The sequence below is a fragment of the Streptomyces sp. NBC_00876 genome (assembly GCF_045207435.1).
GTDB lineage: Bacteria > Actinomycetota > Actinomycetes > Streptomycetales > Streptomycetaceae > Streptomyces.
The window spans coordinates 6,022,406-6,079,523 of sequence record NZ_CP108800.1 but is presented as its reverse complement, the minus strand read 5'-3'; the positions used below and the strand labels follow the sequence as shown (position 1 = coordinate 6,079,523).

At 70.7% G+C, this 57,118-nt stretch carries 48 protein-coding genes and 1 pseudogene (1 of these 49 only partly in view); 12 read left to right on the top strand and 37 right to left on the bottom strand.

The genetic code is table 11. The annotated features are described in order from the left end of the window. Positions 1 to 25: 25 nt before the first annotated feature. Entirely contained in the window at positions 26 to 847 is an 822-nt protein-coding gene (locus OG782_RS26895; RefSeq protein ID WP_406455170.1) for a Scr1 family TA system antitoxin-like transcriptional regulator, read from the top strand. Further along, positions 844 to 1,095: a DUF397 domain-containing protein gene (locus OG782_RS26890; protein WP_406455168.1), complete on the top strand. Its 252-nt coding sequence runs from the start codon at positions 844 to 846 to the stop codon at positions 1,093 to 1,095. Before OG782_RS26895 ends, OG782_RS26890 begins: the two co-directional genes overlap by 4 nt. A 234-nt stretch (positions 1,096 to 1,329) precedes the next feature. On the opposite strand, the gene OG782_RS26885 is transcribed toward OG782_RS26890, so the two are convergent. The 4 genes and pseudogenes from OG782_RS26885 to OG782_RS26870 form a co-directional block, all read right to left on the bottom strand. Next, positions 1,330 to 2,466 carry a glycoside hydrolase family 3 N-terminal domain-containing protein gene (locus OG782_RS26885; protein ID WP_406455166.1) on the bottom strand — a complete coding sequence of 379 codons (1,137 nt, stop codon included), beginning with the start codon at positions 2,464 to 2,466 and terminating at the stop codon, positions 1,330 to 1,332. Positions 2,467 to 2,621: 155 nt separating this feature from the next. After that, positions 2,622 to 3,500: a GH25 family lysozyme gene (locus tag OG782_RS26880; RefSeq protein WP_406455164.1), complete on the bottom strand. Its 879-nt coding sequence runs from the start codon at positions 3,498 to 3,500 to the stop codon at positions 2,622 to 2,624. A 210-nt stretch (positions 3,501 to 3,710) separates the two neighbouring features. Then, a pseudogene (locus OG782_RS26875) lies at positions 3,711 to 3,899 on the bottom strand (TetR/AcrR family transcriptional regulator); the annotation flags it as partial. Continuing rightward, positions 3,900 to 4,565, bottom strand: a complete 666-nt coding sequence (locus OG782_RS26870) for a class I SAM-dependent methyltransferase (RefSeq protein ID WP_406455162.1) — start codon at positions 4,563 to 4,565, stop codon at positions 3,900 to 3,902. 48 nt (positions 4,566 to 4,613) lie between these two features. Between OG782_RS26870 and OG782_RS26865 the strand changes: the two genes are divergently transcribed. After that, entirely contained in the window at positions 4,614 to 5,471 is an 858-nt protein-coding gene (locus OG782_RS26865) for a class I SAM-dependent methyltransferase (protein ID WP_406455160.1), read from the top strand. Between the two features lie 28 nt (positions 5,472 to 5,499). Here the strand turns inward: OG782_RS26865 and OG782_RS26860 are convergent, their stop codons facing one another. Genes OG782_RS26860 through OG782_RS26850 form a run of 3 tightly spaced genes read right to left on the bottom strand, consistent with a single transcriptional unit; the run spans position 5,500 to position 7,798 of the window. Beyond that, the gene (locus OG782_RS26860) at positions 5,500 to 6,525 is read right to left on the bottom strand and encodes an ABC transporter permease (protein WP_406455158.1); all 1,026 of its coding nucleotides are present in this window, start codon (positions 6,523 to 6,525) and stop codon (positions 5,500 to 5,502) included. Continuing rightward, a complete protein-coding gene (locus OG782_RS26855) occupies positions 6,522 to 7,412 on the bottom strand; it encodes an ABC transporter ATP-binding protein (protein WP_327708685.1) in 891 nt (296 codons plus the stop codon). Before OG782_RS26855 ends, OG782_RS26860 begins: the two co-directional genes overlap by 4 nt. Next, the gene (locus OG782_RS26850; RefSeq protein WP_326657688.1) at positions 7,409 to 7,798 is read right to left on the bottom strand and encodes a GntR family transcriptional regulator; all 390 of its coding nucleotides are present in this window, start codon (positions 7,796 to 7,798) and stop codon (positions 7,409 to 7,411) included. Before OG782_RS26850 ends, OG782_RS26855 begins: the two co-directional genes overlap by 4 nt. Positions 7,799 to 7,973: 175 nt before the next feature. On the opposite strand from OG782_RS26850, the gene OG782_RS26845 reads away from it, so the two are divergent. Further along, positions 7,974 to 9,590, top strand: a complete 1,617-nt coding sequence (locus OG782_RS26845) for an adenosine deaminase (protein WP_406455155.1) — start codon at positions 7,974 to 7,976, stop codon at positions 9,588 to 9,590. A 48-nt stretch (positions 9,591 to 9,638) separates the two neighbouring features. On the opposite strand, the gene OG782_RS26840 is transcribed toward OG782_RS26845, so the two are convergent. The 18 genes from OG782_RS26840 to OG782_RS26755 all read right to left on the bottom strand — a co-directional run bounded on the left by OG782_RS26840 (position 9,639) and on the right by OG782_RS26755 (position 32,921). After that, complete coding sequence (locus tag OG782_RS26840) at positions 9,639 to 10,235, bottom strand: dihydrofolate reductase family protein (RefSeq protein WP_326738948.1); 597 nt, start codon at positions 10,233 to 10,235, stop codon at positions 9,639 to 9,641. A gap of 317 nt (positions 10,236 to 10,552) precedes the next feature. After that, positions 10,553 to 11,986 (bottom strand): hypothetical protein, encoded by a 1,434-nt coding sequence (locus OG782_RS26835; RefSeq protein WP_406455153.1) that lies wholly within the window; start codon positions 11,984 to 11,986, stop codon positions 10,553 to 10,555. Positions 11,987 to 12,126: 140 nt separating this feature from the next. Beyond that, positions 12,127 to 13,998 carry a discoidin domain-containing protein gene (locus OG782_RS26830; RefSeq protein ID WP_406455151.1) on the bottom strand — a complete coding sequence of 624 codons (1,872 nt, stop codon included), beginning with the start codon at positions 13,996 to 13,998 and terminating at the stop codon, positions 12,127 to 12,129. Positions 13,999 to 14,068: 70 nt separating this feature from the next. Continuing rightward, positions 14,069 to 15,487 (bottom strand): GH1 family beta-glucosidase, encoded by a 1,419-nt coding sequence (locus OG782_RS26825; RefSeq protein ID WP_406455149.1) that lies wholly within the window; start codon positions 15,485 to 15,487, stop codon positions 14,069 to 14,071. 31 nt (positions 15,488 to 15,518) lie between these two features. Further along, positions 15,519 to 16,538 (bottom strand): ABC transporter ATP-binding protein, encoded by a 1,020-nt coding sequence (locus OG782_RS26820; protein WP_406455147.1) that lies wholly within the window; start codon positions 16,536 to 16,538, stop codon positions 15,519 to 15,521. Then, positions 16,535 to 17,551, bottom strand: a complete 1,017-nt coding sequence (locus OG782_RS26815; RefSeq protein ID WP_406455145.1) for an ABC transporter permease — start codon at positions 17,549 to 17,551, stop codon at positions 16,535 to 16,537. The genes OG782_RS26820 and OG782_RS26815 overlap by 4 nt, the downstream gene beginning before the upstream one ends. 4 nt (positions 17,552 to 17,555) lie before the next feature. Beyond that, entirely contained in the window at positions 17,556 to 18,536 is a 981-nt protein-coding gene (locus OG782_RS26810; RefSeq protein ID WP_406455143.1) for an ABC transporter permease, read from the bottom strand. Then, positions 18,533 to 19,597, bottom strand: coding sequence for an ABC transporter ATP-binding protein (locus OG782_RS26805; RefSeq protein ID WP_406455141.1), 1,065 nt, complete (start codon positions 19,595 to 19,597; stop codon positions 18,533 to 18,535). Before OG782_RS26805 ends, OG782_RS26810 begins: the two co-directional genes overlap by 4 nt. 38 nt (positions 19,598 to 19,635) lie before the next feature. Next, positions 19,636 to 21,309 (bottom strand): ABC transporter substrate-binding protein, encoded by a 1,674-nt coding sequence (locus OG782_RS26800; protein WP_406455139.1) that lies wholly within the window; start codon positions 21,307 to 21,309, stop codon positions 19,636 to 19,638. A 125-nt stretch (positions 21,310 to 21,434) separates the two neighbouring features. After that, positions 21,435 to 22,409 carry a LacI family DNA-binding transcriptional regulator gene (locus OG782_RS26795; RefSeq protein WP_406455137.1) on the bottom strand — a complete coding sequence of 325 codons (975 nt, stop codon included), beginning with the start codon at positions 22,407 to 22,409 and terminating at the stop codon, positions 21,435 to 21,437. 600 nt (positions 22,410 to 23,009) lie between these two features. After that, a complete protein-coding gene (gene cimA, locus OG782_RS26790) occupies positions 23,010 to 24,617 on the bottom strand; it encodes a citramalate synthase (protein WP_406455135.1) in 1,608 nt (535 codons plus the stop codon). Between the two features lie 276 nt (positions 24,618 to 24,893). Continuing rightward, positions 24,894 to 26,225: an MFS transporter gene (locus OG782_RS26785; RefSeq protein ID WP_406455133.1), complete on the bottom strand. Its 1,332-nt coding sequence runs from the start codon at positions 26,223 to 26,225 to the stop codon at positions 24,894 to 24,896. A gap of 81 nt (positions 26,226 to 26,306) precedes the next feature. Next, entirely contained in the window at positions 26,307 to 26,930 is a 624-nt protein-coding gene (locus OG782_RS26780; RefSeq protein ID WP_406455131.1) for a TetR/AcrR family transcriptional regulator, read from the bottom strand. A gap of 3 nt (positions 26,931 to 26,933) precedes the next feature. After that, positions 26,934 to 27,935 (bottom strand): agmatine/peptidylarginine deiminase, encoded by a 1,002-nt coding sequence (locus tag OG782_RS26775; RefSeq protein ID WP_406459298.1) that lies wholly within the window; start codon positions 27,933 to 27,935, stop codon positions 26,934 to 26,936. A gap of 31 nt (positions 27,936 to 27,966) precedes the next feature. Beyond that, positions 27,967 to 29,655, bottom strand: coding sequence for an urease subunit alpha (locus OG782_RS26770; RefSeq protein WP_406455129.1), 1,689 nt, complete (start codon positions 29,653 to 29,655; stop codon positions 27,967 to 27,969). Beyond that, the gene (gene ureA / locus OG782_RS26765; protein WP_406455127.1) at positions 29,652 to 30,332 is read right to left on the bottom strand and encodes an urease subunit gamma; all 681 of its coding nucleotides are present in this window, start codon (positions 30,330 to 30,332) and stop codon (positions 29,652 to 29,654) included. The genes OG782_RS26770 and ureA overlap by 4 nt, the downstream gene beginning before the upstream one ends. A gap of 185 nt (positions 30,333 to 30,517) precedes the next feature. Further along, the gene (locus OG782_RS26760; RefSeq protein WP_406455125.1) at positions 30,518 to 31,606 is read right to left on the bottom strand and encodes a branched-chain amino acid aminotransferase; all 1,089 of its coding nucleotides are present in this window, start codon (positions 31,604 to 31,606) and stop codon (positions 30,518 to 30,520) included. Positions 31,607 to 31,847: 241 nt separating this feature from the next. Continuing rightward, on the bottom strand, positions 31,848 to 32,921 hold the full coding sequence (locus OG782_RS26755; RefSeq protein ID WP_406455123.1) for a 3-isopropylmalate dehydrogenase: 1,074 nt from the start codon (positions 32,919 to 32,921) through the stop codon (positions 31,848 to 31,850). Between the two features lie 130 nt (positions 32,922 to 33,051). Here OG782_RS26755 and OG782_RS26750 point away from each other — a divergent pair, with 130 nt between their 5' ends. Further along, entirely contained in the window at positions 33,052 to 34,617 is a 1,566-nt protein-coding gene (locus OG782_RS26750) for a purple acid phosphatase family protein (RefSeq protein WP_406455121.1), read from the top strand. Between the two features lie 19 nt (positions 34,618 to 34,636). On the opposite strand, the gene OG782_RS26745 is transcribed toward OG782_RS26750, so the two are convergent. Beyond that, positions 34,637 to 34,768: a hypothetical protein gene (locus tag OG782_RS26745; RefSeq protein WP_327708703.1), complete on the bottom strand. Its 132-nt coding sequence runs from the start codon at positions 34,766 to 34,768 to the stop codon at positions 34,637 to 34,639. Positions 34,769 to 35,157: 389 nt separating this feature from the next. On the opposite strand from OG782_RS26745, the gene OG782_RS26740 reads away from it, so the two are divergent. Genes OG782_RS26740 through OG782_RS26730 form a run of 3 tightly spaced genes read left to right on the top strand, consistent with a single transcriptional unit; the run spans position 35,158 to position 37,792 of the window. After that, a complete protein-coding gene (locus tag OG782_RS26740; RefSeq protein ID WP_406455118.1) occupies positions 35,158 to 35,730 on the top strand; it encodes a CDP-alcohol phosphatidyltransferase family protein in 573 nt (190 codons plus the stop codon). Next, positions 35,727 to 36,587: a phosphatidate cytidylyltransferase gene (locus OG782_RS26735; RefSeq protein WP_406455116.1), complete on the top strand. Its 861-nt coding sequence runs from the start codon at positions 35,727 to 35,729 to the stop codon at positions 36,585 to 36,587. Before OG782_RS26740 ends, OG782_RS26735 begins: the two co-directional genes overlap by 4 nt. Beyond that, positions 36,587 to 37,792 (top strand): lysophospholipid acyltransferase family protein, encoded by a 1,206-nt coding sequence (locus tag OG782_RS26730; RefSeq protein ID WP_406455115.1) that lies wholly within the window; start codon positions 36,587 to 36,589, stop codon positions 37,790 to 37,792. Before OG782_RS26735 ends, OG782_RS26730 begins: the two co-directional genes overlap by 1 nt. Before the next feature lie 104 nt (positions 37,793 to 37,896). On the opposite strand, the gene pruA is transcribed toward OG782_RS26730, so the two are convergent. Next, positions 37,897 to 39,528, bottom strand: coding sequence for an L-glutamate gamma-semialdehyde dehydrogenase (pruA, locus tag OG782_RS26725; protein ID WP_406455113.1), 1,632 nt, complete (start codon positions 39,526 to 39,528; stop codon positions 37,897 to 37,899). 59 nt (positions 39,529 to 39,587) lie between these two features. Beyond that, positions 39,588 to 40,514, bottom strand: coding sequence for a proline dehydrogenase family protein (locus tag OG782_RS26720; protein ID WP_406455111.1), 927 nt, complete (start codon positions 40,512 to 40,514; stop codon positions 39,588 to 39,590). 189 nt (positions 40,515 to 40,703) lie between these two features. Between OG782_RS26720 and OG782_RS26715 the strand changes: the two genes are divergently transcribed. After that, on the top strand, positions 40,704 to 41,846 hold the full coding sequence (locus tag OG782_RS26715) for a PucR family transcriptional regulator (protein WP_406455109.1): 1,143 nt from the start codon (positions 40,704 to 40,706) through the stop codon (positions 41,844 to 41,846). A gap of 10 nt (positions 41,847 to 41,856) precedes the next feature. On the opposite strand, the gene OG782_RS26710 is transcribed toward OG782_RS26715, so the two are convergent. Next, positions 41,857 to 42,345, bottom strand: coding sequence for a carboxymuconolactone decarboxylase family protein (locus OG782_RS26710; RefSeq protein ID WP_406455107.1), 489 nt, complete (start codon positions 42,343 to 42,345; stop codon positions 41,857 to 41,859). 47 nt (positions 42,346 to 42,392) lie between these two features. Here OG782_RS26710 and OG782_RS26705 point away from each other — a divergent pair, with 47 nt between their 5' ends. Further along, a complete protein-coding gene (locus OG782_RS26705) occupies positions 42,393 to 43,811 on the top strand; it encodes a PLP-dependent aminotransferase family protein (RefSeq protein WP_406455105.1) in 1,419 nt (472 codons plus the stop codon). Between the two features lie 97 nt (positions 43,812 to 43,908). Here the strand turns inward: OG782_RS26705 and OG782_RS26700 are convergent, their stop codons facing one another. From OG782_RS26700 to OG782_RS26665, 8 genes are all read right to left on the bottom strand, one after another. Next, entirely contained in the window at positions 43,909 to 44,436 is a 528-nt protein-coding gene (locus tag OG782_RS26700) for a hypothetical protein (RefSeq protein ID WP_406455103.1), read from the bottom strand. Between the two features lie 101 nt (positions 44,437 to 44,537). Beyond that, entirely contained in the window at positions 44,538 to 45,152 is a 615-nt protein-coding gene (locus tag OG782_RS26695) for a TetR/AcrR family transcriptional regulator (protein ID WP_406455101.1), read from the bottom strand. A 110-nt stretch (positions 45,153 to 45,262) separates the two neighbouring features. Next, positions 45,263 to 46,855: a phosphoglycerate dehydrogenase gene (gene serA / locus OG782_RS26690; RefSeq protein ID WP_406455099.1), complete on the bottom strand. Its 1,593-nt coding sequence runs from the start codon at positions 46,853 to 46,855 to the stop codon at positions 45,263 to 45,265. Between the two features lie 276 nt (positions 46,856 to 47,131). Next, positions 47,132 to 48,133 carry a ketol-acid reductoisomerase gene (gene ilvC, locus OG782_RS26685; protein ID WP_406455097.1) on the bottom strand — a complete coding sequence of 334 codons (1,002 nt, stop codon included), beginning with the start codon at positions 48,131 to 48,133 and terminating at the stop codon, positions 47,132 to 47,134. Positions 48,134 to 48,239: 106 nt separating this feature from the next. Next, on the bottom strand, positions 48,240 to 48,767 hold the full coding sequence (ilvN, locus tag OG782_RS26680; RefSeq protein ID WP_104789338.1) for an acetolactate synthase small subunit: 528 nt from the start codon (positions 48,765 to 48,767) through the stop codon (positions 48,240 to 48,242). Positions 48,768 to 48,790: 23 nt separating this feature from the next. Continuing rightward, positions 48,791 to 50,647, bottom strand: a complete 1,857-nt coding sequence (locus OG782_RS26675; RefSeq protein WP_406455094.1) for an acetolactate synthase large subunit — start codon at positions 50,645 to 50,647, stop codon at positions 48,791 to 48,793. Between the two features lie 217 nt (positions 50,648 to 50,864). After that, the gene (locus tag OG782_RS26670; protein ID WP_406455092.1) at positions 50,865 to 53,801 is read right to left on the bottom strand and encodes a putative bifunctional diguanylate cyclase/phosphodiesterase; all 2,937 of its coding nucleotides are present in this window, start codon (positions 53,799 to 53,801) and stop codon (positions 50,865 to 50,867) included. 186 nt (positions 53,802 to 53,987) lie between these two features. Beyond that, positions 53,988 to 54,950 carry a 2-hydroxyacid dehydrogenase gene (locus tag OG782_RS26665; RefSeq protein ID WP_406455090.1) on the bottom strand — a complete coding sequence of 321 codons (963 nt, stop codon included), beginning with the start codon at positions 54,948 to 54,950 and terminating at the stop codon, positions 53,988 to 53,990. Between the two features lie 150 nt (positions 54,951 to 55,100). On the opposite strand from OG782_RS26665, the gene OG782_RS26660 reads away from it, so the two are divergent. Together OG782_RS26660 and OG782_RS26655 are read left to right on the top strand one after the other, a co-directional pair. Then, the gene (locus tag OG782_RS26660) at positions 55,101 to 56,057 is read left to right on the top strand and encodes an aldo/keto reductase (RefSeq protein ID WP_406459296.1); all 957 of its coding nucleotides are present in this window, start codon (positions 55,101 to 55,103) and stop codon (positions 56,055 to 56,057) included. 215 nt (positions 56,058 to 56,272) lie between these two features. Then, on the top strand, positions 56,273 to 57,118 hold the 5' portion of the coding sequence (locus OG782_RS26655) for a PQQ-dependent sugar dehydrogenase (RefSeq protein WP_406455088.1). The gene runs 351 nt beyond the window's last position; 846 of the gene's 1,197 nt are visible here — the first part of the coding sequence; the start codon lies at positions 56,273 to 56,275; the stop codon falls past the right edge of the window.

The window sequence follows — 57,118 nt, the reverse complement described above, 5'->3', positions numbered from 1 at the left end:
TGTCCGTTACGGGGAGAGGCAAGCCATGCAGTCGGCCAAGAGGAACAAGCGCGTCACGTCCTGGCACGTGATCGGCGCCCAGCTCGCCACGTTTCGCAAGGCGGCCGGGATGACACAGGCGGAGCTCGCGGAGCGGTGTTGCGTGGGCGAGGACACCATCGCGTCGATCGAGCAGGGGCGGCGGCCGCTTCAGGCAGACTTCGCGCGCCAGTTGGACGTGCTGCTGGACACGAAGGGGGTGCTGGAGGTCGCCGTGGCGAAGGTGCCACAGAAGGAGCGGTTCCCGGCGTTCGTACAGGACTTCGTGGAGTACGAGCAGGAGGCGGTGACCCTGCTTTCGTACCAGAACCAGGTGGTTCCGGGGCTGCTTCAGACCGAGGCGTACGCTCGGTTCGTCTTCTCCTGCCTCTACCCACCGATCGAGGAGGACGAGCAGGAGGAATGGGTTGCCGCACGTCTGGACCGGCAACGACTATTTGCGCGCAGGCCACGCCCCATGCTCCATTTCGTGCTGGAGGAGAGCATTCTGCGCAGCGAGCTCGGAGACCCTGCCGTCATTCGCGAGCAGATCAAGCACCTTCGCGTGTGTGCAGACCTACCCTTCGTCGGCTTCCAGATCATGCCGATGAAACTGCCCAAACACGCAGGCCTGGCAGGCCCGATGGTGCTGCTGGAGACCCCGGATCACGACCATCTCGCGTACATCGAAGGACAGCGAGTCAGCTTCCTCCACGAGGATCCGGATGACGTCAGCGTGCTCCAACAGATGTATGGGATGCTGCGTTCGCAGGCGCTTTCCGTCGAGAGAAGCATGCGCCTACTGGACGACCTGCTTGGAGAAACATGACCCGCGCAGCACACGGCACCGGCCTCAGTTGGTTCAAGTCCAGCTACAGCAGCAGCCAGGGCGGCGACTGCCTCGAAGTGGCCTACGACTGGCGCAAGTCCAGCCACAGCAGCGACCAGGGCGGCGACTGCGTAGAGGTCTCCGCCCACCCCGCCGCCGTGCACATCCGCGACTCCAAGGTCACCGACGGCCCCGTCCTCACCGTCCCCCCGCACGCCTGGTCCGCGTTCCTCGACGCGACGGTCTAGCAGCGCGGCAGCGGGCTCATCGGCGGCGACTCCGTCCGCAGCGTCTGCGTCCACCACTCGCTCAGGAATCCGGACACTGCCCCAGCCTGCTCGCAGGGCCACCCCGACCAGCCTGCCGCGGCCGGCCCACGGGCCGCCCTCGGAATCGACCCTGTGACCTGCAACCCCGGGTTCGTCCCCGGCACCGGCCTCGCCCGGAACGCGGGACCGGCCTGCCGGTTGTCGGGTCGCCCGTCACAGCCCTGCTCGAAGAGCGGCAACGCGCGCGGCGGCGGCGTCGAAAGCCGCACCGTCCAGTTGGCCCGACGCCAGCGCGTCGCTCAGGGCGGTCACCGCCTCGTCGCCCTGGGAGACGCTGCGCGACGAGCAGAGCAGCAGGTCCATGCCCGCGGACGCGGCCGTGACGGCGCGCTGCGACGTACTGCCGAAGGACTGGAGCGCACCGGCCTCCAGGGCGTCGGTGATCGTGACGCCGGTGTAGCCGAGCCGGTTGCGCAGCTCACCGACGACGGTCGGGGAAAGACCGGCGGGGCGCGTGGAGTCCAGGGCCGTGTAGATGGCCCAGGACAGCATGACGAGCTTGGTACCGGCGGCGATCGCGTCCCGGTACGGCACCTCGTCCACGCTGCGAAGGGTGGCCGCGGACGTGGTGATGGTGACGGGGCGGATGTCGGTGTTCTGGCTCGCGGTCGCGGGGCCCAGGCCGGGGAAGTGCTTGGCGGTGGCGGCGACACCGACGCCCTGCTGGGCGGTGATGAAGGTCGAACCGCAACTGGCCACGGCTGCGGCGGACTTGCTGTACGAGCGTTCGTACTGGTCGGTGAAGTCGCCGTTCTGGCGGTAGACGTCGAGGACCGGCGCGAGGTTGACGTTCATGCCGACGCCGGCGAGGTTCATGCCCGCGCCGCTGCCGGTGAAGTCGGCCCACTGGTGCGGGTCGGCGGAGGCGCCGACGTCCTTGGCGGACATGACGGGCTCGCCGGGCAGGCGGCGGACCATGCCGCCTTCCTGGTCGGTCATCAGGAGCAGCGGGGCGTTCACGGGGGACGAGGCGTGGGCCGCGTTCATCGACCGGATGACGCTCTCGATCTGGCTCAGGTTCTCGATGTTCTCCCCGAAGAAGATCACACCGGCCGTGCGGCCTTCCTTGATGGCGTTCATCAGGGAGGCGGGGGGCGTGAGGCCTGGGTAGGAGTGAATGACGCACTGCCCGGCGCGCTGCTCAGGGGACAGCGCGGCGACCTCGGAGCGTGAGCTCTCCGGCATCCGTACGGCCGCTTGCGAACTTGCCGCCAGCCCCAGCCCGCCGGCCAGAGCCGCGGTTCCGGCGATCAGGGCGCCGCGCCGGCTGAGAGGTGGTGTCGAGCTCATGGCTGTTACTCCTTCACGAAGTGTCGTGGAGCCGGGCAGAACCCTCGGGAGGGCACGCGGGGGCCGGGGCGACCGGCGAGACGGCCGCTCCGGCCCCCGTAACCCTCACGCAGAGGCCACGCCCGGGACGGGGCGACGGGTTCCGGTGTCCGTCGTCACGGGGTGTTGTTGGCCAGAGCCAGCAGGCGGGAGCGGTCACCGCTGAAGCGGTCGCGGTCGACATTGCCGGAGACGCCGCTCACCGAGCCGGTGGAGCTGTACTGCCAGACCGTGTAGTACGGGAAGCCTGCCGGGATGCTGGGGGTGCCGGTGGTCCAGTTCGCGACCCACAGCGGGCTGAGGGCGGACATGCCGCTCCAGCCGCCGGTGCAGGTGTTCCACCAGCTCGGGCTGGTGTAGATCACGACGTCACGGCCCGTGCGGGCCTTGTACGTGTTGTAGAAGTCGAGGACCCACTGCCGCATGCCGGCCTGGGAGTAGCCGTAGCAGGTGCCCTCGATGTCCAGCACGCCGGGGAGCGTGAGGTTGTCGCGGGACCATGCGCCGCCGTTGCTCGCGAAGAAGTCCGCCTGGGCCGCGCCACCGGAGACGTCCGGCCGCGCGTAGTGGTAGGCGCCCCGGATCACACCGGCGTTGTAGGCGTTCAGGTAGTTGGCGCTGAACGTCGGGTCCTTGTACGACAGGCCCTCGGTCGCCTTCATCCAGGCGAACTCGATGCCCGCGCCGCGGACCGAACTCCAGTTGATGCCCCCCTGCCAGCTGGAGACGTCGATGCCCTCGGGGTTCGCCTTGAGGTTGGCGTCCGCCCGTGCGCCGAGGTGCAGTTGGCGGGGGTCCGGCTTGAAGTCCTTGCTGTCCTGGACGTAGCCGACGCCCATGTACCCCTTGCCGTACGGAACGGGGTTGTCCGGCACGGGCGCCGACGACGCGGTGCCGGACATCAGGCCCAGCAGCAGCGCGGCGCTCGTGCCGACGACAGCGGCCACGGTGATTCTCTTCTGGGCGGATCTGAGGGAGATATTCCGGGGGAACATGGCGGCCTCCTGCTTGTGGGGGGGATGCGTTCCACGACGGTCTACGCGCGTCCGGTTGTCGGGAACACGTCATAGTGAGCCACAGCGACGCCCCTGCGGTAAATAGTTTTCTCTTTTCGTTAGCGGTCTAGACCTGTCCGCGCCCCGGTGAGCTGCACAAACGGCCGGCACTGAAAGAAGCCTTCCGGCCTGCGGGAGCGGCGGTGGCCGTCACGAGGAGGGCGAGTCGCCTCCGCCGGCCGCGGTGGCGCTCCGGACGCAGTCGCGGAGCAGCGCGCGTCGCCGGTCATGGACGTCATCGGGCTCTTGCCTGTTGGCCGCATACACGTTGCTGACCGGGGACCAGGCCATGGACATGGCGATGACCATGGCCATGATGTCGAACGGGTCGGCCGTTCGTCAGCCCCGGTGGCGCGTCGCCGAGAGGTAGATGCGGCGGGTCGGGATCTCGTCGTCGTACGCCTCGCGGACCGTGCAGTCGTCGACGCGGAAGGCCGCGTCCCCGGCAGCGGTGCGGAGCTCGTACTCCGTGAACTCCGCCCAGTACACGCGCAGATCGCTGCCGAGCGGATCGTCGACCACCCCGTCGCCGGTCCCCTCCTTCGCCACGATCAGCAGCTGCCCGCCGGGGCGGAGCGCCGCGGCCCACGAGGCGAGGGCCGCAGCCAGCTGTCCCTTCGGCTGGTCGTGGAGCGAGTAGTACGAGACCAGCCCATCCAGCCGCTCCCCCGCGATGCCCCGCTGGTCCATGACCGCGAACCGGCGCGCCGGCCTCTCCTGCCGCGCGAGGGTGACGCAGCGCGGTGAGAGGTCGATTCCGAGGGCGTCGAGACCGTGGGCAGCCAGCAGTTCCGTCACATGGCCGCAGGGACCGCAGCCGACGTCGTACACCCGGCCTCCCTCGGCGACTCGCCCGGCGAACGCGTTCAGGACATCCAGGTCGAAGGGCTTTCCGTCCCACTCGTGGCGGAACATCCGGAGGTAGCGGTCGGCGCGCGCGTCCCACGTTCGAACGACATCGGCGGCACTGCCGGGCTCCGACACGGAGGAGGGCGCATCTGACATGGTCACAATCTAGTGAGTCGGCATCTGACCCGAGGAAGTGGTTGCGCCATGGCGGATGGACAGAGCGGGGTTCCGGACAGCTCCGCGGTACGGGTGGCTCTGTGGCGGGCGCTGCATATGCAGGTGGACGCTCCGCCCCATGTCATCGAGGACGAGGTCGGACTGCGACTGGCGGACCCCGACGAGGGGTGGCGACAGCGCCCGGACATGCACCCGCAGGGCACCAGCACCTTCCGGGCCGCCATCGTGGCCCGCGCCCGGTTCATCGAGGACCTGGTCGTGGAGCAGGCCGGTCACGGGATCACCCAGTACGTCGTGCTGGGCGCCGGGCTTGACACCTTCGCCCAGCGGAGGCCGGAAATCGCCTCCCGTCTGCGGGTGTTCGAGATCGACCAGCCGGCCACCACGGCATGGAAGGGGCGGCGGCTGAACGAGACCGGCTACGGCGTCCCGGACTGGCTTCGCCTCGTACCGGTCGACTTCGAAGCGAGCGAGGACTGGTGGGAGCGGCTGACCGACGCCGGATTCGATCCCGGGCTCCCGGCGCTCGTCGTCTGCACCGGCGTCACCATGTACCTCACCAAGGAGGCCACGGCGGCGACCCTGCGGCGGCTGGCGGGGCTGGCACCCGGATCGACGCTCGCCATGACGTTCATGCTGCCGACCGAACTCCTCGATGCCGCCGACCGCCCCGCGATGGAGGCCACCAAACCGCAGGCGCAGGCGTCCGGGACGCCGTTCATCAGTTTCTACCGTCCGCAGGAGATGCTGGAGTTGGGGCGCGCCTCGGGATTCGCCGACGTCCGGCATGTGTCGGGGGCCTCGCTCGGCGAACGCTACTTCGCCGGTCGGGCGGACGGCCTACGGCCGTCGAGCGGGGAGGACCTGTTGGTGGCGACCACCTGACGGGCCCGGAGGCCCGTCAGGTGTCTGCTCAGTCCAGACGCCGGCGCAGCCACCAGGCGCTGAACCCGGCCAGGATGCCCGCGAGTGCGGCGAAGATCGCCGTCTCGATCCACTGGAAGCTCCAGTAGCGGTCCCCGGGCTGGTACTCCACGGCCACGTGGAAGTCCGACTTCGCGAAGCAGCGCAGCGGGTCGGTCTCCCGCGCGGCACAGCCCGCGGTGCCGCGCATCTCCTCGCCCTCGGCGTTCAGTACGGGTCCGAGGCCGGACAGGACCCAGGCCCCGGGCCTGGAGAGGCCGACCTTCACCTGGGCGTTCTCCCCGTCGCCCGACAGCAGGATGTCGGTGGCGCTCCATGCGGCGCCCTCCGCCGGCCTTCCCTCCTGCGCCGCCATGCCGAGGCCGGCCAGTGCCACCTCCGCCCGCACCGGCTCCATGAGCAGCGGCCGGATCGCGTATGGCACGAGGATCTGGACCGCGGCGAAGAGGCCGAGGGTGACCGCCATCGCGGGGACCGTCCGGCGGATCAGCAGGCCCGCGCAGACTCCTACGGTGAAGGCGAACGCGGCGTAGCCGAGTGGTGCGACGCCCCGGCCGTCGAACAGCAGCGGATCGAACCGGTTACTGGTGATCTCGTCGAGCGGGCGGGCCCACCAGGTCACCATGAGGCTCAGCAGACCGGTGACGGCGACGGACGACAGGCCGACGGCCGTGAGCTTCACGGCGAGCCAGTGGCTGCGGCTGATGCTCTGGTTCCAGATCAGCCGGTGTGTGCCCGTCTCCAGCTCGCGGGCGATGAGGGGCGCACCCCAGAAGATCCCTATGACGCCCGGCACGACGACGAGCAGTCCCGTGACGAGGGCGGCCAGGGTCTCGTATTCGTGGACGAACGCGTTCTTGGCCGCTTCGCAGGTGGTGGAGCAGCCGGCCACGTCGCCGTCGTACGAGGTCCGCATCCGCATCCCCGTGATCACGAGGGCGATGCCGACAGCGGCCAGCGCCGCCAGGGCCGCGAGGGTCTGGACGCGGTACTGGCGCCAGGTCAGCCAGATCATCGCTGTGCCTCCGGGGTCATCGTGGCGGTGGCGGTTCTGCCTTCGGCCATGTAGGTGAGGACCAGGTCCTCCAGATCGAGGGGTTCCAGGACCCAGGCGGGGTCATGGAGGGCGGTGTCGGCTCGCACCAGGAAGGTGCTCTGGCGTTCGGTGTGGGTGGCCTGGAGCACCCGCATCCCCTCCGGGAGGCTCTCCGCGTCACGGCGGGCCGTGGTCAGCCGGAAGTGGGTGGAGATCAGGTCGTCGACGTCTCCGGCGAGCTGGACCCGGGAGGCGACCAGGGAGATCAGGTGGTCGCAGACCCGCTCCAGGTCGGAGACCAGGTGCGAGGAGAGGATGACGGTGGTGCCGTGCTCGGCGACGTGCTCCATGAGCCCCTGGAGGAATTCGCGGCGGGCCAGCGGGTCGAGGGCGGCAACGGGTTCGTCCAGGATGAGCAGTTCGGGGCGCTTGGCGACGGCGAGCGTCAGCGCGACCTGGGCCCGCTGACCGCCGGAGAGCCTGCCGACCCGCTGGGCGGGGTCGAGGCCGAGGTCCCGGATCCTGCCCTCCGCCAGGCCCTTGTCCCAGGTGGGGTTGAGGCGGGCGCCCAGGCGCAGATGGTCGGCGATGGTCAGCGCGGCGTACGTGGGGGTGTCCTGGGCGACGAAGCCGACCTTGGCCAGCTGGGCCGCGTCTGCGGCGGGGCGTCCGCCGACGACTTCGATGGTGCCCGAGGTCGGGGTGATCAGCCCGCAGGCGAGTTGCAGGAGCGTTGACTTCCCTGCCCCGTTGGGGCCGACCAGGCCGACGACCCGGCCGGCGGGCACGCTGAGCGTGCAGTCGGAGAGTGCCTGGCGGCGGCCGTATCGCTTGCCCAGGCCGATGGCTTCCAGAATGGCGGTCATTGCTCCTCTTCGGTGGCCGTACGGAACGTGCTCAGGAACAGGGCCTCGATGCTTTCCTCGTCCAGACCGGCGGCCCGCGCCCGCGTCAGCCATCCGCGCAACTCCTGCCGCAGTGGCTCGTGCTGGGACAGCGAGGCGTCGCTGAGGGTGCTCGACACGAAAGTGCCGACGCCGGGCTTCTTGGTCACCAGCCCCTCGTACTCGAGCTCCCGGTACGCCTTGAGCACGGTGTTCGGGTTGATCGCCACTTTCGCCGCGACGTCCTTGACCGTGGGCAGGCGATCCCCCTCGAACAACAGCCCCAGGCGCATGGCCTGTCGGACCTGGTGAACCAGTTGCAGGTACGGCGCGACGCCGGACCGGGCATCGAGGTGGAACTCGATCACCGTCGCCTCTATTCATCTAGGGTCCTAGCACTATAGGACTCTGGCGGTACGTCACGTCAAGGGCCGTCGGAAGGCAGGCGAGGGTCAGACGGCCCCCCACTCGATCGAGTGGACGTGTCCGGCCCCAGCCGCGATTCAGGCGATATCCCTCCGACCCAGACGCGATCATTCGGCGGTGACCTCAACCATCCGGACGGCACGCCGTCCCAAGTACCCGTTCCTGGCCGGGCTCGGCTCGCTCGCCGTACTGACGCTGCTCCCGGCGCTCCCCGCCGAGGCCGCACCGGCGGACGACGCATCACCATCGGCCACCGGGTTCACCTCGCCCCGTGAGGTGACGGCCGCCGAGCGCAGGACCGCCGCGTATCTCAACGCCTCGCAGGGCAGGCCCCAGCGGCTGAAGGCCTTCTTCAAGGCGCTGCCGAAGGGCGGCGACCTCCACAACCACCTGTCGGGTGCGGCCTCGACGGAGTACCTGATCCAGCTCGCGATCGAGCGGGGCCTGTGCATCGACGCGACGATGACGGCCGTCGCGCCGCCCTGCGGTACGGGCACGCGGCCCGCCGCCGACGCGCGGACGGACGCGGACTTCCGGCAGCAGATCATCCGGGCCTGGTCCATGCAGGACTTCCCGGCCGACCAGTCCGGGCACGACCACTTCTTCGACACGTTCGGCAAGTTCGGCCTGGCGACGTGGGACCGGGGCAAGCTGCTGGCCAATGTGGCCAACACCGTGGTGGAGCAGAACCAGTTCTATCTGGAGACCATGGTCACCCCGGCCTCGGACAGCGCCAAGAAGCTTGCCGACGAGGTGGGTTACGACGCCGACCTGGCCGCGTTCCACCGCAGGCTCCAGGCCGGCGGGCAGCTCGACCGGGTCGTGAACGAGGCGGTCCAGGAAGCCGACGACGCCAATACGCAGTTCCGGGCGGCCGCGCACTGCGACACCGCGCGCCCCGATCCGGGCTGCCGGCTGCCCGTCCGCTGGATCTCCCAGGTCTCCCGGGGCAGCTCACCGGCACGGGTGTTCACGCAGATGGCGGTGGGGCTGCGGCTGGCGGAGCGCGATCCCAGGTTCGTCGCGGTCAACCTCGTACAGCCCGAGGACTGGGACAGCTCGCTGAGCAACTACAGCCTCCAGATGCGGATGCTGAAGTACCTGCGCGGCCAGTACCCCGATGCCCACCTCACCCTGCACGCCGGTGAGCTGGTTCCCGGGCTGGTCAAGCCCGAGGACCTGACCTTCCACATCCGCGAGGCCGTACTCGTCGCCGGAGCCGAGCGCATCGGGCACGGCGTGGACCTGGTCCACGAGGACGACTGGCGCGAGCTGGCCCGGACGATGGCGCGGCGCGATGTCGCGGTCGAGGTGCCGTTCTCCAGCAACAAGCAGATCCTCGGCATCTCGGGCCCCGAGCACCCGTTCAACGCCTACCGCCGCTACGGCGTCCCCGTGGTCCTGGCCACCGATGACCCGGGGGTCTCGCGGATCGACATCAGTCATGAGTACCAGTACGCCGCCAAGACGTACGACCTCGGCTACACCACGTTGAAGGACCTGGCCCGCGCCTCGCTGGAGTACGCCTTCCGCGAGGGCCGCAGCCTGTGGGCCACGGGTTCCGCCCCCTCCGGCTACCGTGCGGTCCCCGCCTGCCGCAGCGGCCGGCCCGGCAGCGGCGACCCGAGCCCGCGCTGCGCCCGCTACCTGGCCGACAATCCGAAGGCCGCGACGCAGTGGCGTCAGGAGACGGCGTTCGCCGCCTTCGAGCGCGACCACGCCGGGCGCCGCTGACACAGGACAGACCGTCACCTGGGGTGCGGGGCCGTTGGCCCCGCACCCCTACGCGTTCGCGACCGGCCGGTACGTGCACACCTGCACACCCGTGCCGTTGATGACGGTCGAGACCAGTTCGAGGGTGCGCAGTCCGCCGTCCTCCGGGAAGATCGACTTACCGCCGCCGAGCAGCACCGGCATGATCACGAGGCGGAGTTCGTCGACGAGTCCCTCGCTCAGCAGGCTGCGTACGAGGGTGGGGCTGCCCATGACGAGCAGGTCGCCGCCGTCCTTCTCCCGGAGTTCCTGGATCCGTCCCGCGAACTTCTCGCCGGGGATGCGTTCGGTGTTGTTCCACGTCAGGTCGTCGTCGCCCAGGGTGTCGGTCACGACGTACTTCTCGATCGCGTTCATCCGGTCGGCGAAGGGGTCCCCGGCCCGCTCGGGCCATGCCGCGGCCATCGTCTGCCAGGTGCGGCGGCCGAACAGCAGGGCTTCGGCCCCGTTCATCGAGGCGTTGAACGAGCCGCCCACCACCTCCGGGTCGAAGAACGGGTGCGACCAGCCGCCGTGGGCGAAGCCGCCGTCCGTGTCCTCCTCGGCACCGCCGGGCGCCTGCACGACGCCGTCCAGACTGATGAACTCGCTGATGACGATGCGCATGCGACTCACTCCTCGTGCTTCTGATCAGGGGTACGGGAACAGAGACTGCCACGCCGCCCGTAACTCATCGCCGCCCTCCGCACCTGTGTCGCCGGCCTGTCCGCCGTGCCGTGCGCGCGCAGCGCAAGCACGAAATGCCCGATGGTTCGCCGCTGCCGGAACGCAGTGCGGAAAGCCAGGAGGAGGTGTTCGTGCTCAATCCGGTCCTGGGCGTGGTGACGGTCGTGATGGCCCTCCCGCTGTTCCACACCCAGCCGGCGGCGGGCAGTTCCCTATGGCGGTGCTCCAGGACAACATGCCGCGCAACCGCTCCGCTCCTAGAACCCGCCGCCCCCGAAGTCGCCGCCACCGCCGAACCCGCCGCCGTCACCGAATCCGCCGCCTCCCCCGTCACCGAAGCCGCCACCGCCGAAGCCGGACGAGTCGAAGTCGGAGCCGGAGAAGTCACCGCCGGAGTAGTCGCCGCCGCCGAAGTCACCGCCGCCGTACTCCGCCGCGTACGCCGGGGTGGAGAGCATCGAGCCGAGCATGGTGCCGACCAGCAGGCCGGGGAGCAGGCCGCCGCCGAAGTAGCCGCCGGCCCAGGGCCCGTACGCCGGGCCGGCCTCCCAGTAGGGGCGCCTGCTGCCGTCGCCCATGTCGACGGTGCGGCTCATCGGGTCCTCGCCGCTGCTCAGCCGTATCTCGTCGGCGCCGCAGACCGGGACCTCGCGGGCCGTACCGCCCGACGGGGACCAGCGGACGTCGGCGACCGAGGGGCCGTGGCGCGGGTCGAAGAAGCAGGGCGGCCTGCGGGCGGGGAGTTCACCGCCGGTGCGGCGGGCGTCCAGCACGGCGAGCGAGTAGCGCCCGTCCTCCAGGGCCTGGGTCACCCCGCGCACGTCCGAGGGGTGCTGGGCGTGTTCCATCCGGGATTTCGCGCTCTCGTAGGAGTCGAGCGCGCGTTCGTAGTCGGCGCGCATCGTGTCGTCGGCGCCCGCCTCCGCGGGGTGGAAGTCGAGGCGGTCCAGCGTCTCGCCGTACGCCGTGATGTCCTCGTCCACGACGACCCGGAGCTTGTCGAGGGCGGCCTGTTCGTCGGCCTCCTTGCGCTTGCGGTTGCGGCGCACGATCGTGTACGCGCCCGCCCCGCCGACGACCACGACGGCGCCGACCGCGATGAGGCCCGCGGTGGCCGAGCTGCCGGAGGAGGAGGCGCCGCCCCAGGAGCTGGGGGCGTGGCCCCGGGCCTGTTCGACGGCCCGGTCGACGAAGGCGTTCAGCTGGGTCGCGGCGGACGTGTCCGCGCCGGGTGCCTTCACGGCGGCGGTGAGGTTCATGACGGCCCGCTCGGACATCACCTGCGGGTCGGCGCCCGCGTTGAATCCGTCGCCGAGACGGATGGCGTAGACGCCGGTGATCCCGGTGTCGGTGCGCAGGGTGCGCAGCACGCTGTCGGCGGGAAAGGCGGAGCTCTGCGGCAGCACGGCCACGAAGACCGGCTTGTCGGCGTCCTTGATCTTCTTCGTGAGCGCGTCGGCCTGGCTGCGGGAGAGCTGCCCGGCCGCGGCCGGGTCGACGTAGACCGGGCCCTTGCGCAGCGCCTGGGCCACGTCCTCGACGGTGGAGGCGGTCGACGCGGTGGAGGCGGTGTAGGCGCCGGTCGCGGCCGGTGCGGCGGGGGCCAGGAGCAGGGCGGCCGCCGACAGCATGAGCAGAAGTCCCGCCAGGAAGGCCGGGACCAGGAAGGTGGGGAACGACCTGTTCCGCATGGTTCAAAGCTAACCCAGAAGGGTGAGAAGCGCGGGCGGGCGGCAGACCTCGCCGCCCGCCCGCCTGCCTGCCGTGCGCGGGGTGCGGGTGTGACCTGGAGGTGCGGGGGGGTCCTGATACTTCTGGGGGCGCGGTCCGGTTACTTCTTCTGCTCGACGCGCACCCAGTCGATCTCCGCCTTGACGCCGCCCTGCGCGATGCGGTCGACGCTGGACTGCGGAAGACCCCAGTAGGGGGTGGTGACCTTGTTCCAGCCGGCGGGGTACGCGCCGCCGAGGGCCAGGTTGAGGATCACGTACTGGTGGTGGTCGTAGACCCACTGGCCGCGGGTGGACTCCAGCTTCTGGCGGGAGGTCGTCTGGACGACCCGGTCGTCGACGGTGAACGTCATGCCCTCGGGCGTCCACTCGACGCCGTAGGTGTGCCACTCGTCGGCGCGGCCGCCGTTCGGGTAGGTCTGCTGCTTGCCGATGTTGCCGTCGGCCGAGTACCCGGGTCCGTGCAGGGCGGAGCTGGTCCAGTCGCCGTAGCCGATGTTCTCCATGATGTCCGTCTCGCCGGAGCCGGGCCAGGACACGGACGGGTCGTCGACGTTGCTGCCGAGCATCCAGAAGGCGGGCCAGAAGCCGTCGCCGACCGGCAGCTTCATTCGGGCGCTGACCTTGCCGTAGGTGAAGTCGAACTTGGTGTTGGTGTCGACCCGGCCCGAGGTGAAGTCGAAGGTGCCGTTGGGCGTCGGGGTGCAGCCCTTGCAGTACTTCGGCTCCAGGACCAGGGCGCCGTTCTCGGTGCGGATGTTGTCCGTCGAGTCGACGTAGGCCTGCGACTCGCCGTTGACCGGGCCCATCTCCGTACCGGTGCGCACCACGCGCCACTTGGACCGGTCCAGGCCCGAGCCGGTGAAGTCGTCGAAGAAGGTGGTGCTGTAAGCGCCGCCCGGGTCCTTGGGCAAGGCGGGGTAGGCGGCGTCCGCACTGCCCCCGGTGCCCCAGACCTGGAACTCGTAGAGGGAGTAGCCGAACTGGGCGGTGGACGGTGCGGGGTTGTAGAAGGAGCGGCGTTCCACGCCCAGCATCCGGACGTAGCGGCCGGTGGCGGGGGTGGGCAGGGTGACGGTGTCATGGCGTCCGGCGGCCTCCCCCGGCGCCTTCACGTCGGCGCGGCGGGTGGCGACGTCGGCGGCGGAGGGCTGGTAGACGGTGCGCCAGGTGCGGTTGTCGTCGGAGACCTGGATGCGGTAGTCGACGGCGTACGCCGCCTCCCAGTAGAGGTCGACGGTGTCGATGGTGGAGGTCGCGCCGAGGTCGACGCCGACCCAGCGGTCCGCGTTCCAGTCGCTGGACCAGCGTGACTGGTCCGCCTTGAGGTCGGCCGGCCAGCCGCCGTCGGTGACGAACGCCGGTGAGTTGCCCGCGTGCTGGTAGAGGTTGCCGTACGCGGGGTGGTTCAGGGCGAGGTTGGTACGGGTCGTGGAGGCGGGGGCCTGCTCCCCTCCGTACACCTTGAAGGAGTACAGGGAGTAGCCCCAGGCGGTGGCACGCTGGATGCCGCGCATCCGGACGTAGCGGCCGGTGACCTCCTGCGGGTAGGTGTGCGCGGTGACGCTGCCGCCGGTGCCGTCGTCCTCGGTGTAGAAGGTGGTCCAGTCGGTGCCGTTCTTCGACACCTCCAGGACGTACTTCTTGCCGTAGGCGGCCTCCCAGTCCAGGGTGACCCGGCTGATCCTGATGACGGAGCCGAGGTCGACCCGGATCCAGGCGTCGTCGGCGGCGTTGCTCGACCAGCGGGTGGCGCCGTCGCCGTCCGCGGCCGCCCCCGGTCCGGTGGCGTCGTTCTCGCTGCCGGACGCGGTGACGGAGGCGGGGTCGGCGGCGTGGGCGGCGGCCGCCCGGTCGGTGTCCCAGGCCGCGGCCTGCGCCGCCGGCCGGGGGGCCGGGGCGGCGAAGGCCATGGGGGCGGCGAGGGCGATCAGAGCGGCGGTGGTGGCTGCCAGAGTCGTACGAGAGGGCATGGTGGGGCTCCCGTTCGTATCCATGAGGGCGGCGAGGGCACGCGCCCGGCCATGATCCGCCGGGCAGGCCCTACGCGTTGCGGGTGAGGTGGATGGTGTCGCGGTACCACTTGGCGCTGTCCTTGAGCGTCCGCACCTGCGTGTCGTAGTCGACGCGGACGATGCCGAATCGCTTGTCGTAGCCGTAGGACCACTCGAAGTTGTCCATCAGCGACCAGGCGAAGTACCCCCGGACGTCGGCCCCTTGTGCGCGGGCGGCGGCGACGGCGGCGATGTGGTCGGCGAGATAGGTGGTGCGGTCGGCGTCGTGGATCCCGCCGTCCGCGGAGACGGTGTCGTCGAAGGCGGCGCCGTTCTCGGTGATGACCGTCGGGAGGCCGTAGTCCTTCTCCAGACGGATCAGCAGGTCGGTGAGGGCGGTGGGGGTGATCTCCCAGTCCATGGCCGTGCGGGGTAGTTCGCGCTCCACGGCCCGGGTGACGGGCAGGCCGTCGGTGTCGAGCACCGCGCCCTGCTCGGTCACGCCGGAGAAGAGCGTGCCGCGGTAGAAGTTGACGCCGAGGACGTCCAGCGGGGTGGCGATGACCGCCAGGTCGCCGTCCTGGACGGGCAGTTCGATGCCCTGGACGGCGAGGTCGGTGACGATGTCCTCGGGGTAGGAGCCCTTGACGACCGGGTCCAGGTAGAGGCGGGCGCCGAGTCCGTCGGCGCGGCGGGCGGCCTCGGCGTCCTCGTGGCTGTCGGTCTCGGGGGTGGCGGTGCCCAGGTTGAGGGTGATGCCGAGTTCGAGCTCGTTGCCGCGAGCGGCGGACTGCTCCCTCATGTACTGCGAGGCGAGGCCGTGGCCCAGCAGCAGGTGGTGGACGGCGTGGATCGCCTCGCCGAAGTCCTTCCGGCCGGGGGCCTGGTTGCCGTACGCGTAACCGAGCATCGCCGAGCACCACGGCTCGTTCAGCGTGGTCCAGTGCTTCACCCGGTCACCCAGGGCGTCGTAGGCGAGGGCGGCGTACTCGGCGAAGCGGTAGGCGGTGTCGCGGGCAGGCCAGCCGCCCGCGTCCTCCAGCTCCTGCGGCAGGTCCCAGTGGTAGAGGGTGATCCACGGGGTGATGCCCTTGTCGTCGAGCTCGTCGACCAGGCGCTTGTAGAAGTCCAGGCCCTTGGCGTTGGCGGGGCCGCGGCCGCCCGGCTGGATGCGCGGCCAGGCCAGCGAGAAGCGGTACGTGTCGACGCCCAGACCGGCGATCAGCTCCACGTCCTCGGGCATCCGGTGGTAGTGGTCGCAGGCCACGTCGCCGTTCTCGCCGCGGACGACCATGCCCGGCACCCTGCAGTACGTGTCCCAGATGGACGGCGTTCTGCCGTCCTCGGCCGCCGCTCCCTCGATCTGGTACGCGGCTGTGGCGACGCCCCAGCGGAAGCCGGCGGGCAGACCGGGTACGGCCTGGGCGGCGATCTCGCGGGCGTAGGCCTGGGGGGTGACGAGGTTCATGGTTCTCCTGTGGTGTGCGTGGCGTGGGGCGCTACGACCGGGCGGCCGGGACGGCGGTGGCCGGGGCGTCCTGGTGGAGCCAGCAGGCCACCGAGCGGGAGCCGTCCCCGGCCGGCGGCGCGAGCGCCGGGACATGGGTGTCGCAGGCCTCGACCTTCTTGGCGCAGCGGGGGTGGAAGGCGCAGCCGGCCGGCATCGCGGACAGGTGCGGGGGCGAGCCGGGGATGCCGCTGAGTTCGCGGCGGGGGCCGTGCAGCGCGGGGAAGGAGTGCAGCAGTCCGTCGCTGTACGGGTGGCGGGGGTCGCGGTAGATGTCGGAGGCGCCGGCCTCCTCGACGATCCGGCCGCCGTACATGATCGCGATCCGGTCGGAGAACTCGATCAGGAGCGAGATGTCGTGCGTGATGAAGACGACCGAGAAGCCGAGTTCCTCGCGGAGCCTGACGAGCTGGCGCAGGATCTGGCGCTGCATGACGACGTCGAGCGCCGTCGTGGGCTCGTCCATGATGACGATCTCGGGCTCCAGCGCGAGGGCCATCGCGATCATCACGCGCTGGCGCATGCCGCCGGAGAGCTGGTGCGGGTAGGCCCCGAGCCGGTCGGCGGAGATGCCGACCAGGTTCAGCAGCTCCTTGGCCCGCGCGGTGCGCGCGGCCTTCCGCATCTCCGGGCGGTGGGCCTGGAGTACGTCGGTGAGCTGGCTGTGGACCGTGTGGACCGGGTTCAGGGAGTTCATCGCGCCCTGGAAGACGATCGACAGCTCCTGCCAGCGGAAGGCACGCAGTTCGGGCGCCGACAGGGTCAGCAGGTCGAGCGCCCGGCCGTCGCGCTGGTGGTAGTGGACCTCGCCGCCGGTGATCACGCCGGGCGGGGAGAGCAGCCGGGTGACGGCGTACGCCAGGGTGGACTTGCCGGAGCCCGACTCGCCCGCGAGGCCGAGGACTTCGCCCCGGTGCAGGGTGAGGTCGATGTCGCGCAGCGCGTGCACGGCGTCGGCCCCGGTCCCGTAGTCCACGTTGAGGCCGCTGATGGTGAGGACGGGATCGCTCATGAGCGGGTCTCCTTCCCGGAGGTGCCCGTACGTGCGACGGGGGTGAAGCCGGCCTCGGACGCGCCGGTACGGGCCACGGGTGTGAAGCCGACGCGCATCCGGACCTTGCGGGAGCCGCCGGTCTCGGTGCGCAGGCGCGGGTTGACGAACTCGTCGATGCCGAAGTTGATGAGGGCGAGCGACATGCCGAGCAGCGCGATGCAGAGCCCCGCCGGGACGAACCACCACCACGCGCCCTGCGCGAGGGCCTGGTTGGACTGCGCCCAGAACAGGACGGTCCCCCAGTTCCAGTTGGAGATGTCGGCGACGCCGATGAAGGCGAGGGTGATCTCGGAGAGGATCGCGAAGATGACCGTGCCGACGAAGCCGGAGGCGATGACGGCGGTCAGGTTCGGCATCACCTCGAAGAGGATGATCCGCCAGGTCGACTCGCCGGTGGCGCGGGCCGCCTCGACGTAGTCGCGGCGGCGCAGCGAGAGCGTCTGGGCACGCAGCACCCGGGCGCCCCAGGCCCACGAGGTCAGGGCGATGACGGCGGCGATCAGCAGGTCACCGGTGTCGGAGACGAAGCTGGCGATGATGATGATCAGCGGCAGTCCGGGGATGACCAGGAAGACGTTGGAGAGCAGCGAGAGCACCTCGTCGGCGGTGCCGCCGAGGAAGCCGGCGCTGACGCCGATGAGCACGGAGAGGATCGTGGCGAGGATGCCGGCGATGAAGCCGACGACCAGGACGCCGCGGGTGCCGACGAGGATCTGCGAGAGCACGTCCTGACCGGTCTGCGTGGTGCCGAACCAGTGGGCACCGGACGGCGGCTGGAGCAGTTCGTTGCTCATCGTGTCGGGGTCGTACGGGGCGATCCACGGGCCGATGACGGCGATCAGCACGAAGAAGAGCAGGATGCCGAGTCCGACGACGGTCTTGCGGCCGCGCAGGAAGCGGAACCTGCGCTTGCTCGCTGCCGGGGTCTCGGCCGCGTCGAGTACGGCGACTTCGGTGGCGGTGACGGCCATGAACCTACGCCTCCCTTCGGGTACGGGGGTCGAGGAGCATGTAGAGGACGTCCGCGAGGAGGTTCGCCGCGAGGACGGAGAGCGTGATGATCAGGAAGACGCCCTGCATCAGGGGGTAGTCCTTGGCCCCCACGCCCTGGAAGAGCTGGTAGCCGATGCCCGGGTAGGAGAAGACCATCTCCACCAGGAGCGTGCCTCCGACGATGAACCCGAGCGAGAGGGCGAAGCCGGAGATGTTGGGGAGGATCGCGTTGCGGGCGGCGTACCCGAACATCACCCGGCGCTCGGAGAGCCCCTTGGCCTGGGCGACCATGACGTAGTCCTCGGAGGAGACCGTCACCATCATGTTGCGCATGCCGAGGATCCAGCCGGCCACGGCGCTGAGCACGATCGTGAGGCCGGGCAGCGCCCCGTGGTAGAGCGCGCTGGAGATGAACGGCCAGTCGAAGGCGGGCACCAGCGAGTTGTCGTAGCCGCCGGCGGCCGGGAAGAGCGGCCACTTCACGGCGAACAGTGAGATGGCGATGAGGCCGAGCCAGAAGTACGGGATGGCGGAGATGAAGGTGGTGACGGGCAGCAGGCTGTCCATCCAGGAGCCGCGCCGCCAGCCCGTGAAGACCCCGATGCCGGTGCCGAGCACGAAGCTGATCAGCGTGGTGATGCCGACGAGCGCGAGCGTCCACGGCAGGGACTGGGCGATGACCTCGCTCACCGGGGTGGGGAAGAAGGTGAAGGAGAGGCCGAGGTCGCCGTGGAACAGGTGCGACCAGTAGTCGGTGTACTGCTGCCAGATCGACTGCTTCTTGTCGAGGCCGAACAGGGCCTTGAGCGAGGCGATGGCGCTGGTGTCCAGCTGTCCCTGGAAGCGGGCGATGAGGGCCTGTACGGGGTCGCCGGGCATCAGGCGCGGGATGAGGAAGTTGATGGTGATCGCGGCCCACGCGGTGACCAGGTAGAAGGCGAGCCGTTGGAGCAGGTACTTCACTTCGCAGCCTCCTTCTCGTGGTCGTCGGTGGGAGCCGCGCCGGCGGCGGTGTCGTACAGCCAGCAGGCGGCCCACTGGCCGTCGGCCAGGTCGAAGCGCGGCGGCAGTTCGGTGCGGCAGCGCTCCATCGCCTTGGGGCAGCGGGGGTGGAACCGGCAGCCGGCGGGCGGGTCGATGAGCGACGGGGGCTCGCCGCTGCCGGTCTCCTCCTGCTCCTCCTCGTCGACGACCCGGTCCGGGTCGGGCGCCGAGGCGATCAGGAGCTGGGTGTAGGGGTGGGCGGGGCGCTGGGTGACGGTCTCGCTGTCACCGCCCTCGACGATCCGGCCCGCGTACATCACCAGCGTGGAGTCCGCGAAGTAGCGGGCGGACGCGATGTCATGGGTGATGTAGAGGATCGCGAGGTGCATGCGGTCCTTGAGGTCCTTGAGCAGGTTGAGCACCCCTAGCCGGATCGACACGTCCAGCATCGAGACGGGCTCGTCGGCGAGGAGGACCTGGGGGTCGGCGCCGAGCGCGCGGGCGATGGCCACGCGCTGGCGCTGACCGCCCGACAGCTCGTGCGGGAACTTGTCCAGGTACTGATGAGGAGGGGTCAGCTGGACGCGGTTCAGCAGAGCGGTCAGGTTCTGTTCCAGTTCCGCCTCGCCGCTGCCCGCCCGGCCGTGGATCCTCAGCGCCCGGGTGAGGTGGTAGCGCACGGTGTGCACCGGGTTCAGCGAGGCGAACGGGTCCTGGAAGATGAGCTGGACCCGGCGTACGTAACTGCGGAAGGACCGGCCACGTCCGGCCTTCACCGGCTGCCCGCCCAGGTGGATCTCGCCCTCGGTGAGCGGATACAGCTGGGCGAGCAGTCTGGCGACGGTGGACTTCCCGGAGCCCGACTCCCCCACCAGTGCCGTGACGGTGCCGCGCCGCAGTTGCAGCGAGACGTCGTCGACGGCGTGGACGGTGCGGCGCTTGCCTGCGAGGAGATCGCGGCCGGTGCGCCGTACGGGGAAGTGCTTGGTGACTCCGCGTGCTTCGAGCACGACGTGGTTCTTTTCGAACTGTTCGGACATGGCCGGTACCTGGATCCCTGGGTCTTGAGCCGACGGCCCTACTTGGACGGCTTGAGCTTCAGCACGACTTCCAGCGACGAGGGCTGGGTGTGCTGCGGGTCGGCGTAGGGGTCGGCCTCGGTCGGCCAGCCCACCCAGTTCTTGGTGGAGTACTCGGCCCCGATGGGCGCGGCCGCGGTCGGGATCATCGGCGCCTGCTCGACCATGATCTTCTGGAGGGTGTTCAGCGCCGAGGTACGGGCGGTGTCGGTCGTCGCACCGGCGAAGTCCTTGAGCGCCTCGGTGGCCTCGGTGTTCTTGAAGCGGCCGAAGTTGCCCAGCTGGGAGGCCTTGCCGATGGGCTGGAGCAGCGCGCCGTCCATGATGTTCTGGTACATGTCGTACGGGGTCGCGCCGCTGTTGGTCCAGTGCAGTGTGGCGTCGAAGTTGCCGTTGGCCACGTCCGCGCCCCAGGCCTCGGCCGTCTGCGTCTTGACCTTGGCCTCGATGCCGATCTTCTTGATGTTGTCCTTGATGATCGCGAGGCCGGTGATGTAGTCGTTCCAGCCGGCCGGGTCGGTGAAGGTGAGCTTCACGGCCTTGCCGCCCGGGTCCTTCAGCACACCGCCGCTGAGCGTGAAGCCGGCCTTCTCCAGTACCTTCTTGGCGCCCTCGACGTCCGGCTTCGTGGTGGCGTTCTTGTACTCGGGCGCGATGAAGGACTCACCGGCGGGCAGCGGGATGCCGGTCGGGTTGGTGATCTCCGGGTAGAGGGTCGCCTCGGCCTGGGTGTAGATCGCGTTGCGGTCGACGACCATCGCCATGGCCCTGCGCAGCGCCGGGTTGTCGAACGGCTTGCGGGCGGTGTTGAACCACAGTCCGTGGATGCCGAGCCCGGAGGGGAACCACAGCTTGTGGTTCTTGGGGTCCTTGGCGATGTACAGCTGCTTGTAGTTCGGCATGAAGACGAACGACCACTCCAGCTTGCCGCTCGCCAGGGCGGTGGTCGCGGCGCTGTTGTCGTTGTACGTGCTGTAGCGCAGCTCCTTGACCTTCGTCGCGCCCTTCCAGTAGGTGGGCGTGGCGGTCAGCGTGGTGGTCTGCGGGGTGAACGTCTTGAGCTTGTACGGGCCCGAGCCGACGGGGGTGCGGTTGGGCCAGGTCTCCGGGTTCTTGACGCCTTCCCAGATGTGCTTGGGCACGATGAACTGCTGGATGATCTTGTTCTGGTTGACGTACTGGGATTCGGCGAAGGTCAGGACGACCTGCTTGCCCTGGACCTCGACCCCGTCGTACGCGATGCCGTTGCCGTTGAGCGCCGGGTGCTTCTTCAGCAGGTTGAAGGTGAACGCGACGTCCTCGGCGGTCAGCGGCTTGCCGTCGGCCCACTTGGCCTTGTCGTCGAGGGTGAAGGTGACCTTGGTGAAGTTGAGGTCCCACTTCCAGTCCGTCGCCAGCCACGGGTCGGCCTTGTCGGCGGGCCGGATCTGGCTCGTCATCGCCAGCGGCTCGTAGATCATGTAGCGGTAGCCGAGGGTGGCGCCCGCCGAGGTGTTCAGGAACGGGTTGCTGTTGTTCGTCTGCGGCCCGTCCGGCTTGCCGAGGGTCAGGACGCCCGAAGCGCCGCTGCCGCCTTTGTTGTGGTTCGAGTTGGCTGACGAACAGCCGGCGGCGAGGGCGACCACCGCGGTGGCGAGCGCGGCCGCTCTGAGCGTGTGACGGCGTGCGGACATAACGACTCCAGGAGGGACTGGCGGGTCTGGGAGATCCGGAAACGGGCAGCGCTCGGCGCGCCGGGTACGGCGGTGCGGGTGCGGTGCGGGCGATGCGGGTGCGGTACGGGCCGAGGGGCCCACCGCTAGGGCGCCGAGTGGCGCACGACCAGTTCGGTGGGCAGCACGACCGGTGCGTCGGGTACCGGGGTGCCGCCGAGGTGCGAGAGCAGCATCCGTGCGGCCGTCTCACCCATCTGCCGGGTGGGCTGGCGCACGGTGGTCAGGGGCGGTTCGGTGTGCTCGGCCATCGGGATGTCGTCGAAGCCGACCACCGCGATGTCGCCGGGCACGGTTCGCCCCGCGGCGCGCAGCGCCCGCAGCACGCCTGCTGCGGTGATGTCGTTGTGCGCGAAGACCGAGTCGAACTCGACGCCGGAGGCGAGGAGTTGCTCCACGGCCTGCCGGCCGCAGATCTCGGTGAAGTCCCCGCGTACGACGAGGTCGGTGGGCAGGACCGAGACGAATCCCTCCAGCCGGTCGCGTACGCAGCCGAAGTCCTGGGGGCCTGTGATGACCAGGGGCCTGGTGCGTCCGGCAGCCCGCAGATGGCGGGCGGCCGACGCGCCTCCCTCGTGGTTGGTGGTCACGACGGAGGGGAACTCGGGGTGGTGGCCTCGATCGTCGATCAGCACGATCGGCAGGCCGCCGCGGTGCAGTGCGGTGAGGTGGTCCATGGTGTTCTCGGGTTCGACGACGACCAGTCCGTCGAAGGCGCGCGCCGACACCTGGCTGGTGAAGCGCTCCACGGACTCGGCCCCGCGGTTGCAGGTGAAGAGCAGCAGCCCGTAGTCGGCAGCCTCGACGGTGTCGACGACGCCCTGGAGCACCTCGCCCATCCACGGCCAGGTCAGCGAGGGCACCAGCATGCCGACCGTACGGCTGCTGCCGCGGGCCAGACCGACGGCGCCCGAACTGGGTACGTAGCCGAGCTGTGCGATCACTTCACGAACACGGGCGGCCGTCGAACCGTCCACTTCGCCCTTGGTGTTGATGACCCGGGACACGGTCGTCTTGCTGACGCCGGCCTCACGGGCGACATCAGCGATGGTGACACGCATCGGGGCCTCCAGGACACAACGGGACAGAGCGAACGGCCGACTGTGGAACCGGTACCGCAACCGGTTCCGGAACCGGTACCGGCGTTGGTGGCGTGAGTTAACCCCGCTGGAACACAGCCGTCAATACTTCACACCGAGATTGGTCCGTACCCATCCTCGGGGCGGCCAGGAACGCGCTTGCGTTCAAGTCCTGAACGCGCAACCTCTTGACGCAGGCACGTAAGGGCAGTTCACTCCCGTCTCGTTCGACGGCACGCCCCCCACGCTCCCGCCGAGGAAGGCATCAGCCCATGATCCGATCAGGAAGGGCGGCGGGGGCACCGCTCTCCGCCGTGCTCGCGACCGCAGGTCTCACCGGGCTCTCGTCCGGTACCGCGCGGCCCGCGGGCGAGAGGGTGAACATCGCGCTGACCACCACGGACGACTCCGGAGGCCGCCATGTCGAGTGTCTGGACGCCGTCGGCCAGTCGACGGCGAACGGGGCCCGCACCCGGATGCGGACGTGCACCGGGGCGGCCGGCCAGAAGTGGCACCTCGGGCAGCGGACGCGTGCACGGCGGCCGCGGACCGGGACCGGTCCGCGGCCGCCGTGCGCCCGCCCTACTCCGTCGGCTCGATCCCCGCGCGCAGCAGACCGAAGGTGTAGGCGTCCTCCAGGGCCTGCCAGGACGCCGCGATGATGTTCTCGGCGACGCCCACGGTCGACCAGTCGGCGGCGCCGTCACCGGTGGTGATCAGGACGCGGGTGGTGGAGTCGGTGCCGGTGCGGCCCTCCAGGATGCGGACCTTGTAGTCCATCAGCTCCAGCTTGGCGAGCTGCGGGTAGATCCGCTCCAGCGCCACCCGCAGCGCCCGGTCGAGCGCGTTGACCGGGCCGTTGCCCTCGGCGGTCGCGACGATGCGCTCGCCCTTGGCCCAGAGCTTCACGGTCGCCTCGTTGGCGTGCGTGCCGTCGGGGCGGTCCTCGACGATGGCACGCCAGGACTCGGTACGGAAGTAGCGGCGTACCCGCCCCTCGGTCTCGGCGCGCAGCAGCAGCTCGAAGGAGGCGTCGGCCGCCTCGTAGGTGTAGCCCTTGAGTTCGCGCTCCTTGACCCGCTCGACGACGCGGCCGACGAGCTCGCGGTCGCCCCCGAGGTCGACGCCCAGCTCCTTGCTCTTGAGCTCGATGGAGGCGCGGCCCGCCATGTCGGAGACGAGCATCCGCATGGTGTTGCCGACCAGCGCGGGGTCGATGTGCTGGTAGAGGTCCGGGTCGACCTTGATCGCGGAGGCGTGCAGCCCGGCCTTGTGCGCGAACGCCGAGACGCCGACGTAGGGCTGGTGGGTGGAGGGCGTGAGGTTGACGACCTCGGCGATGGCGTGCGAGACGCGGGTCATGTCGCTGAGCGCGCCCTCGGGCAGCACGGTCTTGCCGTACTTGAGCTCCAGTGCGGCGACGACGGGGAAGAGGTTGGCGTTGCCGACCCGCTCGCCGTAGCCGTTGGCGGTGCACTGGACGTGGGTGGCGCCCGCGTCCACGGCGGCCAGGGTGTTGGCGACGGCGCAGCCGGTGTCGTCCTGGGCGTGGATGCCGAGCCGGGCGCCGGTGTCGGCCAGGACGGTGGAGACGACGGCCTGGATCTGGGCGGGGAGCATCCCGCCGTTGGTGTCGCAGAGGATGACGACGTCGGCGCCGGCCTCGGAGGCGGCCCGTACGACGGCCTTGGCGTACTCGGCGTTGGCGCGGTAGCCGTCGAAGAAGTGCTCGCAGTCGACGAAGACCCTGCGGCCCTGTTCGCGGAGGTGGGAGACGGTGTCGCGGACCATCTCCAGGTTCTCCTCCAGCGTGGTGCGCAGGGCGAGTTCCACATGGCGGTCATGGGACTTGGCGACCAGGGTGATCACCGGGGCGCCCGACTCCAGCAGTGCCTTGACCTGGGGGTCCTCGGCCGCCTTGCCGCCCGCCCGGCGGGTGGCGCCGAAAGCGACCAGTTCGGCGTTCTTGAACTCGATCTCCTGGCGCGCCCGGGCGAAGAACTCGGTGTCGCGGGGGTTGGCGCCGGGCCAGCCGCCTTCGATGAAGCCGACGCCGAAGTTGTCCAGGTGCCGCGCAATGGTGAGCTTGTCGGCGACCGTCAGGTTGATGCCTTCACGCTGGGCACCGTCGCGCAGCGTGGTGTCGAAGACATGGAAGCTGTCGTCGGTGGGCTTGGCCTTGGTGGTCATGCTGGCTGACTCCTGTCGGATGAGTGGATCCGGACGATCTGGCTCCACTTGCCCCCATCATCCCGCGTGCCTCGTCCCGGCCGAGGTGAGGGCCGGAAAACAAAAAACCCCTCGCGGGTGCGAGAGGTCTGCGCGCGGGTCTGGGGCACGGTGGCCGTGCCGTACATGGTGGTACGGGACGATCACTGCGGACCGGCGCGCCTGTTGCCAATAATCATGACGAACGAGGACACGGAGGCAGTCTGGCACAGGACCGCCTCCGCGCTCCGCCCCGTCTCAGGATGCGGGCGTGACGCTCGTCGCTCCGGCAGCGGGCGCCGTCTCCCCCTTCTGCACGGCGGCGACCCGGTTCAGATCGATGTCGCGGGTCTCGCGCATCGTCATGTAGACGACCAGCGAGACCGCGGCGCAGCCCGCCACGTACCAGTAGAACCCGGACTCGGCCCCGGCGTTCTTGAACCAGAGCGCGACGTACTCGGCGGTCCCGCCGAACAGCGCGTTGGCGACGGCGTACGAGAGGCCGACGCCCAGTGCGCGGATACCCGTCGGGAACAGCTCGGCCTTCACGCACGCGTTGATGGAGGTGTAGCCGGTGATCACGAGGAGGGCCAGGAGCGCGAGGCCGAGGGCCGGCCAGAAGGTGTCGGCGTGCTTGAGCATCGTCATGATCGGCACGGTCAGGAAGGTCGAGCCGATGGCGAAGGTGATCAGCAGCGGGCGCCGGCCGATCCGGTCGGACAGCATCCCGGCCAGCGGCTGGACGCACATGAAGACGAACAGCGCGCAGAAGCTGACGAGCGAGGCGGTGGACTTCTCCATGCCGGCGCTCTTGGAGAGGAACTTCGTGAGGTAGGTCGTGTACGTGTAGTAGGCGACGGTCCCGCCCATGGTCAGCGCCATCACGAGGAACGCCTCGCGCCGGTGCTGCCACAGCACCTTCAGCGTGCCGCGGTCCTGCTGCTCGGCGGTGCCGGAGTCGGCGTACACCTCGGTCTCCAGCATGGAGCGGCGCAGGTAGAAGACGATGCCCGCGCCGAGCGCGCCGACGACGAACGGGATGCGCCAGCCCCAGCTGTGCAGGGCCGCTTCCGACATGTTGCGCTGGAGGACGATCTGGAGGCCGAGGCCGACGAGCTGTCCCGCGGTCATGGACACGTACTGGAAGCTGGAGGCGAAGCCGCGCTTCTCGGGTGCGGAGGCCTCGGTCAGGTAGGTGGCGCTGGCCGCGTACTCGCCGCCGACGGAGAGTCCCTGGAGCAGCCGGGCCAGCATCAGTACGGCGACGCCCCCGTACCCGGCGACGTCGTAGGTCGGCGCGATCGCGATGAGGACCGCGGAGGCCGACATGAGGGTGACGGTCAGGGTCAGCGCGGCCTTGCGGCCCTTGCGGTCACCGATCCGGCCGAGCAGCCAGCCGCCGACCGGCCGCATGAAGAAGCCGACGGCGAAGATGCCCATGGTGTTCATGAGGTTGGCGGTCTCGTTGCCCTCGGGGAAGAACGAATCCGCGAAGTAGACCGCGAAGGTCGCGTACACGAACCAGTCGAACCACTCGACCATGTTGCCGGCCGAACCGACCCAGATCTTCTTCCACTGCTCTCGTCCCATGGTCGGCCACCGTGCCGCAACGGCGGGCCGTCCAACAAGGGTGGAGAGCGCAACGATCGCGCGTACTTACGTACGTTTCGTTCACGACCGGGTGAGCCATCCGTCGGCGGACAGTGAATCGTCGATGAACTCCCGCACCCGGTCCAGGACTTGATCGCGGCCGGTGCCGGGGAGCCCCACCGTCACATGAACGCTGAAACCGTCCAGCAGGGCGCGCAGCCGGGCGGCGAACCGCTCGGCGTCGACCCGGCGGAACTCCCCGCGCGAGCCGCCCTCGGCGAGGAGCGCCACCAGGTCGCGGTGCCAGGCGCCCTCGATGGCGGCCTGCCGGGCGCGCGCGTCGTCGTCGGCGTCGCGCGAGCGGTTCCAGACCTCCAGCCAGAGCGTCCAGTGCGGGTCGCGGTGGCCGTCGGGGAGGTAGAGGGCGATGTACGCGTCGAGCCGCTCGCGGGCCGTCCCCGGCCGGGACAGCAGCCGGCGCCGCTGGTCCCCGAGCCGGTTCTCGCTCCACTCCAGGGTCTGGAGCAGCAGTTCGTCCTTGGTGCGGAAGTAGTAGAGGAGATGGCCGCTGCTCATGCCGACCTCGCGGCCGAGCCCGGCCATGGTGAGGCCGTCGAGGCCGCGTCCGGCGACGGTGGCCATGACGGCGGCGAGCACGTCCTCGCGGGGCGGGGCGGTGTTGCGGCGGCGCGGGGCGGGGGGCACGGTTCAGACCTTCGGCTGCTGCTGGGTGATGCAGTGGATGCCGCCGCCCCCGGCGAAGATCGCGCGGGCGTCGACGAGTGTCACCGTACGGCCGGGGAAGAGCCGGCGGAAGATTCCGGCGGCGAGCTCGTCGCGCGGGTCGCCGAAGGCGCACAGGACGACGCCGCCGTTGCAGAGGTAGTGGTTGATGTAGGAGTAGTCGACCCACTCCCCGCCGGCCCGCAGCACCGTGGGCGCCAGGACCTCCACGACCTCCAGGGCGCGGCCCTTCGCGTCGGTGGCGGCGCGCAGGATGCGGACGGTCTCCCGGGTGATCTCGTGGTCGGGATGGGCCGGGTCCGGCTGGACGTGGGCGACGACGGTGCCGGGGCGGGCGAAGGCGGCGACGATGTCGACATGGCCGAGCGTGCCGTACGTGCCGTAGTCGCCGGACAGGCCTCGGGGCAGCCAGATGGCCTTCTCGGTGCCCAGGCGCGCATGGATCTCGGCCTCGGCCTGTTCGCGGGTCCAGCCGGGGTTGCGTTCCCTGCCGAGCTGGACGGTCTCGGTGAGCAGGACGGTGCCCTCGCCGTCGACGTGGATCGCGCCGCCCTCGTTGACCAGCGGGGAGCTGTGCACGGGGACACCGGCGAGCTCGGCGACGGAGCGGGCGATGTGCCGGTCGTGCTCCCAGCGGGCCCAGTCCTGGGCGCCCCAGCCGTTGAACGTCCAGTCGACGGCGGCCAGTTCCTGGCCGTCGGTGACGAAGGTGGGGCCGATGTCGCGCATCCAGGCGTCGTCGAGCGGGCGCACCGCCAGCTCGATGTCCGGGCCGAGCAGGGCGCGGGCGCTGTCCTCCTGGCCGGGGCCGACGACCACCGTGACGGGTTCGAAGCGGCGGACGGCGCGGGCGACACCGGCCCAGGCGCGGCGGGCCTCGTCGAGTTCGGCGTCGGTGGCGAAGGTGGGGTTGGGGCCGGGCCAGGCCATCCAGGTGCGTTCGTGCGGGGCCCATTCGGGCGGCATGCGGAAGGTCACAGCGGGTCCTTGGAGTCTTTCAGAGGAAGTAGAGCCGGTTCAGGGAGACCGAGTCGGCCGGCTGGGAGCTCAGCGGGTCGCCGTCCAGGGTGACGAGGCCGCTGCGCGCGTCCACGTCGACCGCTCCGGTACGGGAGTTGAGGCGCAGGTCGGCGGGGCCGATGCCGCGGGTGCCCCGGACGCCGACGCGGCGTCTGCGGGTCGGCATGGCGTCCGCCCCGAGCTGGGTGGCGGCCTGCGAGACGAAGGCGACCGAGAGATCGGCGGCGGTAGCCCCGTACGCGCCGAACTGGGGTCCCAGGACGAGGGGTTCACAGCTGTCGGTGGCGGCGTTCGGGTCGCCGGTGACCCCGTAGGCGGGGAAGCCGGACTTCAGCACCAGCTGGGGCTTGGCGCCGAAGAACTCGGGCCGCCAGAGCACGATGTCGGCGAGCTTCCCGGTCTCGATGGAGCCGATCTCGTGCGCGAGACCGTGGGCGATGGCGGGGTTGATGGTGAGCTTGGCGATGTAGCGCAGCACGCGGGCGTTGTCGTCGCCCGGTCCGTCGCCCTCCATCGGGCCGAGTTCGGCCTTCATCTTCCCGGCCATGGCGAAGGTGCGGCGGACCGTCTCACCGGCCCGGCCCATGCCCTGGGCGTCGGATGACGTGATCCCGATGGCCCCGAGGTCGTGCAGCACGTCCTCGGCGCCCATCGTGCCGGCCCTGATCCGGTCGCGGGCCATGGCGGCGTCACCGGGCAGGTCCGTCTTCAGGTCGTGGACGGAGACGATCATCCCGTAGTGCTCGGCGACCGCGTCCCGGCCGAAGGGGAGCGTGGGGTTGGTGGAGGAGCCGATGACGTTCGGCACGCCGGCCATCTTCAGCACGTTGGGCACATGCCCGCCGCCGCAGCCCTCGATGTGGAAGGCGTGGATGGTGCGCCCCTCCAGGACGCGCAGGGTGTCCTCGACCGACAGGCACTCGTTCAGCCCGTCGCTGTGCAGGGCGACCTGGACGTCGTACTCCTCGGCGACGCGCAGCGCGGTGTCCAGGGCGCGGGTGTGGGCGCCCATGTCCTCGTGGACCTTGAAGCCGCAGGCCCCGCCCTCGGCGAGCGCCTCGACGAGCGGCGCCTGGTGGGAGGAGGAACCGCGGCCCAGGAAGCCGATGTTGACCGGCCAGGCGTCGAAGGCGTTGAAGGCGTGGCGCAGGGCCCACGGCGAGTTGACGCCGACGCCCCAGACCGGGCCGAACTCCTGGCCGATGACGGTGGTCACGCCGGAGGCGAGCGAGGCCTCCATGATCCGCGGCGAGAGCAGATGGACATGGGTGTCGACGGCGCCGGCCGTGGCGATCATGCCCTCGCCGGACACGATGGACGTGCCCGTGCCGACGACGACGTCCACTCCGTCGAGGGTGTCCGGGTTCCCGGCCCGTCCGATCGAGGAGATCCGGCCCTCGCGGATACCGACCGACACCTTCCGGATGCCCTGCACGGCGTCGATGACCAGCACGTTGCTGATCACGACATCGCAGGTCTCCCGGACGGCGGCGGCCTTGAGGTGGAGTCCGTCGCGGGCGGTCTTGCCGAATCCGGCGAGGAACTCGTCGCCGGGCCGCTGGGAGTCGGACTCGACCCGGACGGTCAGGCCCGAATCGCCGAGCCTGACCCGGTCACCGGCGCGCGGGCCGTGCACGGAGGCGTACTCGTGGGGGTCGATGCTCATCGCCGCGCTCCCAGGTATCCGCAGGCCGCCGCGCGCCGCAGCGCCTCCTCGCGGGCGCCGGGGGCGTCGAGCGGTCCGTCGACCAGCCCGGCGAACCCGATCGCGACACGGTCGCCGCCGATGGGCACCAGGCCCACCTCAGCCGATTCGCCGGGCCCGAAGCGGACGGAGGAGCCCGCGGGCACGCAGAGCCGCATCCCGTACGCCTGCGCCCGGTCGAAGTCGAGCCGCGGATTGGCCTCGAAGAAGTGGAAGTGCGAGGTCACGGAGACCGGGACGGTCGCGGTGTTGTGGACGGTGAGGCGCACCGCGGGCTCCGGTTCCGGCGTGGCGGGTCCGGGGACGACGGCTCCGGGCGCCTTGTCCCCGAGGCCCTCGCCCAGGGGCCGGGAGACCACGGCGAGCCGTGATCCGTCGTCGAAGACGGCCTCGACATGGACCTCGGTGACGACATCGGCGACCCCGGGCAGCACATCGTCCGGGCCCAGCACCTGCCGGGCGGCCTCGATCGCCTCCGCGAGCCGGCGCCCGTCGCGGGCGGCCTCGCAGACGGTGTCCGCGATCAGGGCGGTGGCCTCGGGGACGTTGAGCTTCAGCCCGCGGGCCCGGCGGGCCCGGGCCAGCTCGGCGGCGCCGAAGAGCAGCAGCCGGTCGCGTTCGGTCGGGGTCAGTCGCACGTCCTCACACCTCCTGGTTAGAGCAGCACTCTAACTAGAAGACATGGGAGAATGGAACCATCGACCGATGAGTTCGAGCAGCACTCCAAGTGCGCGAGCACAGAAAAGGCCGCGCCCGGCGGACGCGGCCTTCTGTGGTTACGGCCTGCCTTCTGTGTCTACGGCCTGCCTTCTGCGTTTACGGCCTAGCCGAGCGGGTGCATCCAGCCGTGGGTGTCCTCGGCGGTGCCGCGCTGGATGTCCAGCAGGCGCTCGCGCAGCCTGAGGGTGACCGGGCCGGGCGTGCCGTCACCCTGGACCCACTCGCCGCTCGCGCTCTTCACCGTGCCGACGGGGGTGATGACGGCGGCGGTGCCGCAGGCGAAGACCTCGGTGAGGGTGCCGTTCGCGGTGTCGTCGCGCCACTGGTCGATGGAGACGCGGCTCTCCTCGGGCTCGTAGCCGAGGTCCCCGGCGAGCTTGAGGAGCGAGTCACGGGTGATGCCCGCGAGCAGGGAGCCGGTGAGGGCCGGGGTGACGATCTTGTTCCCGTACACGAAGTACAGGTTCATCCCGCCGAGCTCCTCGACCCACTTGTGCTCGACGGCGTCGAGGTAGGCGACCTGGTCGCAGCCCTTGGCGGCGGCCTCGGCCTGGGCGAGGAGGGACGCGGCGTAGTTGCCGCCGGTCTTGGCGTCGCCCATGCCGCCGGGGACGGCGCGGACGCGGTCCTCGGAGAGCCAGATGGAGACGGGCTTCACGCCGCCGGGGAAGTACGCGCCGGCCGGCGAGGCGATGACCAGGAAGAGGTACTCGTTGGACGGGCGCACCCCGAGACCGACCTCGGTCGCGATCATGAACGGGCGCAGGTAGAGCGACTCCTCGCCGCCGTGCTGCGGGACCCAGGCCGCGTCCTGCTGGACGAGCGCGTCGCAGGCCGCGACGAACGTCTCGACGGGCAGCTCCGGCATGGCGAGCCGGCGAGCGGATGACTGGAAACGCTCGGCGTTGGCCTCGGGGCGGAAGGTGGCGACAGTGCCGTCGGGCTGCCGGTAGGCCTTGAGGCCCTCGAAGATCTCCTGGCCGTAGTGGAGCGTCATGTTGGCCGGGTCGATCGACAGCGGGGCGTACGGGACGAGCTGGGCGTCGTGCCAGCCGCGGCCGTCGGTCCACTTGATCGTCACCATGTGGTCGGTGAAGTAGCGGCCGAATCCGGGCTTGACCAGGATCGCCTCGCGCTCCGCGTCGGACAGCGGGTTCGAGGAGGGCTTGAGCTCGATCGTGGGCGTCGTCATGAGTGCGTGTCCTTCACCGGTTTTGTGTGTGTAGGACCACGCCCACGCCAGCTCCTGTCGGACAGGTCCTAGGACGTCCGAGCTTCGCGGCAAGCCACGGTCCCGTTCGATTATCTCTCGTGGGTGGCCGTGCACGAAATGGCGTGAATGCGGTCCAGGGTTCGATGGTGGCACCCGGGGCCGCACAGGAGAAGCCGCCGGGTGCGTGTGCGACCCGGCGGCTTCGTGAGGAGTCGTCGGATCAGCCCGCTACGCGTACCGCGAGCGCGTCGCCGATCTCATCGGTGGTACGGGCGGTCCCTCCCCCAGAGCCCGAAAGGCCTGGGAGGTGCCCCCCTCGCTCCGCGAGGTCGGCGGAGACGGCGTCCTCGATGCGCACGGCCTGGGCCTCGTAGCCGAGGTGGCGCAGCAGGAGGGCGACGGAGAGGATCGTGGCGGTCGGGTCGGCCTTGCCCTGGCCCGCGATGTCGGGGGCGGAGCCGTGGACCGGCTCGAACATCGACGGGAAGGCACCCGTCGGGTTGATGTTGCCGGAGGCGGCCAGGCCGATGCCGCCGGAGACGGCAGCGGCGAGGTCGGTGAGGATGTCACCGAAGAGGTTGTCGGTGACGATGACGTCGAAGCGCTCCGGCTGGGTGACGAAGAAGATCGTCGCGGCGTCGACGTGCAGGTAGTCGGTGGTGACCTGGGGGTACTCGGCCGCGACCTTGTCGAAGGTGTTCTTCCACAGGTGGCCGGCGTACACGAGGACGTTGTTCTTGTGGACCAGCGTCAGCTTCTTGCGCGGGCGGGCGGCGGCGCGCTCGAAGGCGTCACGGACGACGCGCTCGACACCGAAGGCGGTGTTGAGGCTGACCTCGGTGGCCACCTCGTGCTCGGTACCGGTGCGCAGCGAACCGCCGTTGCCGGTGTACGGGCCCTCGGTGCCCTCGCGGACCACGACGAAGTCGATCTCCGGACGGCCGGCCAGCGGGGTGGCGGTGTTCGGGAACAGCTTCGACGGCCGCAGGTTGATGAAGTGGTCGAAGGCGAAGCGCAGCTTCAGCAGCAGCCCGCGCTCCAGCACGCCGGAGGGCACGGACGGGTCACCGATCGCACCGAGCAGGATGGCGTCGTGGCCCTTGAGGGCCTCCAGCTCCGCGTCCGGGAGGGTCTCACCGGTACGGTGCCAGCGCTGGGCGCCGAGGTCGTACTGCTTGGTCTCCAGCTTCACATCCTGCGGGAGAACAGCGTTGAGGACCTTGAGTCCCTGGGCCACGACCTCCTGGCCGATACCGTCACCGGGGATCACTGCGAGATTGATGCTGGGAGCCATGTCCGGCACGATACTGCGCGTCCCACCCCATGACACGTCACGTCCACTATACGGACACATGGGCAGCCGTACGTGTACCGTTCACCTATCCGACGGGATGCCGTCAGGGAACGGGTGGATGTTGTCGCTCATGGACATCCCCCGCTTCGGTATCCCCGAGAAGCTCGCCGGCCGCATGAGCATGGCCGAGCAGCACGACTACCTGCGCACCCGGCTGACCCGTCGCGGTGTGCTGCGTACGAGCGTGGCGACCGCCGCCGTCGCCGGGCTCGGCACCTCGTCGGCCGCCTCCCCCGCCTACGCCGCGCCCTCGGTGATCACCTCGCGCAGCTCCACGCAGGTGGACGGCTCCCTGGTCGCCCCCTTCGGCCGGCACCTGGCCTACGGCGCCGACCCGAAGACGCAGATGACGGTCTCCTGGCAGGTCCCGTTCGCGGTGCGCCGCCCGTACATCCGGATCGGCCCGAAGCCGTGGGCGCTGAGCCGGAAGATCGACGCCGAGGTGCGCCACCTCACCACGCCGCTGCTGGACAACGGCAGGATCGCGGCCGCCGAGCAGTACTACGTGCACGCCGGCCTGGAGCGGCTCAAGCCCGGCACGACGTACTACTACGGCGTCGGCCACGACGGCTTCGACCCGGCCGACACCCGCAACCTGGGCACGCTCGGCACCTTCACCACGGCGCCCTCGCGCGCCGAGCCCTTCACGTTCACCGCCTTCGGCGACCAGGGCGTCAGCTACCACGCGCTCGGCAACGACCAGCTGATCCTGGGCCAGAACCCCGCCTTCCATCTGCACGCGGGTGACATCTGCTACGCCGACCCGTCGGGCTCCGGCCAGAGCAGCGACACGTACGACGCGCGCACCTGGGACCAGTTCCTGGCCCAGACGGAGACGGTCGCCAAGACCGTGCCGTGGATGGTGACGACCGGCAACCACGACATGGAGGCCTGGTACTCACCGGACGGCTACGGCGGCCAGAACGCCCGCTGGACCCTGCCGGACAACGGCCCGGACCCGGTGAACCAGCCCGGCGCGTACTCCTTCGTGCACGGCAACGTGGGCGTGATCGCGCTCGACGCCAACGACGTCTCCTACGAGATCCCCGCCAACTTCGGCATCAGCGGCGGCAGGCAGACACGCTGGCTGGACCGGCGTCTGGGCGAGCTGCGGGCCCGCCACGACATCGACTTCCTGGTGGTCTTCTTCCACCACTGCGCCTTCTCCACGACCAACGCGCACGCCTCGGACGGCGGGGTGCGCGACGCCTGGGTGCCGCTCTTCGAGAAGCACCAGGTCGACCTGGTCGTCAACGGGCACAACCACGTCTACGAGCGCACCGACGCGATCCTGAGGAACGCGGTGCAGCGCAAGGTGCCGGTCGGCGAGCGCACCGACCCGACGCGGGACGGCATCGTGTACGTCACGGCGGGCGGCGCGGGCAAGGCGCTGTACGACTTCCCGGCGCCCGACAGCTACGAGGGGCATGTCGCGGACCGGGAGAGCGTGGACACGTACCACGTGGTCAAGGGCGGCGGCCGCGCCACCGAGACGGTGGAGTGGTCGCGGGTGCGTTACACCGGCTTCTCGTTCCTCGCCGTGGAGGTGCGGCCCGGACGGCACGCGCGCATGAAGGTCACCGCGCTCGCCGAGTCCGGCGAGCGCATCGACCACTTCGAGATCGGCCGGGGCTGATCCCGGTCACGGCCTGCGGTCAGTGACCGGTGGAGCCGCCGTTGTCCCTGCGGTCCAGCGCGCGCTGGAGGGCGGCGGCGGCGTTCTGGCGCTCCGACTCGGTCGGGCGGTGGGCGTGACGGACGCGGCGGCGGACAGTGGTCTCGGCCATGGTGGATCGACTCCTTGAGATCGCGAGGATTTCGAGATCGAAAAATCGTGAACGTGATGTCGAGATCAGGGATTTCGAGGCGCCGGAAGGGGCGGGGAGCAGGCGCCGCAGGGGTTGCCTGCTTCGGGGCGCGCGCTCACGACCGCCAGTCGCTTGATCTAGCGAGACGTTCGGCTTCTACAAAGCTAGGGCAGCCGAGCCGGTCTGTCTCCACAATTACTCGGACTTCCTACTATCTGAGACGGAGGTTTACGCCTCCGTACCCGCCGCTCACTCCCAGCTGTCCGATGAGCGCCCACCGCACCCAGGTACCGCACCCCCGGTACTCAGCCGCCGGTTGAGTACCCGGCCCGTGTCGAAGAAACGTGCGACGCACGACAGTTGCACCCATGAACGGCCTCTACGCTCTCAAGCCCTGGTACGCGAACCGGCTCTCCGGTGTCCGCGCCTCGCTGGTCCGCCGTGAGGTGTCGCCCGACACCCTCACCGCGGCCGGTGTGGCCGCTGCGGCAGGTGCCGCGGCCGCACTGGCCTGGCTGCCCGCCGGCCCCGCCGCCCTGCCGGTCGCCGTGCTGCTCGCGGCCCGGCTCGCCTTCGCCAACCTGGACGGGGCGCTGGCCCGCGACACGGGTCGGACCACCCGACGCGGAGCGGTACTGAACGAGCTCGGTGACCGGGTCGCGGACCTGGTCGTGCTGGCCGGGTTCCTGGCTCTCGCCCCGCTGTGGCTGGTGGCGGTCGCCGCGCTCGCGGCGACGCTGCCGTCCTGGGTGTCGCTGGCCGGGGCGGCGGCGGGCGCACCCCGGCGCAACGGCGGTCCGGTCGGCAAGACCGAGCGCTGTCTGCTGGTCGTGGTCGCCGCGGCGATGGGCTGGGCCGTACCGGTTCTGATCGTGATCGCCGCCGGTTCGCTGCTCACCGCGGCGCTCCGGCTGGCCGGCCTGTGGAAGGAACTGGCATGAGTGCCGTGCTGATCGCCGAGGAGGCGGCCGCGCGGGCGGTGCCGCTGGTCGCGGGCGTGCTGGGGGCGGGCGGGGTCGCGGTCGCGGTCCTTCCCTCGAAGGTGCGGATGCGGGCCGAACTGCGCAGGCGGTGGCGGACCTGGGCGCTGGTCGCGCCGGTGTTCCTGGGGGCGTACTTCCTGGGCGGCGGCGGTACGTACGCGCTGGCCGCGGGGCTCGGAGTCATCGCGGTGAGCGAGTTCGTCCGGATGGCGGGGCTGCGCCGCGGTGACCACGTGGTGCTCGTCGCGGCCGCGCTCGCCCTCCCCGCTCTGGCCTGGCTGGCACCGCACCTCCTGGACGTACGGGCTGCGGCGCTGCTGCTGGTCGCGGCCGCGCTGCCGTCGGTGCTGGCCGGCGACGACCGGACCGGCTTCACCCGGAGCGCCCGCACCGCCTTCGGGCTGCTGTGGATCCCCGTCGCGCTGACGGGCCTGGTGACGCTCGGCGAGGTGGGTGTCGCGGTCGGCCTGGCGGTGGCGCTCGGCGATGTGGGCGCGTGGTGCGGCGGTACGGCACTGGGCCGGCGCGGCCCGCTCGCCCGGCCGCTGTCGCCGCTCTCCCCCAACAAGACCTGGGCGGGCGTGCTCGGCGCGGCCGTCGCGACGGCCGTACTCCTGCTCGTGCTCGGCGAGTTCAGCCTCCCCCTGTGGGCGGCGGTGATCGGCGGCTGTGTGCTCGGCGACCTGATCGAGTCCATGGTCAAGCGCGAGTCGGGCGTCAAGGACGCGGGCAGCTGGCTGCCCGGCTTCGGCGGCCTGCTCGACCGGATCGACTCCCTGCTGGTGGCCCTTCTCCTGGCGATGGTGATGACGTGATGAGTACGTTCCTGAGCACCCCGGTCCGGGCCGTCCTCCCGCGCCGCTCCCGTGTGGCCGCCGCGCTCCGGCGCGCACTGTGGTGGGGCGCGCTCAGCCTCACCGGCGGGATCGAGCGGCGCGGCCGGCTGCCGCGCGGCGGCTGTGTGGTGGTCGCCAACCACTCCTCGCACGCGGACACCGCGGCGCTCCTGGCCGCGCTCGACACCCGGCACAGCCCGGCGATCGGCGCGGCGGCCGACTACTGGTTCGCCTCCCCGTGGCGGCGCCGGATCTGCCGCAGGCTGGCGGCCGGTTTCCCGGTGCGCAGGGGCGGCGGCGGGATGGAGGACCTGCTCACGATGGCGGGCGAACTGCGGGCGGGACGGGCGGTCGTGCTGTTCCCCGAGGGCACCCGGGCGAAGGACGGCTCGCTGGGCACGTTCCACCGGGGCGCGCTGGTCCTGGCCGAGGAGGCGGGGGTGCCGGTCGTCCCGGTGGGGATCGCGGGCACGGACCGGCTGCTGCCGAAGCACGGTCGGCTGCGTTCGTCGCTGGTCCGGGTGACGATCGGTGAGCCGCTGCCGTCGGCCGTCTCCCCCGAGGAAGCCCGCGACGCGGTGGTGGCTCTGCACGCGCGTACGGTCGCCGAGCCGCTGAGGGACTCCGCGGCGCGACGGCGGGTCGCGGCGGTCGTCACCTCGCGCTGGGGCGTGCCGCTGGCCTTCTGCTGGGCGTTCGCGGAGGCGCTGAGCTGGCCGTTGATGCCGGAGCTGCTGCTGGGCGTCGTCTGCGTGGCGGTGCCGCGCGCGGCCCTGAAGATGTCCCTGGGCGCGCTCGCGGGCAGCCTGGCCGGTGGCCTGCTGGCACTCCAACTGGCTTCGGCGGGTGTCCACTCGCCCGCACCCCTGACAACGGACCGGATGCGCGCGGAGGTCCGGCACGAACTGGCCGTCGAGGGCGCGTCCGCGGTGCGCCACCAGCCGTGGAACGGCATCCCGTTCAAGGTGTACGGCGCCGAGGCGGGCCGCGCAGGGGTCCCGGCGTCCGACTGGCTCACCGCGTCGGCGGCGGCCCGGGGCTCACGCACCCTGACGGTCGGACTCGCCTTCGCCGGCTTCGGCCTGCTGATGCGCCGCCACCGCCGCCGGTACGGCCGCTACCTGGTGCTGCTGGGCGGCGGGTTCGCGGCGGGGCTGTCGTTGATCGTGCACGGGTGGGGCTGAACCGGCAGCGGGGGAAATGGAAACCGCCTCCCGGCCGGCAGGGGAACCGGTCGGGAGGCGGAGTTCGTGGCGGGGTGCCGCAGGGGCGGCACCCCGGAGGGCGGTCAGCCCTGGTGGGGGTAGGTGTACTCGGTCGGCGGGACCAGCGTCTCCTTGATGGCCCGGGTCAGGGTCCAGCGCTGGAGGTTCTGCGGGGCGCCCGCCTTGTCGTTCGTACCCGAGGCGCGGCCACCGCCGAAGGGCTGCTGGCCGACGACGGCACCGGTCGACTTGTCGTTGATGTAGAAGTTGCCCGCGGCGTAGCGCAGCTTCTCCATCGTGTACGCGGCCGCGGCGCGGTCGTTCGCGATGACGGAACCGGTCAGGGCGTAGTCGGAGACCGACTCCATCTGCTCCAGCATCGCGTCGAAGTTCTCGTCCTCGTAGACGTGGATCGCGAGGATCGGGCCGAAGTACTCGGTCGAGAAGACCTCGTTCTCGGGGTCGCTGCACTCGATGACGGTCGGGCGGACGAAGTAGCCCACCGAGTCGTCGTACGTGCCGCCGGCGATGATCTTGCACGCCGGGTCGGCCGCGGCGCGGTCGATGGCGGCCTTGTTCTTCGCGAAGGCGCGGTCGTCGATGACGGCACCCATGAAGTGCGACAGGTCGGTGACGTCGCCCATCGTGATGGAGTCGACCTCCGCCGCGAACTTCTCCTTGAAACCGGAGTTCCAGATCGAGGCCGGGACGTAGGCGCGCGAGGACGCGGAGCACTTCTGGCCCTGGAACTCGAAGGAGCCGCGGGTCAGCGCGGTCTTCAGGATCGCGTGGTCGGCCGAGGGGTGGGCGACGACGAAGTCCTTGCCGCCGGTCTCGCCGACGAGGCGCGGGTAGGTGCGGTAGTTCGCGATGTTGTTGCCGACCGTCTTCCACAGGTGCTGGAAGGTGGGGGTCGAGCCGGTGAAGTGGATGCCGGCCAGGTCGCGGTGGTTCAGGGCCACCTCGGAGACGGCGATGCCGTCGCCGGTCACCAGGTTGATGACGCCCTTGGGCAGACCGGCCTCCTCCAGGAGCTGCATCAGCAGCACCGCGGAGTGGGTCTGCGTGGGGGACGGCTTCCAGACCACCACGTTGCCCATGAGGGCGGGGGCGGTGGGCAGGTTGCCCGCGATGGCCGTGAAGTTGAACGGCGTGATCGCGTAGACGAAGCCCTCGAGCGGGCGGTGGTCCATGCGGTTCCACACGCCCGGGGAGTTGGCCGGGGGCTGCTCGGCCAGGATCTGGCGTGCGTAGTGCACGTTGAAGCGCCAGAAGTCGACGAGCTCGCACGGGGTGTCGATCTCGGCCTGCTGGGCGGTCTTGCCCTGGCCCAGCATCGTGGAGGCGGCCAGCGTCTCGCGCCAGGGGCCGGAGAGCAGCTCGGCGGCGCGCAGGATGATGGCGGCGCGGTCGTCGAAGGCCATCGCGCGCCAGGCCGGGGCGGCGGCGAGGGCGGCGTCGATCGCGTCCTGCGCGTCCTGCTCGGTGGCGCCGGCGAACGTACCGATGACAGCCTTGTGGTTGTGGGGCTGGACGACGTCGAAGCGCTCGCCGCCACCCATCCGCTTCTCGCCGCCGATGGTCATCGGCAGGTCGATCGGGTTCTGGCTGAGCTCCTTGAGCTTCGCCTCCAGGCGGGCGCGCTCCGGGGAGCCCGGGGCGTAGGAGTGGACCGGCTCGTTGACCGGCGCGGGGACCTGGGTGACAGCGTCCATGGTTTCCGTAGCTCCTTTGGTAGAGAGGTGGAGGGGCTCAAGCAGAGGGGTGGAGGGGCTCAGCCCTTGGTGAGGACGGAGCGGCCGAAGAACAGCAGGTTGGCCGGCTTCTCCGCGAGGCGGCGCATGAAGTAGCCGTACCAGTCGGTGCCGTACGCGGTGTAGACACGCATGCGGTGGCCCTCGGCCGCGAGCCGGATGTGCTCGTCGCTGCGGATGCCGTACAGCATCTGGAACTCGTACTCGTCGAGCTTGCGGCCGGCCTTGCGGCCCAGTTCCTGGGCGATGGCGATCAGGCGCGGGTCGTGGGACCCGATCATCGGGTAGCCCTCGCCCTCCATCAGGGTCTTCAGGATGCGGACGTACGCCTTGTCGATCTCGGCCTTGTCCTGGTACGCGACGGAGGCGGGCTCCTTGTAGGCGCCCTTCACGATGCGCACGCGGCTGCCGGCGGCGGAGAGACGGCGGGCGTCGTCCTCGGTGCGGAAGAGGTAGGCCTGGATGACGCATCCGGTCTGCGGGTAGTCCTTCCGCAGCTCCTCGTGGATGGCGAACATCGAGTCGAGGGTGGTGTGGTCCTCGGCGTCCAGGGTGACCGTGGTGCCGATCGCGGCGGCGGCCTCGACGACCGGGCGGACGTTGGCGAGGGCCAGCTCGTGGCCGCCGTCCAGGGACTGTCCGAACATCGAGAGCTTGACGGACATCTCCGCCTTGGTGCCCAGGCCGAGGTCCTTGAGGCGGCTGACGAGCTCCAGGTAGGCGTCGCGCGCGGCGGCGGCCTGCTCCGGAGTGGTGATGTCCTCGCCGACCACGTCGAGGGTGACCTCGAGGCCCTTGTCGGCGGCGTCCACGATGATCGGGACGACCTGCTCGACCGTCTCACCGGCGATGAACCGGTCGACGACCTGCTTGGTGCCCGGGGCTGCCGAGATGAAACGGCGCATCTTGTCGCTGCGTGACGCGGCGAGAATCACGGGACCCAGCACGGGGCACCTCCACGGAAAGTACGGACGAAGGCCGTACCGCCCTTGACATCCCATAGGGAACATAAGCGGTACAGCACGGAGAACCACCGTGAAATCTAAGGATCCCTCCGATCCTGTGCCATCGACAGCTGTCACGCATCCGTTCCCCGGATCTCAGACATATGTCTGAAGGGGTGCGAGAATGACCGGGTGAAGGGCGATTACCAGGAGCTGGTCGACGAGATCTCCGCGCTGCTCGGCGTCCCCGCGACGCTGGAGAACCGGGACTTCGGCCTGGTCGCCTTCGGGGCGCACGACAGCGACGACGACACGGCGATGGACCCGGTCCGCACCCGTTCCATCCTGACCCGCCGCTCGACCCCGGCGGTCCGCGCCTGGTTCGAGAACTTCGGCATCACCCGCGCCACCGGCCCCGTCCGCATCCCGGCGGCCCCGGAGGCCGGTGTCTACCGGGACCGGATCTGTCTTCCGGTACGCCATCGGGGTGTCGTGCTCGGTTACGTATGGCTGCTGGACGCCGACCCCGGCCCGACCGACGAGCAGCTCGACGCGGCGATGGACGTGGCGGCCCGGATCGGCGCACTGCTCTCCGACGAGGCGCGGGCGGGCACGGACCTGTCCCGGGAGTTCGGCGCGGTCCTCACCGCGGGGCGCGGCTGGCAGCGCGACATGGCGGTGGCCGCGTTCAGCGAGGCGCTCGGCCCGGACGCGGAGGGGCTGCACACCGTGGTGTGCGTGACGCCGTGGCCGGACGAGCTGCCGTCGGTGCGCACGGTGGCGTCGGCCGCGGCCCTGGCCGCCGCGCCCTCCCCCGGCAGCGCGGGGTCCCCGGCCCTGGCCGCGCTGATCCGGCTGCGGTCGCACGACATCCTGGACCCGGCGCTCGCCGCCGCCGGCCGGCTGCGCACCACGGCGGGGACTGCCGCCACGGCCGGGATCGGGGTGCCGCGCCGCGGCCTGGCGGAGCTGGCCGACGCCTGGCACGAGGCATCGGCCGCGGCGCGGGCCGCGGCGGCGGAGAGCCGGTTCGGCCCGGTCGCCCAGTGGTCGGCCATCGGCCCGTACCGACTGCTGACCGGGCTCACCCCCGGCACGCTCCCCGACCACACGGTCCGCCCGCTGCTCACCCCTGCGCACCGGGATCTGGCCCGCACCGCCGAGGTGTTCCTCGACTGCGCCGGCCAGGCGTCCCGGACCGCCGCCGAGCTGGGCATCCACCGCCAGACGCTGTACTACCGCCTCTCCCGGGTCCAGCAGCTCACCGGCCTCGACCTGAACGACGGCGAGGACCGGCTGCTGCTGCACATGGTGCTCAAGGCGTCCCGGCTCTGAGGGACAGCCCTCAGGCCGCCCGCTCGTCCGTGCCGGGCACCTTCGCGGTGGCCAGGGCGATGCGGTTCCAGGTGTTGATGGTGAAGATCAGCGCCAGCAGCCCGGCGAGCCGGGTCTCGTCGAACACGGCCGCCGCACGGGCGTAGACATCGTCGGGGACCCCGCCGTGGGAGACCAGGGTGACGGCTTCGGTGAGCGCCAGCGCGGCCTGTTCCTCGGCGGTGAAGAAGTGCCCGGCCTCACGCCAGAGAGCCACCATGTGCAGCCGCTCCTCGCTCTCCCCCGCCTTGCGGGCATCGGTGGTGTGCATGTGCAGGCAGTACGCGCAGCCGTTGAGCTGCGAGGAGCGGATCTGCACCAGCTCCACCAGTGCGGGGTCCAGGCCCTGACGTGCGGCGGCGTCGAAGCCGATGAGGGCCTTGAACGCCTTCGGGGCGGCCTTGGCGAAGTTGATCCGGGGGGTGCGGGCGGTTGCGGCTGCTGCCTCGTGGTTCGTCATGTCCACTACGTTAGAAGTCCGAAAGACCTCGCGTAGGGTGCACTTTCATGTCGGATTCATGGGTCAATTCCGCGGAGCTGATCGGCAGTGATCTGCTCCTCGACCTGGCCGGGCCGGGCAGCCGCCGGGCCGTACTCATCCGTGCGCTGCGCGACGCCGTACGGGACGGGAGGCTGGCCCCCGGTACCCGGCTGCCGCCCTACCGCTCGCTCGCCGCCGACCTCGGACTGGCCCGCAACACCGTCGCCGACGCCTACGCCGAACTGGTCGCGGAGGGCTGGCTCACCGCCCGCCAGGGCTCCGGGACCCGGGTCGCCCGGCGCGCCGCGCCGGTGGCGTCCGCCCGTGTCCCGAAGAAGGCGCCGCACCGTCCGGCCGGGCCCGTGCACGATCTGCGCCAGGGCAAGCCGGACGCCGCCACCTTTCCCCGTACCGCCTGGCTCGCCGCCGCCCGGCGTGCCCTGAACGCGGCGCCGAACGACGCCTTCGGGCCCGGCGACCCGCAGGGCCGGATCGAGCTCCGGCGCGCCCTGGCGGACTACCTGGGGCGCTCGCGCGGCGTCCGCACCACCGCCGAACGGATCGTGATCTGCTCGGGGTTCGCGCATGCCCTGCGGCTGCTGTTCGCGGGCGGCGTCCTGCGCGGTCCGCTGGCCGTGGAGTCGTACGGACTCGGCTTCCACCGGTCGGTCCTGGACTCCGCGTCGGTGCGCACGGTCCCGCTGACGCTCGACGAGGACGGCGCGCGCGTCGGCGAACTGGCCGGCCTGTCCGGCGTACGGGGCGTGCTGCTGACCCCGGCCCATCAGTTCCCCACCGGCGGGCCGCTGCATCCGGAGCGCCGCTCGGCCGTCGTCGACTGGGCCCGCGGCCGTGGCGGGCTGGTCCTGGAGGACGACTACGACGGCGAGTTCCGCTACGACCGGGAGCCGGTGGGTGCCGTGCAGGGGCTGGACCCCGACCGGGTCCTCTATGCCGGATCGGTCAGCAAGAGCCTCTCGCCGGCGGTCCGCCTGGGCTGGATGGTGCTGCCGGAACGGCTCGTCGACCCGGTACTGGCCGCGAAGGGTGAACGCGAGGCCTGGGCGAGCGTGCCGGATCAGCTGACCCTCGCCGAGCTCATCGATTCGGGCCACTACGACCGCCATGTCCGCCGGATGCGCCGGCACTACCGGGACCGCCGTGACCAGCTCGTCGCGGCCCTCGCCGAACGCGCCCCGCACATCGCTCCCACCGGCATCGCCGCCGGTCTGCACGCCGTCCTGCGGCTGCCGCCCGGCACCGAGCAGTCCACGCTCAAGGCCGCCGCCTGGCAGGGCCTCGCCCTGGACGGGCTGGACGAATTCCGTCATCCGGCCGCGACGACGGCGGCCCCGGACGGCCTGGTCGTGGGCTACGCCGCCCCTGCGGACCACGCGTTCACCGCGGCGCTGGAGGCACTCTGCCGGGCACTGCCACCGGCCTGAGCACCCGGCACTACACGGCGCGAGGACCCGGCACCGCCATCGGCCTGAGCGCCCGGCCCCACAGCCAGGACGGCGGCTCCGGCGCAAGGACCCGGCCCTACAGCCAGGACGGCGGCTCCGGCGCGAGGATCGGCCGGTCGCTGACGACGGCGGCCATGACCAGGGGCGCGTCCCAGTCACTGTGTCCGACGCTCACCCCGACCCAGCGCCCCTGCGCGGACACCGGCCCCCATGCGGCCAGGTCGCCCGAGCAGTCCTCGTCGAGCAGCGCCCCGAAGAGCGGCGGCACGGCGGCTCCGTCCTGCCTCAGCAGAAGGGCCGCATGGACGGCCACCTGGTGGTGGGCGCCCCAGCGGCCCTCCAACTCCTCGACGAGCGCGGCCAGCCGCGCCCCGGCCGCCTCGTCCGCGTCGTCCCACCCGGTGCCGTGCGCTCCGTCGAGGGCGTCCCCCTCCCAGAGCGGGACGATCCGGAAGCCCTCGCCCTCGGTCACCGTCCACTCCCCGGTGACCGGGTCCCCCTGGGCGGCCGTCGGGCCGGTGGCCGGCAGCGGCGCGGCCAGCAGCGCCTCGATGTCGGCGACGGCCCGTGCGACGCGGAAGGTCTCCCCCGCCCGGGCGCTCACCGCCGGCCGCCGTTCCCGCGCGGCTCCTGGACTCGCCTGCTCATCGGTACCAACTCCTGCCTCCGCCCATGGCGTTGCCGAGGGTGCGTCAACGGTCCAGGTTAGTGGGCCGCATCCGTTTCGGCGGCAGGCATCCGCCCTTCCAGTACCGCCTTCAGCCCGTCCGTCAGATCCTGTGCCGAGGGCGCCGATTCGCTGTCCATCAGCCACTGGACCATGACGCCCGCGAGCAGCGCCTGGCAGAAGAGTCCGGCCACCCGCGCCCGCTCGGGGTCGGTCTCGGAGTCGATGCCCAGCATGTTCTCGGCGAGCCCGTTGCGGCCCTCGCGCTGGGGGCCCGCCAGGGCCTTCTTCAGCTCGGGGTCGGAGTCGATCCTGGAGATGACCTCCATCTGGAGCTGCCAGACGGCACGGGTCTGCTCGTAGCTGCCGATCACCCGCTCCCAGGTCTCCCGGAACTGGTCGAGCGGCGCCGCGGGCACGTCGCCGGCGACATCCGCCGCCTCGTCGCCCTCCTTGGTCAGCACATCGCCCCAGTCCTCCGTCACCTTGAGGAAGGCGAGGTTGAGCAGGGCCTCCTTGGAGCCGTAGTGGTAGCCGATGGAGGCGAGGTTCGTCCCCGACGCCGCCACGATGTCGCGCGCCGTGGTCCGGGCGTACCCCTTCTCCAGCAGGCAGCGCTTGGCGCCCTCGAGCAGATCCTCACGATGTCCCATGACAGCAGCGTACCCGGCATGTGGACGTTTGTGTAAGACGCACGTCTACATACCGGGTACGGCAGAGCAGGGGCGGGGATCCCAGCAGTGCGGACCCCCTCCACGGGGCCTCAGTCGGTCAGGTTCACCGAGCGGGCCGAGGCCGCGCCGATCTCCGAGGAGATCTCGGCCAGCACCGACGCCGGGACGTCGTCGTCGACGGTGAGGACGACCAGCGCCTCGCCACCCACGGCGGCGCGGGACACCTGCATGCCCGCGATGTTCAGCCCGGCCTCGCCGAGGATCTTGCCGACCGCGCCGACGACGCCGGGGCGGTCGTCGTAGCGCAGCACGACCATGTGGTCGGCGAGCGCCAGGTCCACATCGTGCTCGCCGATCGCGACGATCTTCTGAAGGTGCTTGGGGCCGGCCAGCGTGCCGGAGACCGCGACCTCCTCGCCGCTGGAGAGCGTGCCGCGGACGGTGACCACGTTGCGGTGGTCGGGCGACTCGGAGCTGGTGGTGAGGCGGACCTCGACACCGCGCTCCTGCGCGAACAGCGGGGCGTTCACGTACGACACGGTCTCGTCGACGACGTCCTCGAAGACACCCTTGAGCGCGGAGAGTTCGAGCACCTTCACGTCGTGCTGGGTGATCTCGCCGTACACCTCGACGTCGAGGCGGGCCGCGACCTCGCCCGCGAGCGCGGTGAAGATCCGGCCGAGCTTCTCGGCGAGCGGCAGTCCGGGACGGACGTCCTCGGCGATGACACCGCCCTGGACGTTGACCGCGTCCGGCACGAGCTCACCGGCGAGGGCGAGGCGGACGGACTTGGCGACCGCGATGCCCGCCTTCTCCTGGGCCTCGTCCGTGGAGGCGCCGAGGTGCGGGGTGCAGACGACCTGGTCGAACTGGAACAGCGGGGAGTCCGTGCAGGGCTCCTTGGTGTACACGTCGAGACCGGCGCCGGCGACGCGGCCCTCCTTGAGGGCGGAGGCGAGCGCCTCCTCGTCGACGATGCCACCGCGTGCGGCGTTGACGATGCGCACCGAGGGCTTCACCTTGTGCAGCGCCTCGTCGCCGATCAGGCCGAGCGTCTCCGGGGTCTTGGGGAGGTGCACGGTGATGAAGTCGGAGACCTCGAGGAGCTCGTCCAGCGAGAGGAGCTTGACACCCATCTGCGCGGCCCGCGCGGGCTGGACGTAGGGGTCGTACGCGACGATCTTCATGCCGAAGGCCGACATGCGCTGGGCGACCAGGACGCCGATGCGGCCGAGTCCGACGACACCGAGGGTCTTCTCGCTCAGCTCGACGCCGGTGTACTTGGAGCGCTTCCACTCGCCGTTCTTGAGGGCGGTGTTGGCCTGGGGGATGTTGCGCGCGGTGGCGACGAGCAGACCGCAGGCCAGCTCGGCGGCGGTGACGATGTTGGAGGTCGGTGCGTTCACGACCATCACGCCGGCCTTGGTGGCCGAGGAGACATCGACGTTGTCCAGACCGACGCCCGCGCGGGCGACCACGCGCAGCTTCTTCGCGGCGGCGATGGCCTCGGCGTCGACCTTGGTGGCGGAGCGCACCAGGATGGCGTCGACATCGGCGATCGCGGGGAGGAGTTCGGCGCGGTCCGCGCCGTTGCAGTGCCGGATCTCGAAGTCCGGGCCCAGGGCGTCCACCGTTGCGGGCGACAGCTCTTCAGCGATGAGTACGACAGGTTTCGAGCTCACGTGAGTCCTCACAGATCCAGTGCGGACGGCCGTCCCGACGGCCGCAGGCGGTGGAGGGGCTTGCCGCGTGGAAGACGCACGACACTGTGGGCCTGACGCGTGTATGTGTGGAGAAGTGTAGTCATGCGCGAGGACGCATATTGCGCCCCGTTGGAAGGATCACCCACATGAGGCTGGACGACTTGTACACACGTACGACGCCGCCTCTTCCAGCGGTGAAGCAGGGCGGATGCCCGAAGGGGCGGGTCCGGGGACCCGCCCCTTCGGGCATCGGTGTTACGCGTCCTCGTCGTTGACCCAGCTCATGAGCTTGCGCAGCTCACGGCCGGTGGTCTCCAGCAGGTGGTCGCTGTCGGCCTTCTTGTACTCGTTGTACTTGGGCAGACCGTTGTGGTACTCGGCCATCCAGGCGTTGGCGAAGGTGCCGTCCTGGATCTCGGTGAGGACCTTCTTCATCTCGGCCTTGGTGGCGTCCGTGATGATCCGCGGGCCGGTGACGTAGTCGCCCCACTCGGCGGTCTCCGAGATGGACCAGCGCATCTTCTCCAGGCCGCCCTCGTACATGAGGTCCACGATGAGCTTCAGCTCGTGGAGGCACTCGAAGTACGCGATCTCCGGCTGGTAGCCGGCCTCGGTCAGGGTCTCGAAACCGGCCTTGACCAGGGCGGCGGTGCCACCGCAGAGGACGGCCTGCTCGCCGAAGAGGTCGGTCTCGGTCTCCTCGGTGAAGGTCGTCTTGATGACGCCGGCGCGGGTGCCGCCGATGCCCTTGGCGTACGAGAGGGCGAGCTCCAGGCCCTTGCCCGTGGCGTCCTGCTCGACGGCCACGATGCACGGAACGCCGCGGCCCTCCTCGTACTGGCGGCGGACCAGGTGACCCGGGCCCTTCGGGGCGACCATGCAGACGTCGACGCCGGCCGGCGGCTTGATGAAGCCGAAGCGGATGTTCAGGCCGTGGCCGAAGAACAGCGCGTCGCCGTCCTTGAGGTTGTCCTTGACGGACTCCTCGTAGACCTGGGCCTGGATCGGGTCCGGCACCAGGATCATGATGACGTCGGCCTCGGCGGCGGCCTCGGACGGGGTCACCACGCGCAGGCCCTGCTCCTCGGCCTTGGCCTTGGACTTGGAGCCCTCGTGCAGACCGACACGGACGTCGACACCCGAGTCGCGCAGCGACAGCGCGTGGGCGTGGCCCTGGCTGCCGTAGCCGAGGACCGCGACCTTGCGGCCCTGGATGATGGACAGGTCGGCATCGTCGTCGTAGAACAGCTCGGCCACTGGGTCTTCTCCTTGGTGTGCAGGTGTTGCGTCCCACCGTACGGCGGGGTGCGTCAGTTACGTTTTCGGGTCTCGCCATACGAGCGGCGCGGCGGACCCGGAATGATTACGCCGTGCGGTCGAGGGCGCGCAGCGACCGGTCGGTGATCGAGCGCGCGCCACGTCCTATGGCGATGGTGCCGGACTGGACGAGCTCCTTGATGCCGAACTGCTCCAGCATCTTGAGCATCGCCTCCAGCTTGTCGGCGCCTCCGGTGGCCTCGATCGTGACGGCCTCCGGGGAGACGTCCACGGTCTTGGCGCGGAACAGCTGGACGATCTCGACGATCTGGGAGCGGGTCTCGTTGTCGGCGCGGACCTTCACCAGGACGAGCTCACGCTGGATCGCAGCGGACGGCTCGAGTTCGACGATCTTCAGGACGTTGACCAGCTTGTTGAGCTGCTTGGTCACCTGCTCCAGGGGCAGGCCCTCGACATTCACGACGATGGTGATGCGGGAGATGTCGGGGTGTTCGGTGGTACCGACCGCGAGCGAGTCGATGTTGAAGCCGCGGCGGGAGAACAGAGCGGTGATCCGGGCGAGGACACCGGGCTTGTTCTCGACCAGGACGGAGAGCGTGTGCTTGGTGGACATGTGAGTCGGTCTCTCTCTGTCTCTCAGTCGTCTTCGTTGTCGCCGAAGTCGGGGCGGACACCGCGGGCTGCCATGACCTCGTCGTTGGACGTGCCGGCGGCGACCATCGGCCACACCATGGCGTCCTCGTGGACGATGAAGTCGATGACGACCGGCCGGTCGTTGATCGCGTTGGCCTCGGCGATGACCTTGTCCAGGTCGGCCGGGTCCTCGCAGCGGATCGCGTAACAGCCCATGGCCTCGGACAGCTTGACGAAGTCCGGCACCCGGGTGCCCTTGGCCGGGACGCCGTCGGTGTCGGCACCGGTGTGCAGCACGGTGTTGGAGTACCGCTGGTTGTAGAACAGGGTCTGCCACTGGCGGACCATCCCGAGGGCGCCGTTGTTGATGATCGCGACCTTGACCGGGATGTTGTTCAGCGCGCAGGTGGTGAGCTCCTGATTGGTCATCTGGAAGCAGCCGTCACCGTCGATCGCCCAGACCGTGCGGTCCGGCATGCCGGCCTTGGCGCCCATCGCGGCCGGGACCGCGTAGCCCATGGTGCCCGCGCCGCCGGAGTTCAGCCACGTGGCGGGCTGCTCGTACTGGATGAAGTGCGAGGCCCACATCTGGTGCTGGCCGACACCCGCCGCGAAGATCGTGTCCGGCGGGGCCAGTTCACCGATGCGCTGGATGACCTGCTGCGGCGAGAGGCTGCCGTCCTCCGGCAGGTCGTAGCCGACCGGGTAGGTCTCGCGCCACCGGTTGAGGTCCTTCCACCAGGCGGCGTAGTCGCCGGTGTGGCCCTCGGTGTGCTCGGCCTGGACCGCCTGGACGAGGTCGGCGATGACCTCGCGGGCGTCCCCGACGATCGGCACGTCGGCCGCGCGGTTCTTGCCGATCTCCGCCGGGTCGATGTCGGCGTGGACGATCTTGGCGTACGGGGCGAAGCTGTCCAGCTTGCCGGTGACCCGGTCGTCGAAGCGGGCGCCGAGGGCGACGATCAGGTCGGCCTTCTGCAGCGCGGTGACGGCGGTGACCGATCCATGCATACCGGGCATTCCCACGTGCAGCGGGTGGCTGTCGGGGAAGGAGCCGAGCGCCATCAGCGTGGTGGTGACGGGCGCTCCGGTGAGCTCGGCCAGCACCTTCAGTTCGGCGGTGGCCCCGGCCTTCATGACGCCGCCGCCCACATACAGCACCGGGCGCTTGGCCTGGGTGATGAGCTTGGCGGCCTCACGGATCTGCTTGGCGTGCGGCTTGGTGACCGGGCGGTAGCCGGGCAGGTCCATGGACGGCGGCCAGCTGAAGGTGGTCTTCGACTGGAGGGCGTCCTTGGCGATGTCGACGAGGACCGGGCCCGGACGGCCGGTGGAGGCGATGTGGAAGGCCTCCGCGATCGTGTGCGCGATGTCCTCGGCGCGGGTGACCAGGAAGTTGTGCTTGGTGATCGGCATCGTGATGCCGCAGATGTCGGCTTCCTGGAAGGCGTCCGTACCGATGGCGCCGGAGGCCACCTGGCCGGTGATCGCGACCATGGGCACGGAGTCCATGGCCGCGTCGGCGATCGGGGTGACCAGGTTGGTGGCGCCCGGCCCGGAGGTGACCATGCAGACCCCGACCTTGCCGGTGGCCTGCGCATAACCGGTGGCCGCGTGACCCGCGCCCTGCTCGTGGCGGACCAGGATGTGGCGGACCCGGGTGGAGTCCATCAGCGGGTCGTACGCCGGCAGGATGCAGCCGCCGGGGAGTCCGAATACGGTGTCGGCCCCGACTTCCTCGAGAGAGCGGATGAGCGACTGCGCGCCCGTGAGGTGCTCAACGGAGGCGGAGGACGATCCGCCGTTACGGGCCCGCGGCTGGGGATGGTGGGCCCCGGTGGCCTGCTCGGTCATCGGCATTCTCTTCTCGAAGCTGAGGGTTTTTGCGAGTGTTTTACGACGGTTTGCGTGGTGCCGGTGCAACAAAAAACCCCTCGTGCCGTGAGGCAAGCGAGGGGAGCGCGCCGGTGCGGTCTGCAGAGTGTCATCGAGGAACTCTGCTTCAGCCGACGCGCTTTCCAAGTACGAGAATTCGGGTGCGCATGGCATTGACCCTCTCTCCGGGGCACTCGACGTGTCAAGTGGGTGGGACAGGCGTCTCACCATGTGATCCGGTCAGGAGGGGGATCGAGCCGCCCGCCAGGACCGGCTGAGCGGCCGGACTGCCGGGTACCGGGAACTCGCCGCGGGTGAGGGCGCGGCGCAGCCGGTACTCGTCCAGCGGCCCGGAGAAGGCCATTCCCTGGCCGTGCGTACAGCCCATGGCGCGCAGGGCGAGGACCTGTTCCGGTACGTCGACGCCGTCGGCCACGGACTGCATGCCGAGGTCGCAGGCGATCCGCAGCAGCCCGCTGGTGATCTTGTGCAGCCGGGCGGACTCGACGACGCCCTCGACCAGGCCGCGGTCCAGTTTCAGTACGTCGATGGGGAGCCGGCGCAGGGCGTTGATCGCGGCGTACCCGCTGCCGAAGCCGTCGAGCGCGATCCGCACACCCAGGCGGCGCAGCGCGACCAGGCGCTGTTCGAGTTCGTCGAAGGAGACCCTCGGGTCGCTGTCGGAGACCTCGATCATCAGGGCGCCGGACGGCAGGCCGTACCGGGTGAGCAGCGCCTCCACGGAACCGAACGGCACCCCCTTGTCGAGCAGCCTGCGGGCGGAGAGCCGGACGGCGACGGAGACCTGGTGCCCGGCCCTGGCCCGGTCGGCGGCCTGCTCGACGGCCTCCTCGAGGAGCCAGCGGCCCAGCTCGGCGGTGCGGTCGCTGTCCTCGGCGATGCGGAGGAATTCGGCGGGGGTGAAGAGGATGCCCTGGGCGGAGCGCCAGCGGGCCTGTGCGGCGACGGCCGCGACCGTACCGCTGGCCAGGTGGACCACGGGCTGGTGGAGCAGTGCGAACTCGCCGTCGCGCAGGGCGGTGCGCAGCCGGGCCGCCAGCTCGGAGCGGCGGACCACCTCGGCCTGCATCTGCGGGGCGTACAGCTCGACGCGGTCCTTGCCGCCGGCCTTGGCGCGGTACATGGCGAGGTCGGCGTTGCGCATGAGGTCGTTGGGCGTGATGCCCGGCTCGGCGAAGGCGACACCGATGGACGCGGTGACCCGGACCTCGCCGGCCCCGATGCCGTAGGGCTCGGAGAGGGTCAGGCGCAGCCGGTCGGCGATCTCGTGGACCTGGTACTCGCGGGCGTTCTGGTCGCGGCTGCCGTCTCCGACGATGAGGGCCGCGAACTCGTCGCCCCCGAGGCGGGCGGCGGTGTCCCCTGCCCGTACGGAGTCCTGGAGGCGGCGGGCGGCCTGGATCAGCAGCTCGTCGCCCGCCTGGTGGCCCAGCCGGTCGTTGGCGGCCTTGAATCCGTCGAGGTCGATGAAGAGCACGGCGGTGCCCGCGTCGCCCGCGCGGCGGCCGCCGAGGGCCTGGCGGACCCGGCCGGTGAAGAGCGCCCGGTTGGGCAGGTCGGTGAGCGGGTCGTGCTCCGCGTTGTGCTGCAACTGGGCCTGTAGCCGGACCCGTTCGGTCACGTCGCGGCTGTTGAGGATCAGGCCGCCCTGGTGGCGGTTGACGGTGGACTCGACGTTCAGCCAGTCGCCGGTGCCGGACCGGAAGCGGCATTCGATGCGGGTGGTGGGTTCCTCGCCGGGCGGGGCGGCGAGGAACCGCCGCACTTCGTGGACCACCCGGCCCAGGTCCTCGGGATGGATGATCGAGGCGAGCTCGGCGCCGATCAGGTCGTCCGCCTCGCGTCCGTAGACACCGGCGGCTGCGGGGCTGACGTAGCGCAGTATGCCGGTCGGGGCGGCGATCATGATGACGTCGCTGGAGCCCTGGACCAGCGAGCGGAAGTGGTTCTCCTTCTGGGCCAGTTCCTGGGTGAGGGCGATGTTGTCGACGAGCATGATGCCCTGGCGGACGACCAGCGCGAGCACCACGGCGCACCCGGTGAAGACCACGACGCGGTCGACCCGGCGGCCCTCGATGACGTTGTACAGGATGCCCAGGGTGCAGACGGCGGCGGCGAGATAGGGCGTCAGCGCGGCCAGCGAACCGGCGATGGGCCGGCTGGTGGTGCGTGGCTCGGCGGCCCGCTGCTGGACAGCGTTGCCCTCGTCCCGGCCGGCGCCCCAGGGCGCGTACGCCAGGAGCAGCGATCCGGCGAACCAGCCGGCGTCGAGCAACTGGCCGGAGTGGTAGGTCTGTCGCAGCAGCGGCGAGGTGAACAGGGCGTCGCACAGGACGGTGAGCGCCAGCGCGGCGATGGCGGTGTTCACCGCGGCGCGGTTGACGCTGGCCCGCCGGAAGTGCAGCGCGAGCACCATGGAGACCAGCACGATGTCGAGCAGCGGATAGGCCAGCGAGAGCGCGGCACGGGCCACGCTGACCCCCTCGACGTCCGCCATGTGCGCGGTGTGGGCGAGGGCGAGGCTCCAGGAGAGGGTGAGGAGCGATCCGCCGATCAGCCAGGAGTCGAGGACCAGACAGACCCACCCGGCCCGGGTGACGGGGCGCTTGGCGAGGACGAGCAGCCCGACGATGGCGGGCGGCGCGAAGCAGAGGTAGAACAGGTCGGCGAGGGAGGGGCTGGGCACCGGGATCCCGCGGACGAACTCGTACCAGCCCCATACCCCGTTGCCCCCCGCGGCCATCAGCGAGGAGAGCGAGAACAGCAGCCAGGCCGGCCGGTATCTGTTGTCCGCGGAGCGTGCGAACAGGAAGCAGGAGACGGCGGCGACCAGGGCGGCGGCGCTGAGGCCGAAATCCCCCATGAACAGCGCCGCCTGCCGCGATCCCCAGCCCGCGGCCGCGCCCACCGCGTATCCGGCGCAGACGATGCCGAGGAGGAGCTGCGGCACCAGCGCGGGCGTCCGGCCCACCGCCGGCTGCCGGCTCAGGACCGCTCCGCGGGTGCTCGCCGGGGCGCTCACCGGGGTGCCCCCGAGGTCGCCGGACGGCCGCTCGGCCGGAGCGCCCGCCGCGCCGCCGGCCGCCGGCCGCCCCGCCGTGTCGGATCGTTCGCCCATCGGCCGTACATCGCCCATCGCCCCCCTCGCGTGTGGCTTCTTCCCCGGCGCCGTCCCTTCCACGGCGCAGCCCCCCTTTCGGGACGATACACCAGACTCGTCACACAGGGACATAGTTCCTCTACTCTCCGTGACGATCTGCCCAGTTGTCGGCACGGAGTGGAACGGAGTGTGCCCGCAGCGTGATCAGCCGGTGGTGCGTACGACGTTCCGTACCGGCTCGCCCGCGGCGAAGCGGCTGAGCTGTCCGGCGAGCAGACGCTTGGCGCGAGGCAGGAACGCCGAGGTGCTGCCGCCGACATGCGGAGTGATCAGGACGTTCGGAGCATGCCAGAGGGAATGGCCGGAAGGGAGCGGTTCCGGGTCGGTGACATCGAGGGCGGCACGCAGCCGGCCGGACTCGAGCTCGGACAACAGGGCCTTGGTGTCGACGACTCCGCCCCGTGCGACGTTAACCAGCAGGGCGCCGTCGGGCATCGCCGCGAGGAAGTCCGCGCCGACCAGCCCCTGCGTGGAGGCGTTCAGCGGGGTGGACAGAATGACGACGTCGGCCTCGGGCAGCAGGGCCGGCAGGTCGTCGAGTGTGTGCACGGGACCGCGTGCGGTTGTCCGGGCGGAGCGCGCGACGCGCGCCACCCGCGCGCACTCGAACGGTGCGAGCCGGTCCTCGATGGCGGAGCCGATCGATCCGTACCCCACGATCAGCACGGACTTGTCGGCGAGAGCAGGGTAGAAGCCGGAACGCCACTCCTCCTTGTCCTGGCCGCGCACGAACCCGGGGAACCCGCGCAGGGAGGCCAGGATCAGCGCGAGGGTGAGCTCGGCGGTGGACGCCTCGTGAACGCCCTTGGCGTTGCACAGCCGCACGCCCGCGGGCAGCCTGCCGAGCCCCGGCTCGACGTGGTCGATGCCGGCCGAGAGCGTCTGCACGACCCGTACCGCGCTCATCGCGCCGAGCGGGCGGATCGCGATCTCCACTCCCTTCATGTAGGGAACGACGTAGAAGGCGCAGTCCGCGGGGTCGGCGGGGTAGTCCTGCGTCCCGTCCCAGAAACGGTAGTTGAGACCCTCGGGGAGTCCTTCGATCTCGTCGGCCGGGATCGGCAGCCAGGCGTCGGGGGGCGTGGTGGGCGTCGTGGAGGAAGTCATGGCCAGGAGGCTATGCGAAGGCGGCCGGGGCGCAGAGGTTAGCTTTGGGTGTGCGGTGCGGTCCGTGCCGGCGAAACCGGTCCCGCCGGCGGGACCGAGGGAGGGTTCGGGGAGTTGGAGCGCAGGAGTCTCGGTGCGGCGGCGCTCGCCGTGGGGGCGGTCGGTCTCGGCTGCATGCCGATGAGCTGGGCGTACAGCGCCTCGCAGCAGCGTGGTGACCGTGCGCTGCGTGCGGTGCACGCCGCGCTCGACGCGGGCGTCGAACTGCTCGACACCGCCGACATGTACGGCCCGTTCACCAATGAGCTGCTGGTGGGACGGGCCCTGAAGGGGCGCCGTGCGGACGCCTTCCTCTCCACCAAGTGCGGGCTGCTGGTGGGCGATCAGCACATCGTGGCCAACGGCAGGCCGGGCTATGTGCGAAGGGCCTGCGACGCTTCGCTGCGGCGGCTGCAGACCGATGTGATCGACCTCTACCAGCTGCACCGGGCCGATCCCGAGATACCCGTCGAGGAGACGTGGGGCGCGATGGCGGAGCTGGTGACCGCGGGGAAGGTGCGGGCGCTGGGACTCTGCGCGGTCGGGGCCCGGGCCGCACGCCGGCCGGGTGCCCGCATGCATGACGGAACGATCCGGCAGCTGGAGCGGGTGCAGCAGGTCTTTCCGGTGAGCGCGGTGCAGGCGGAGCTCTCGGTGTGGTCACCGCAGGCACTGGAATCGCTGCTTCCGTGGTGTGCGGCGCGGGGTGTGGGGGTCATTGCGGCCATGCCTCTGGGCAACGGCTATCTGACGGGGACGCTGACGCCGGGGCAGGGGTTCGAGCCGGAGGATCTGCGGGCCAGGCATCCGCGGTTCACCGCCGAGATGATGGCGGCGAACCAGCCGGTGGTGGTGGGGCTGCGGCGGATCGCGGAGCGGCATGGGGCGACGCCCGCCCAGGTGGCGCTGGCCTGGGTGCTGGAGCAGGGGCCGCAGGTCGTTCCGGTGCCGGGGACCAAGCAGGAGCGCTGGGCGGTCGAGAACGCGGGTGCTGCCGGGCTGGTGCTGACGGCGCAGGACCTGGCGGAGATCGACCGGCTGCCGGCGGCACGGGAGTCCTGGGACTGACCACCGGGCCGTCCGTCGGCGGCCCGGCACCGGCCGCCGCGCGACAAAGCTGCGGACATCGGGAACCCTGAGCGGGGCTGCGGTGTAAGAACAGTAGTCAGACGGCCGTCGAAGGGATCGGTGCTGTGCGCGGTGCGGTGTTCGGATCTGAGCAGGACCCGGTGGGGCGTCGCGCGACGCCTTCCCGGGGTCGTCGGGGTGCGCGGCGGGGTGCGGTGGCCGTACTGGCGGCCGGCGCCCTGATGCTCACCGCGGGGTGCTCCTCCCAGGAGGGTGCGGAGAGCTCCGCGGGCCAGGGGGCGAGATCGCCGGCCGGTTCGCCCACGGCCCCGTCGGGGCAGACCGCCTCGCCGTCCGCGTCCGCTTCGCCGTCGGCCTCGCGTCCCGCGGCCGGTCTGCCGCCCGCGAAGGGCTCGGCGAAGGTCGTGTCGACGCTCACGGAGGGCCTGAACTCGCCGTGGGGCCTCGCGGAGCTGCCGGACGGCGACCTGCTGGTGAGCTCGCGCGACAAGGGCACGATCACCCGGATCGACGCGAAGAGCGGGAAGAAGAAACTGCTGGGCACCGTGCCCGGAGTGGCGCCGGACGGCGAGGGCGGGCTGCTCGGCATCGCCCTCTCCCCCGATTTCGCCACGGACCACCTGGTCTACGCGTACTTCACCACCGCGTCGGACAACCGCATCGCCCGCATGATCTACGACGAGGACGGGCAGACCCCCGGCCAGCTGCTCGGCGCTCCGGACACGATTCTGCGGGGCATCCCCAAGGGTTCCATCCACAACGGCGGGCGGATCGCCTTCGGCCCGGACCGCATGCTGTACGCGGGCACGGGCGAGACGGGCGACGGCGGCCTGGCTCAGGACAAGAAGTCGCTCGCGGGCAAGATCCTGCGGATGACTCCGGACGGTGAGCCGCTGCACGGCAATCCGCAGGCCGACTCCGTCGTGTACTCCTACGGTCACCGCAATGTCGAGGGGCTCGCCTGGGACGGGGACAAGCAACTGTGGGCGTCCGAATTCGGCCAGGACACCTGGGACGAGCTGAACCGGATCGTGCCGGGC

Bases quoted from the DNA above. Each gene is read 5' to 3' on its own strand.
- OG782_RS26895 (WP_406455170.1), top strand. From the start codon at position 26: ATGCAGTCGGCCAAGAGGAACAAGCGCGTCACGTCCTGGCACGTGATC.
- OG782_RS26890 (WP_406455168.1), top strand. From the start codon at position 844: ATGACCCGCGCAGCACACGGCACCGGCCTCAGTTGGTTCAAGTCCAGC.
- OG782_RS26885 (WP_406455166.1), bottom strand. From the start codon at position 2,466: ATGAGCTCGACACCACCTCTCAGCCGGCGCGGCGCCCTGATCGCCGGA.
- OG782_RS26880 (WP_406455164.1), bottom strand. From the start codon at position 3,500: ATGTTCCCCCGGAATATCTCCCTCAGATCCGCCCAGAAGAGAATCACC.
- OG782_RS26870 (WP_406455162.1), bottom strand. From the start codon at position 4,565: ATGTCAGATGCGCCCTCCTCCGTGTCGGAGCCCGGCAGTGCCGCCGAT.
- OG782_RS26865 (WP_406455160.1), top strand. From the start codon at position 4,614: ATGGCGGATGGACAGAGCGGGGTTCCGGACAGCTCCGCGGTACGGGTG.
- OG782_RS26860 (WP_406455158.1), bottom strand. From the start codon at position 6,525: ATGATCTGGCTGACCTGGCGCCAGTACCGCGTCCAGACCCTCGCGGCC.
- OG782_RS26855 (WP_327708685.1), bottom strand. From the start codon at position 7,412: ATGACCGCCATTCTGGAAGCCATCGGCCTGGGCAAGCGATACGGCCGC.
- OG782_RS26840 (WP_326738948.1), bottom strand. From the start codon at position 10,235: ATGCGCATCGTCATCAGCGAGTTCATCAGTCTGGACGGCGTCGTGCAG.
- OG782_RS26835 (WP_406455153.1), bottom strand. From the start codon at position 11,986: ATGCGGAACAGGTCGTTCCCCACCTTCCTGGTCCCGGCCTTCCTGGCG.
- OG782_RS26830 (WP_406455151.1), bottom strand. From the start codon at position 13,998: ATGCCCTCTCGTACGACTCTGGCAGCCACCACCGCCGCTCTGATCGCC.
- OG782_RS26825 (WP_406455149.1), bottom strand. From the start codon at position 15,487: ATGAACCTCGTCACCCCCCAGGCCTACGCCCGCGAGATCGCCGCCCAG.
- OG782_RS26820 (WP_406455147.1), bottom strand. From the start codon at position 16,538: ATGAGCGATCCCGTCCTCACCATCAGCGGCCTCAACGTGGACTACGGG.
- OG782_RS26815 (WP_406455145.1), bottom strand. From the start codon at position 17,551: ATGGCCGTCACCGCCACCGAAGTCGCCGTACTCGACGCGGCCGAGACC.
- OG782_RS26805 (WP_406455141.1), bottom strand. From the start codon at position 19,597: ATGTCCGAACAGTTCGAAAAGAACCACGTCGTGCTCGAAGCACGCGGA.
- OG782_RS26800 (WP_406455139.1), bottom strand. From the start codon at position 21,309: ATGTCCGCACGCCGTCACACGCTCAGAGCGGCCGCGCTCGCCACCGCG.
- OG782_RS26795 (WP_406455137.1), bottom strand. From the start codon at position 22,409: ATGCGTGTCACCATCGCTGATGTCGCCCGTGAGGCCGGCGTCAGCAAG.
- cimA (WP_406455135.1), bottom strand. From the start codon at position 24,617: ATGACCACCAAGGCCAAGCCCACCGACGACAGCTTCCATGTCTTCGAC.
- OG782_RS26785 (WP_406455133.1), bottom strand. From the start codon at position 26,225: ATGGGACGAGAGCAGTGGAAGAAGATCTGGGTCGGTTCGGCCGGCAAC.
- OG782_RS26775 (WP_406459298.1), bottom strand. From the start codon at position 27,935: ATGCCGCCCGAATGGGCCCCGCACGAACGCACCTGGATGGCCTGGCCC.
- OG782_RS26770 (WP_406455129.1), bottom strand. From the start codon at position 29,655: ATGAGCATCGACCCCCACGAGTACGCCTCCGTGCACGGCCCGCGCGCC.
- OG782_RS26760 (WP_406455125.1), bottom strand. From the start codon at position 31,606: ATGACGACGCCCACGATCGAGCTCAAGCCCTCCTCGAACCCGCTGTCC.
- OG782_RS26755 (WP_406455123.1), bottom strand. From the start codon at position 32,921: ATGGCTCCCAGCATCAATCTCGCAGTGATCCCCGGTGACGGTATCGGC.
- OG782_RS26750 (WP_406455121.1), top strand. From the start codon at position 33,052: ATGGACATCCCCCGCTTCGGTATCCCCGAGAAGCTCGCCGGCCGCATG.
- OG782_RS26745 (WP_327708703.1), bottom strand. From the start codon at position 34,768: ATGGCCGAGACCACTGTCCGCCGCCGCGTCCGTCACGCCCACCGCCCG.
- OG782_RS26740 (WP_406455118.1), top strand. From the start codon at position 35,158: ATGAACGGCCTCTACGCTCTCAAGCCCTGGTACGCGAACCGGCTCTCC.
- OG782_RS26735 (WP_406455116.1), top strand. From the start codon at position 35,727: ATGAGTGCCGTGCTGATCGCCGAGGAGGCGGCCGCGCGGGCGGTGCCG.
- OG782_RS26730 (WP_406455115.1), top strand. From the start codon at position 36,587: ATGAGTACGTTCCTGAGCACCCCGGTCCGGGCCGTCCTCCCGCGCCGC.
- pruA (WP_406455113.1), bottom strand. From the start codon at position 39,528: ATGGACGCTGTCACCCAGGTCCCCGCGCCGGTCAACGAGCCGGTCCAC.
- OG782_RS26710 (WP_406455107.1), bottom strand. From the start codon at position 42,345: ATGACGAACCACGAGGCAGCAGCCGCAACCGCCCGCACCCCCCGGATC.
- OG782_RS26705 (WP_406455105.1), top strand. From the start codon at position 42,393: ATGTCGGATTCATGGGTCAATTCCGCGGAGCTGATCGGCAGTGATCTG.
- OG782_RS26695 (WP_406455101.1), bottom strand. From the start codon at position 45,152: ATGGGACATCGTGAGGATCTGCTCGAGGGCGCCAAGCGCTGCCTGCTG.
- ilvN (WP_104789338.1), bottom strand. From the start codon at position 48,767: ATGTCCACCAAGCACACGCTCTCCGTCCTGGTCGAGAACAAGCCCGGT.
- OG782_RS26675 (WP_406455094.1), bottom strand. From the start codon at position 50,647: ATGCCGATGACCGAGCAGGCCACCGGGGCCCACCATCCCCAGCCGCGG.
- OG782_RS26670 (WP_406455092.1), bottom strand. From the start codon at position 53,801: ATGGGCGAACGATCCGACACGGCGGGGCGGCCGGCGGCCGGCGGCGCG.
- OG782_RS26665 (WP_406455090.1), bottom strand. From the start codon at position 54,950: ATGACTTCCTCCACGACGCCCACCACGCCCCCCGACGCCTGGCTGCCG.